This window comes from Microcoleus sp. Pol11C2, from assembly GCF_036701505.1.
Classification (GTDB): Bacteria; Cyanobacteriota; Cyanobacteriia; order Cyanobacteriales; family Microcoleaceae; genus Microcoleus.
Genome location: NZ_JAUBQX010000001.1, coordinates 288,358 through 346,028, shown reverse-complemented (window position 1 = coordinate 346,028; position 57,671 = coordinate 288,358). Strand labels below are relative to the sequence as shown.

Annotated in this window: 44 protein-coding genes, 1 tRNA gene and 1 pseudogene; 26 read left to right on the top strand and 20 right to left on the bottom strand. The window is 44.5% G+C overall.

Features of this window, described 5'->3' with window-relative positions; translation table 11 throughout:
• The first annotated feature begins 2 nt into the window (after positions 1–2).
• The 5 genes from QUA42_RS01490 to QUA42_RS01470 all read left to right on the top strand — a co-directional run bounded on the left by QUA42_RS01490 (position 3) and on the right by QUA42_RS01470 (position 3,357).
• The gene (locus QUA42_RS01490; protein ID WP_333134457.1) at positions 3–179 is read left to right on the top strand and encodes a hypothetical protein; all 177 of its coding nucleotides are present in this window, start codon (positions 3–5) and stop codon (positions 177–179) included.
• Between the two features lie 93 nt (positions 180–272).
• A complete protein-coding gene (locus QUA42_RS01485) occupies positions 273–440 on the top strand; it encodes a hypothetical protein (protein WP_333134455.1) in 168 nt (55 codons plus the stop codon).
• A 78-nt stretch (positions 441–518) separates the two neighbouring features.
• Positions 519–737, top strand: a complete 219-nt coding sequence (locus QUA42_RS01480; RefSeq protein WP_333134488.1) for an EAL domain-containing protein — start codon at positions 519–521, stop codon at positions 735–737.
• Between the two features lie 218 nt (positions 738–955).
• Entirely contained in the window at positions 956–1,735 is a 780-nt protein-coding gene (locus QUA42_RS01475; RefSeq protein WP_333134453.1) for an alpha/beta hydrolase, read from the top strand.
• 5 nt (positions 1,736–1,740) lie between these two features.
• On the top strand, positions 1,741–3,357 hold the full coding sequence (locus QUA42_RS01470) for a diguanylate cyclase domain-containing protein (RefSeq protein ID WP_333134451.1): 1,617 nt from the start codon (positions 1,741–1,743) through the stop codon (positions 3,355–3,357).
• Positions 3,358–3,429: 72 nt separating this feature from the next.
• Here QUA42_RS01470 and QUA42_RS01465 read toward each other — a convergent pair.
• Positions 3,430–3,502 (bottom strand) — tRNA-Arg (locus tag QUA42_RS01465).
• Between the two features lie 367 nt (positions 3,503–3,869).
• On the opposite strand from QUA42_RS01465, the gene QUA42_RS01460 reads away from it, so the two are divergent.
• The 4 genes from QUA42_RS01460 to QUA42_RS01445 all read left to right on the top strand — a co-directional run bounded on the left by QUA42_RS01460 (position 3,870) and on the right by QUA42_RS01445 (position 11,290).
• A complete protein-coding gene (locus QUA42_RS01460) occupies positions 3,870–6,737 on the top strand; it encodes an ATP-binding protein (RefSeq protein ID WP_333134448.1) in 2,868 nt (955 codons plus the stop codon).
• Positions 6,730–8,166 carry a response regulator gene (locus tag QUA42_RS01455; RefSeq protein WP_333134446.1) on the top strand — a complete coding sequence of 479 codons (1,437 nt, stop codon included), beginning with the start codon at positions 6,730–6,732 and terminating at the stop codon, positions 8,164–8,166. Before QUA42_RS01460 ends, QUA42_RS01455 begins: the two co-directional genes overlap by 8 nt.
• 125 nt (positions 8,167–8,291) lie before the next feature.
• A complete protein-coding gene (locus QUA42_RS01450; RefSeq protein ID WP_333134444.1) occupies positions 8,292–8,687 on the top strand; it encodes a response regulator in 396 nt (131 codons plus the stop codon).
• Positions 8,684–11,290 carry a PAS domain S-box protein gene (locus QUA42_RS01445; RefSeq protein WP_333134443.1) on the top strand — a complete coding sequence of 869 codons (2,607 nt, stop codon included), beginning with the start codon at positions 8,684–8,686 and terminating at the stop codon, positions 11,288–11,290. The genes QUA42_RS01450 and QUA42_RS01445 overlap by 4 nt, the downstream gene beginning before the upstream one ends.
• A gap of 104 nt (positions 11,291–11,394) precedes the next feature.
• Here the strand turns inward: QUA42_RS01445 and QUA42_RS01440 are convergent, their stop codons facing one another.
• The 5 genes from QUA42_RS01440 to tkt form a co-directional block, all read right to left on the bottom strand.
• On the bottom strand, positions 11,395–12,483 hold the full coding sequence (locus QUA42_RS01440; protein WP_333134441.1) for a response regulator: 1,089 nt from the start codon (positions 12,481–12,483) through the stop codon (positions 11,395–11,397).
• Between the two features lie 124 nt (positions 12,484–12,607).
• Positions 12,608–14,110: an ATP-binding protein gene (locus tag QUA42_RS01435; protein WP_333134439.1), complete on the bottom strand. Its 1,503-nt coding sequence runs from the start codon at positions 14,108–14,110 to the stop codon at positions 12,608–12,610.
• 552 nt (positions 14,111–14,662) lie between these two features.
• Positions 14,663–15,109, bottom strand: a complete 447-nt coding sequence (locus tag QUA42_RS01430) for a response regulator (RefSeq protein ID WP_333034689.1) — start codon at positions 15,107–15,109, stop codon at positions 14,663–14,665.
• A 48-nt stretch (positions 15,110–15,157) separates the two neighbouring features.
• Positions 15,158–17,956 (bottom strand): PAS domain S-box protein, encoded by a 2,799-nt coding sequence (locus QUA42_RS01425; RefSeq protein ID WP_333134437.1) that lies wholly within the window; start codon positions 17,954–17,956, stop codon positions 15,158–15,160.
• Positions 17,957–18,456: 500 nt separating this feature from the next.
• Positions 18,457–20,472: a transketolase gene (gene tkt, locus QUA42_RS01420; RefSeq protein WP_333134435.1), complete on the bottom strand. Its 2,016-nt coding sequence runs from the start codon at positions 20,470–20,472 to the stop codon at positions 18,457–18,459.
• 34 nt (positions 20,473–20,506) lie between these two features.
• On the opposite strand from tkt, the gene QUA42_RS01415 reads away from it, so the two are divergent.
• Complete coding sequence (locus tag QUA42_RS01415) at positions 20,507–20,644, top strand: hypothetical protein (RefSeq protein WP_333068296.1); 138 nt, start codon at positions 20,507–20,509, stop codon at positions 20,642–20,644.
• Here QUA42_RS01415 and QUA42_RS01410 read toward each other — a convergent pair.
• Entirely contained in the window at positions 20,633–20,896 is a 264-nt protein-coding gene (locus QUA42_RS01410; protein WP_333134433.1) for a hypothetical protein, read from the bottom strand. The genes QUA42_RS01415 and QUA42_RS01410 overlap by 12 nt on opposite strands.
• Positions 20,897–20,953: 57 nt before the next feature.
• Between QUA42_RS01410 and lysS the strand changes: the two genes are divergently transcribed.
• Entirely contained in the window at positions 20,954–22,507 is a 1,554-nt protein-coding gene (lysS, locus tag QUA42_RS01405) for a lysine--tRNA ligase (protein WP_333134431.1), read from the top strand.
• Positions 22,508–22,618: 111 nt separating this feature from the next.
• Here the strand turns inward: lysS and QUA42_RS01400 are convergent, their stop codons facing one another.
• From QUA42_RS01400 to QUA42_RS01380, 5 genes are all read right to left on the bottom strand, one after another.
• Complete coding sequence (locus QUA42_RS01400) at positions 22,619–23,218, bottom strand: TerD family protein (protein ID WP_333134430.1); 600 nt, start codon at positions 23,216–23,218, stop codon at positions 22,619–22,621.
• A gap of 81 nt (positions 23,219–23,299) precedes the next feature.
• Positions 23,300–24,754, bottom strand: coding sequence for a TerD family protein (locus QUA42_RS01395; RefSeq protein WP_333134428.1), 1,455 nt, complete (start codon positions 24,752–24,754; stop codon positions 23,300–23,302).
• A gap of 99 nt (positions 24,755–24,853) precedes the next feature.
• The gene (locus QUA42_RS01390; RefSeq protein ID WP_333134426.1) at positions 24,854–25,426 is read right to left on the bottom strand and encodes a TerD family protein; all 573 of its coding nucleotides are present in this window, start codon (positions 25,424–25,426) and stop codon (positions 24,854–24,856) included.
• Between the two features lie 54 nt (positions 25,427–25,480).
• Positions 25,481–26,014 (bottom strand): peptide deformylase, encoded by a 534-nt coding sequence (gene def, locus QUA42_RS01385; RefSeq protein ID WP_333134425.1) that lies wholly within the window; start codon positions 26,012–26,014, stop codon positions 25,481–25,483.
• Positions 26,015–26,096: 82 nt separating this feature from the next.
• The gene (locus QUA42_RS01380; RefSeq protein WP_333134423.1) at positions 26,097–27,344 is read right to left on the bottom strand and encodes an HhoA/HhoB/HtrA family serine endopeptidase; all 1,248 of its coding nucleotides are present in this window, start codon (positions 27,342–27,344) and stop codon (positions 26,097–26,099) included.
• A 206-nt stretch (positions 27,345–27,550) separates the two neighbouring features.
• Between QUA42_RS01380 and dnaA the strand changes: the two genes are divergently transcribed.
• Together dnaA and dnaN are read left to right on the top strand one after the other, a co-directional pair.
• Positions 27,551–28,921 carry a chromosomal replication initiator protein DnaA gene (gene dnaA, locus QUA42_RS01375; RefSeq protein WP_333134421.1) on the top strand — a complete coding sequence of 457 codons (1,371 nt, stop codon included), beginning with the start codon at positions 27,551–27,553 and terminating at the stop codon, positions 28,919–28,921.
• A 569-nt stretch (positions 28,922–29,490) separates the two neighbouring features.
• Positions 29,491–30,630, top strand: coding sequence for a DNA polymerase III subunit beta (dnaN, locus tag QUA42_RS01370; protein WP_333034715.1), 1,140 nt, complete (start codon positions 29,491–29,493; stop codon positions 30,628–30,630).
• Between the two features lie 217 nt (positions 30,631–30,847).
• Here dnaN and QUA42_RS01365 read toward each other — a convergent pair whose 3' ends face one another.
• Positions 30,848–32,287 carry an ATP-binding protein gene (locus tag QUA42_RS01365; RefSeq protein WP_333134419.1) on the bottom strand — a complete coding sequence of 480 codons (1,440 nt, stop codon included), beginning with the start codon at positions 32,285–32,287 and terminating at the stop codon, positions 30,848–30,850.
• Between the two features lie 984 nt (positions 32,288–33,271).
• On the opposite strand from QUA42_RS01365, the gene QUA42_RS01360 reads away from it, so the two are divergent.
• From QUA42_RS01360 to QUA42_RS01325, 8 genes and pseudogenes are all read left to right on the top strand, one after another.
• Positions 33,272–34,351 carry a permease gene (locus QUA42_RS01360; protein WP_333134417.1) on the top strand — a complete coding sequence of 360 codons (1,080 nt, stop codon included), beginning with the start codon at positions 33,272–33,274 and terminating at the stop codon, positions 34,349–34,351.
• Positions 34,352–34,504: 153 nt separating this feature from the next.
• Positions 34,505–35,293 (top strand): TIGR03943 family putative permease subunit, encoded by a 789-nt coding sequence (locus QUA42_RS01355; RefSeq protein WP_333134415.1) that lies wholly within the window; start codon positions 34,505–34,507, stop codon positions 35,291–35,293.
• A 182-nt stretch (positions 35,294–35,475) separates the two neighbouring features.
• Positions 35,476–36,852, top strand: coding sequence for an oligosaccharide flippase family protein (locus QUA42_RS01350; protein ID WP_333134413.1), 1,377 nt, complete (start codon positions 35,476–35,478; stop codon positions 36,850–36,852).
• 650 nt (positions 36,853–37,502) lie between these two features.
• A pseudogene (locus QUA42_RS01345) lies at positions 37,503–37,691 on the top strand (transposase family protein); the annotation flags it as partial.
• Between the two features lie 433 nt (positions 37,692–38,124).
• Positions 38,125–39,690 (top strand): hypothetical protein, encoded by a 1,566-nt coding sequence (locus tag QUA42_RS01340; RefSeq protein ID WP_333134411.1) that lies wholly within the window; start codon positions 38,125–38,127, stop codon positions 39,688–39,690.
• A 396-nt stretch (positions 39,691–40,086) separates the two neighbouring features.
• The gene (locus tag QUA42_RS01335) at positions 40,087–40,653 is read left to right on the top strand and encodes a hypothetical protein (RefSeq protein ID WP_333134409.1); all 567 of its coding nucleotides are present in this window, start codon (positions 40,087–40,089) and stop codon (positions 40,651–40,653) included.
• 675 nt (positions 40,654–41,328) lie between these two features.
• Positions 41,329–42,684: an ATP-binding protein gene (locus QUA42_RS01330; RefSeq protein ID WP_333134407.1), complete on the top strand. Its 1,356-nt coding sequence runs from the start codon at positions 41,329–41,331 to the stop codon at positions 42,682–42,684.
• A 108-nt stretch (positions 42,685–42,792) separates the two neighbouring features.
• Positions 42,793–44,169, top strand: a complete 1,377-nt coding sequence (locus QUA42_RS01325; RefSeq protein WP_333134405.1) for an ATP-binding protein — start codon at positions 42,793–42,795, stop codon at positions 44,167–44,169.
• 169 nt (positions 44,170–44,338) lie between these two features.
• On the opposite strand, the gene QUA42_RS01320 is transcribed toward QUA42_RS01325, so the two are convergent.
• Complete coding sequence (locus QUA42_RS01320) at positions 44,339–45,139, bottom strand: ion transporter (RefSeq protein ID WP_333034732.1); 801 nt, start codon at positions 45,137–45,139, stop codon at positions 44,339–44,341.
• 25 nt (positions 45,140–45,164) lie between these two features.
• Between QUA42_RS01320 and QUA42_RS01315 the strand changes: the two genes are divergently transcribed.
• From QUA42_RS01315 to QUA42_RS01305, 3 genes are all read left to right on the top strand, one after another.
• A complete protein-coding gene (locus QUA42_RS01315; protein ID WP_333134403.1) occupies positions 45,165–47,129 on the top strand; it encodes a pentapeptide repeat-containing protein in 1,965 nt (654 codons plus the stop codon).
• Between the two features lie 190 nt (positions 47,130–47,319).
• Positions 47,320–47,841 (top strand): hypothetical protein, encoded by a 522-nt coding sequence (locus tag QUA42_RS01310; protein WP_333134401.1) that lies wholly within the window; start codon positions 47,320–47,322, stop codon positions 47,839–47,841.
• Positions 47,842–47,916: 75 nt separating this feature from the next.
• Positions 47,917–48,261 carry an NAD(P)H-quinone oxidoreductase subunit M gene (locus QUA42_RS01305; protein ID WP_333034736.1) on the top strand — a complete coding sequence of 115 codons (345 nt, stop codon included), beginning with the start codon at positions 47,917–47,919 and terminating at the stop codon, positions 48,259–48,261.
• A 215-nt stretch (positions 48,262–48,476) separates the two neighbouring features.
• On the opposite strand, the gene QUA42_RS01300 is transcribed toward QUA42_RS01305, so the two are convergent.
• Positions 48,477–48,836: a hypothetical protein gene (locus QUA42_RS01300; protein ID WP_333134399.1), complete on the bottom strand. Its 360-nt coding sequence runs from the start codon at positions 48,834–48,836 to the stop codon at positions 48,477–48,479.
• 916 nt (positions 48,837–49,752) lie between these two features.
• Between QUA42_RS01300 and QUA42_RS01295 the strand changes: the two genes are divergently transcribed.
• Together QUA42_RS01295 and QUA42_RS01290 are read left to right on the top strand one after the other, a co-directional pair.
• Positions 49,753–52,062 (top strand): protein phosphatase 2C domain-containing protein, encoded by a 2,310-nt coding sequence (locus QUA42_RS01295; RefSeq protein WP_333134397.1) that lies wholly within the window; start codon positions 49,753–49,755, stop codon positions 52,060–52,062.
• Positions 52,063–52,223: 161 nt separating this feature from the next.
• On the top strand, positions 52,224–52,958 hold the full coding sequence (locus QUA42_RS01290) for a glycosyltransferase family 25 protein (RefSeq protein WP_333134395.1): 735 nt from the start codon (positions 52,224–52,226) through the stop codon (positions 52,956–52,958).
• A gap of 240 nt (positions 52,959–53,198) precedes the next feature.
• On the opposite strand, the gene QUA42_RS01285 is transcribed toward QUA42_RS01290, so the two are convergent.
• From QUA42_RS01285 to QUA42_RS01265, 5 genes are all read right to left on the bottom strand, one after another.
• On the bottom strand, positions 53,199–53,894 hold the full coding sequence (locus tag QUA42_RS01285) for a CsgG/HfaB family protein (protein ID WP_333134393.1): 696 nt from the start codon (positions 53,892–53,894) through the stop codon (positions 53,199–53,201).
• A gap of 293 nt (positions 53,895–54,187) precedes the next feature.
• Positions 54,188–54,553: a DUF1823 family protein gene (locus QUA42_RS01280; RefSeq protein WP_333134391.1), complete on the bottom strand. Its 366-nt coding sequence runs from the start codon at positions 54,551–54,553 to the stop codon at positions 54,188–54,190.
• A 148-nt stretch (positions 54,554–54,701) separates the two neighbouring features.
• Complete coding sequence (gap, locus tag QUA42_RS01275; protein ID WP_333134389.1) at positions 54,702–55,733, bottom strand: type I glyceraldehyde-3-phosphate dehydrogenase; 1,032 nt, start codon at positions 55,731–55,733, stop codon at positions 54,702–54,704.
• A gap of 451 nt (positions 55,734–56,184) precedes the next feature.
• A complete protein-coding gene (locus QUA42_RS01270; protein ID WP_223300725.1) occupies positions 56,185–56,496 on the bottom strand; it encodes a P-II family nitrogen regulator in 312 nt (103 codons plus the stop codon).
• 1 nt (position 56,497) lies between these two features.
• The gene (locus tag QUA42_RS01265; protein ID WP_333034751.1) at positions 56,498–57,469 is read right to left on the bottom strand and encodes a sodium-dependent bicarbonate transport family permease; all 972 of its coding nucleotides are present in this window, start codon (positions 57,467–57,469) and stop codon (positions 56,498–56,500) included.
• Positions 57,470–57,671: the final 202 nt, after the last annotated feature.

Below are 57,671 nucleotides of genomic sequence, written 5' to 3'. Positions count from 1 at the left end.
TATTGCCTATCGAACCCAATACCTATAGTTTTTACACAGCAACAACAATACCTTGGGCAAAATCCAATACCCTGGCGATCGCAAATCTCTTGAATTGCCCTTGGAAGGCGAATGCTGGCTGTATGATCAACCTCAGCTCGATTGGCAAATATGTAGCCTTGCTGGTGTTAAAGTTATAGTAGGAGGGCATTCTCCTGAACTAGCTTGGGTTCATGACCATCGATATATTCCCATCGCCGAAAAAACTGGATTGATTTTGCGCGAAGAGCAAATTGATTTTAGAACAAGCTTGCGGGCAATATCAGCAGTGCCTAGTGGCAGGACTAATTATTCCTAATATCGCGGTGAATTTGTCGGCACGTCAACTCAGCCAACCGACTTTAGTCGCTAAGAGCGATCGCATTGTTGAGCGCACCGATATGAAGCCAAAATATCTATAGCTAGAGATTACGGGAACGGCAATGATGCTTAATGTTGACATTAGCTACAATTTTTTGAGCCAATGATCGGAGCATGGTATTGGGATTTATGTCGATGATTTTGGGACGGGGTATGCTGCTTTTAACAACCTGAAAAATTTTCCGGTGAAGTCGCTTAAAATTGCTCGCTCATTTGTCCGCGATTTAGCCAGCGATCTGAGCGATCGCGGAATTGCCAAAGCCATAGTTGCAATCCCAGATGGCTTAAATCTGAGCATAATTGTCGCAGGAATGGAAACCCCAGCGAAATGGGAATAGTTATAAGCGAGCGCCTAGAAAATCAGGCAGCGTTATATGTTGAGGAAGCCTGCCATTGCTGAGTCTGCTATTCATTTAATCCAACATCCTTAATTGTTGTCTACCACTATGTGGGATCATCAATCCTCCCTCATGAAAGCGCGCAAAAGTCTTATAATTAATTTAATGCTCGTGTAGCTCAAATGACTAAAAATATTTTTTTACGGAATAATATAAAAGTGTTTGGACAAGGCACCCAGACGATGATGTTTGCTCATGGATTTGGGTGCGATCAAAATATGTGGCGTTTCGTAACAGGGGCCTTCGAGAAGGATTACAAAATTATCCTATTTGATTATGTAGGTTCGGGACAGTCTGATATTAGTGCCTACAGTTATGAACGGTACAGCGACCTCAATGGCTATGTTCAGGATGTCCTCGATATCTGTGAAGAATTGGCCTTGACTGATGTGATTTTTGTCGGTCATTCTGTCAGCAGTATGATCGGCGTTCTGTCCTCCATTCAAACTCCTAATTACTTTAATCGCCTGATTTTCGTAGGGCCTTCACCTTGCTACATCAATGAGTTACCAAATTATTACGGAGGGTTTGAGCGCAAAGATATTGAGGAACTCCTCGATATCATGGAGAAAAATTACATTGGTTGGGCAAGCTTTCTGGCGCCAATGGTGATGCAGAATCAGGAGCGTCCTGAGTTAAGTGAAGAACTTGAGACAAGTTTTTGCTCTACCGATCCGGTGATTGCAAGTCGCTTTGCCGAGGTAACTTTTTACTCTGACAATCGCAGTGATTTACCCAAGGTATCAGTACCTTCACTGATATTGCAATGCACTGATGACGTGATTGCTCCCAGCAAGGTAGGGGATTACCTCCACCGCCACCTACCTAAAAGTACGCTACGGCTGATGAAAGCTACGGGACATTGCCCGCACCTGAGTCATCCACAAGAGACGATCGAGATGATTAAGGAGTATTTGAGTGTACCTCATACTACCTGATTTGTATGGCAAACATGACCTACCAGATAGACGAGCTACTCAACACGTCACCCTGTGGATTCCTCTCGTTTGCTGACGATGGTACGATCGTAATGGTCAACGCCACATTACTGCAATTACTCGGATACGAAACCGATGAACTGCGGCAACGGAAAATGGATTCCATTCTGCCAATGGCCAGCCGGATTTTTTTTCAAACCCATTTTTTCCCCCTGTTGAAGCTCGACGGTAAAGTAGAGGAAATTTACTTCTCATTAAGGTCAAAGCAGGGCAGTGATATACCCATGCTGATCAACGCTGTGCGTCGGAATCAGGGAGGAAACTTTGTCAACGATTGCATCTTGATCTGTATCCGCCAGCGTATCCTATACGAAGGTGAAATTATTAAAGCCAAAAAAGCAGCAGAGGCAGCTATTCTGGCCCAAAAGCAAGCAGAAGTCGCTCTGCGGAAACAGTACGACAAGGCGATATTACTTCAAGAAATTACTCAACACATCCGTCAATCTCTTGATTTGTCTACAATTTTTGAGATTGCTTCGCAGGACATTCGCCTGTTCCTTGATGCCGAGCGCGTCGGCATATTTAAGTTCGATCCTGACAGTAATTTTGGATATGGTGAGTTTGTCTCAGAATCCGTAGGCGAAGGATGTAAATTGGTAAGCAAAAATCAATTTAACGACCTGTGTGGTGGTGAACAAGATCCTGATTCATATCAAGAATGGAGAATGCAGGTAGTTGAAAATATCAATAATATTGACCTTCAACACTGTTACCGCGCTCTTTGGAAACAATTTCCGGTTCGGGCTAATTTAGTTGCGCCGTTGCTCAATGGACAAGATTTGTGGGGGTTGTTATGTATTCATCAATGTTCTGCTCCTCGGCAATGGGAAGAATTGGAAGTTGACCTTGTTAAACAGATTGCTAATCAGTTAGCGATCGCCATTAAACAAGCGGATATTTTTCATAAGTTGCAGAAGGAATTGGCAGAAAGGCAGCAGGCCCAAGCGCGGATGAGAGAAATTAATCAACAACTGGCACTCTCTAACGAAGAACTAGCCCGCGCTACTCACCTCTTAGAACAAGTCGTAAATATTGATGGGTTGACTCAAATTGCTAATCGCCGCTGTTTTAATGACCGCTTAGAGCATGAATGGCAGCGGCTATACCGGGAACAAAAACCGATTTCTCTTTTGTTGTTTGATGTGGATTATTTCAAACGTTATAATGATTGCTACGGTCATCAAATGGGGGATAGTTGTCTGTTCAAACTTGCTCAGACGGTGCAAGAGGTGGTGTACCGTCCGGCGGATTTAGTGGCGCGTTACGGCGGAGAAGAATTTGGCATCATTTTGCCTAATACAGATATTGAAGGAGCGAGTTCGGTGGCCCAACGGATTCACGCTGCTATTCAAGCTTTACATATTCCTCACAAAACCTCTGATGTGAGCGATGTAGTTACTATTAGTATGGGTATCGCCAACTTGATTCCGATTTCGGAACTATCATCGGCTGACTTGATTGCGCTCGCCGATCGTTCACTCTACCGTGCCAAGCAGCAGGGGCGCAATCAGTCCGCGACCTGCGACTACAGTGGCGATTCGATTTTTGACACTGACGCTTAAATCACAATAATTGAGACCGAGGACAAAAATTTATCCCCGGTCTCTCAAAATCAGTCATTTTATAAATTTAAATGAGCACGGAGGGATTTGAACCCCCGACCCTCAGGACCGGAACCTGATGCTCTATCCACTGAGCTACGTGCCCTCGACTGTTTACAGTATAACACGTCTTGCGGAAAATGGCGAGTGCCGATCGCAAATTTCCTGGCCGGCCTCCAAACCGCTTGACCCATGCGGGTTAAACTCGCCCGCGCGATGATCAAATATCAGGCTGTTCTCAAAGCCAGAGACTGCAACTTTTACCTAAATGGTAACAATAATACGACAAGGGGTAAAATAATAGACTTTAATCGAGCAAACATGAGGTTCATATTCGATCGGGGTAGAGCATCTACCACAGCTAAAATAACCCGCATCAATTCCCCCTAGCTAATCGGCAGTAAATGGTGCTGCTGTTAAGACAGGTTGTGCTAATACGGTTCTAGACTAAGTTCACCAAACCTCTCAATCTTATGGTTTCTAAAATTTTAGACAAATTACCGCTGCGAACTGTTCTCATAGTTCCATTTGTACTGCAAATCGTGGGAGGCGTGGGACTCGTAGGATATCTGTCTTTTAGAAACGGACAAAAAGCAGTTAATAACCTTGCCAGTCAGTTAATGAGCGAGGTCACTTTGCGTGTCGAGCAAAACCTGCAAGTTTACCTGACAACTCCCCATCAAATCAATCAAAGCAAGCTGGATGCTGTCAAGCTCGGGTTGTTAAAGATGGAAAACTTATCAGCTTGGGAGAAATATCTTTTGAGGCAAGTAAAATTATCTCCCTATATCAATTTTACCTCAGTTGGCAACGAGAAGGGAGATTATAGATCTGGTGAACAACTTTCTAACGGCTCCCGCACGATGAATGTGATAGAAACATCTACTGGGTTAAATTTTAATTCTTACAATACGAACGCTCTCGGCGATCGCACTACAGTTACCACCCTTGTCAAAAACTATGATAATCGGCAACATCCTGCGTATCAAAAAGCCGTAAAAGTCGGCAAAGCTACTTGGAGTTCGGTTTTTGTTTCGTTACTAGAACCGACATTACTGATCAGCGCTATCCAACCCGTATACAGCGACAAAAATCAGCTAGAAGGAGTATTATTTACTGCGTTGCGTCTCGACCATCTTGGAAGATTTCTCAACAATCTCAAAGTTGGCAAATCAGGTCAAACATTTATTATAGATCGCCAGGGTACTTTGTTAGCAACTTCCACAACAGAAAAACCGTTTCGCACTAAAGGTAATGAAAGACAATTGTTTAAAGTAGAAGAAAGCAGCAACCCTTTCACTCAAGCGACAGCTAAATATTTAGCTGGAAAATTTAAAAAATTAGACCAAATTAAAAAATCAGAGTTATTGATCTTTGAAATAGATGACAAGCGACAATTTTTAAAAGTCTTGCCGTTCCAAGACGGCAAAGGTTTAGACTGGGTAATTGTGGTAGTTGTTCCCGAAGCAGATTTCACCAAAGAAATCGATGCCAATACCCGCACAGCGGTTTTGCTTTGTTTCGCAGCGTTAGGAGTAGCTGTGGTGATTGGCATTCTGACTTCTCAGTGGGTGACAAATCCTATTTTGAGCTTAAATACAGCAGCAAAAAATATTGCTAAAGGTGAATGGGATAAAACAGTAGAAAGCGAACGCTCAGACGAATTGGGGGAATTAGCCAAGTCATTTAATAGCATGGCTCAACAACTGCAACAATCTTTTGAAACTTTAGAACAACGAGTGCAAGAGCGGACGGCAGAATTGGCTGTAGCTAAAGACAAAGCGGAAGTAGCGAACCAAGCTAAAAGTACCTTTCTTGCTAATATGAGCCACGAATTGCGATCGCCTCTCAATGCAATTCTCGGCTTTTCCCAACTGATGACTCGCAGCCAAACTCTATCCCCAGAGCATCAAGAAAATATTAGCATAATTAGCAGCAGCGGAGAACACCTCCTTACCCTGATTAATAACGTGCTGGATTTATCTAAAATTGAATCTGGGCGCACTACCCTCAATCTCCAAAAATTCGACCTCTATCGCCTGCTAAACGACTTGGAAGATATGTTTCAACTAAAAGCAGATAACAAGCACTTGCAGTTAGTTTTTGAGCGCAGCCCAGAGGTGCCACAATACGTAAAAACTGACAATTCAAAGTTGCGGCAAATATTAATAAATCTGCTCAATAACGCTCTTAAATTTACCGAAAATGGCGGTGTATTCGTAAGAGTTAGCAAGCAGTTATTAGGCATAAATCAGCAGGAAGACGGGGGAAAAATTGAGCATCCTAAAACATCAAAAAATACAGAAATCACCCCAATTAAGGGTCTTAAGATATCTCAAGTTAGTCAGTCGGAAAATCAGAGTTTTGTTCCGCAAAATGACGAGGCAGCTTCTACCTCTTCCTTCTTCCTTCATTTTGAAGTCGAGGATACGGGTCCAGGTATTGCTACCAATGAATTAGACGATCTTTTTGAACCTTTCGTGCAAACCAAGACAGGCAAAGATTCGCAAGAAGGTACTGGCTTGGGATTGCCCATCAGTCGCAAATTTGTGGAATTAATGGGCGGCGAAATGAGCGTCTGTTCTGCTGTTGGTAAGGGAACTAATTTTAAGTTTGACATTGAAGTTATTGCGGTCAATGCGGCTGATATTGAAAGCGCCAAACCGACGCGCAATGTTATTGCCTTGGCACCCAACCAACACACCTATCGAATTTTGATAGTAGACGACAAACCGCTAAATCGCCAATTGTTAATTAAAATCCTCCATCCTCTGGGTTTTGAACTAAAAGAAGCCAATAACGGCCAAGAAGCTATTGAGATTTGGGATAGTTGGGAACCGCATCTAATGTGGATGGACATGAGAATGCCTGTGATGGATGGCTACGAAGCTACGAAATACATTAAAAGCACTATTAAAGGTCAAGCTACTGCGATTATTGCGCTGACAGCGAGCGTTTTGGAGGAAGAACGGGCAGTTATTTTATCGGCGGGTTGCGATGCTTTTATGCGAAAACCTTTCCGGGAAGCCGATATTTTTGATTCTATGCACAAACATATCGGAGTGCGCTATATTTATGAAGATCCGGGTCAAACTAATTTATCGGCAATCAAAGAGAGCGATCGCGTTATGAGTGCGGCTGATTTCGTAAAATTGCCTGATTCACTGGTAGCTGATTTAAAGCTAGCAATACTAAATGCAGATATAGATTTAATTGATACTTTGATAGAGCAAATTCGATTAAAGGACGCAGTAACGGCAAGTGCGATCGCAACTTGTATAGAAAATTTTGAGTACGACAAAGTTTTAAAGTTAATATCTCAAACAATATCACATGAATAACGACCTTCCTAGAACCGAGCGCGGTAATATTTTAGTAGTTGACGACACCCCAGCTAATTTGCGACTGCTAGCCGGAATTTTGAATGGCAAGGGCTATAAAGTCCGCCCCGTACCTAGCGGCGAGTTAGCGCTTTCGGCGGCCAAAGGTATGCCTCCCGATTTAATTTTGCTGGATATTATGATGCCCGAAATGAATGGGTATGAAGTTTGCGAAAAGATCAAAGCTGATGAACGAACTTGCGACATCCCGGTAATTTTTATTAGCGCAATTAATGACGTACTTGATAAAGTCAAAGCCTTTGCTGTGGGCGGCGTAGATTATATTACCAAGCCCTTTCAGGTTGAAGAGGTTCTAGTGAGGGTAGAAACCCATTTAGCAATGTGCCAGTTGCGAAAAAAACTCCAACAGAAAAACAATGAACTTACAGTTACTTTAGACCAACTGCAAGCTACTCAGAATCAATTAGTGCAATCGGAAAAAATGGCTGCATTAGGGCAACTGATTGCGGGTATTGCTCACGAAATTAATACGCCGTTGGGGGCGATTCGATCGTCTATTGGAAATATTACCAGCTTTTTGGATAACAATCTCGAAAGTTTGCCAGTTTTTTTTAAACAACTGTCAGCAGAACGCCAGCAAGATTTCTTGCGTTTGATGTACATTTCTAGTCAACAAAATTACTCTTTATCTACTAGAGAAAAACGGGTATTGAAAAAAGGCGTGAAGCAGCAACTAGAGTCGGAAGGCATTGACAATGCTGACAGCCTTGCTAGCATTTTAGTCAATATCGGATTGCAGGGAAATTTGCAAGAATTCTTGCCGTTGCTCAAATATCCTGACAGCGAAAATATTATAAAAACAGCCTACGACTTTGCTAGCATTCACAGAAGCGCCCGAACCATTGCTACCGCTACTGATCGCGCTGCAAAAGTGGTCTTTGCTCTGAAAAATTATGCGCGTTACGATGTAAATGGGGAAAAAATACAGGTGAATATTACGGATGGAATTGAAACGGTATTAACTCTTTATCAAAACCAAATCAAGCCGGGTGTGGAACTTGTCAGAAACTATCAAGATAAATTGCCTGTGGTACTGTGTTATCCAGACGAACTTAATCAAGTTTGGACAAATTTAATTCACAATGCCTTACAAGCGATGGACAATCAAGGAACTTTAACAATTGACGCGGTACAACAAGATACCAGCGTCTTGGTAAAAATTATTGACAGCGGTAAGGGGATTCAACCAGAGATTATTCAGAAAATTTTTGAGCCTTTTTTTACTACCAAACCTGCGGGGGAAGGCAGCGGGTTGGGGCTGGATATTGTCAAAAAAATAATTGAAAAACATCAGGGTCAAATTGATGTGGAGTCGATGCCCGGTAAAACAGCATTTACCGTTTCTTTGCCGATTAATTTAACTGAGTAGGTAAAGCGCCGGAGACTGAAGTCGGGGGCGAAAATTTGCAGTCTACCCGCGCAGAATGTAGAATTTGAAAAACAGTGGACAGCCCTTGGGGGTTCACCCTGCCACACTAAAGAAGGAAACTAGCGATGTCTAAATCAGCAATTTTGTGTGTGGACGATGAAGTAGGAGTTTTGGAAAGTCTGGAAATTGAACTGCAACAGGCATTTAACGGTAAATATCTTTGCGAATTTGCTGAAAGTGCTGCCGAAGCCCTAGAGATTATTGAAGAGCTATCTGAAGCTGAGGTTAAGATTCTAGTGATTGTCTCTGATTGGTTGATGCCCGGAATGAAAGGAGATGAGTTGCTAATTAAAATTCATCAAAAATATCCGCAAATTGTGACAGTGATGCTGACGGGACAAGCAGACAAAGAAGCCATCGAACGAACAAAAATTCAAGCAAATCTTCATGCTTTCATAGAAAAACCATGGCAAAATCAAGAACTAATTGAAGCGATTAAGTCTGGTCTAGCAAATTTATGAAAAAACCAGTCATTATTTGTGTCGATGATGAGCAGACTATCCTCGATAGTCTGGAAATAGACCTGCTCAAAGCCTTTGAAGATAAATATTTAATTGAGACCGCCCAAAGTGGCGAAGAAGCTTTAGAGTTGCTGTCCGAACTTTTAGCAGAACAGTATGAAGTTCCTGTGGTTATTTCGGATCATATCATGCCTAGTATGAAAGGAGACAAACTATTAAGGAGCGTTCATGCTGTCTCGCCGAACACTCTCAAGATTATGCTGACGGGGCAGGCAGATTTGGAAGCGGTAGCCAATGCTATTAACTATGCTAAATTATACCGATATATACCTAAACCTTGGCAATCTGATGACTTAAAATTAACTGTTACTGAGGCAATATATAAATATTTTCAAAATAAAGAGTTAGCTCAAAAACAAATAGAACTTCAGGAAATGAATCAGGAGTTAGTAAAATTAAACCGCAAGCAGGCAATGCTGATTGCCAAACTCCATGAAAACGAAAGTCGCTTGACCCAATATCTAGAAGCTATGCCATTGGGCGTATGTGTACTTGATGCAAACGGGCAATCTTTCTACGCTAACCAGAAGGCGCGAGATGTATTTGGCAAAGGCACTGTGCCGCATATTAATTCAGAGCAAAAAGCAGCAATTTATCAATTTTATAAAGCCGGGACTAATCAGAGATGCCCCGTGGAAGAATTGCCAATTATGCGGGCGCTTCGGGGCGAAAATGTGCGAACTGAAAGTGTAGAAATTCGTACAGCTAATAAGATTATTCCAGTAGAGAGTTGGGCAACTCCAATTTATGATTCTACAGGCGAAATTTCCTATGCCATTATTGCTTTTAGTGACATAACTGAACGCAAGGAAGCTGAAGCGGCGCTAATTCAAGCGGAAGAGAAGTATCGCGGGATATTTGAAAATGCTCTAGAAGGTATTTTTCAGACGACGCCGGACGGACATTTTATTAGTGCGAATCCTGCTCTGGCGGAAATTTACGGCTACGATTCCGCGTCAGAATTGATAGAAAGTATTAATGATATTCAGCAGCAATTGTACTTGGAACCGAACCGCCGTCAAGAGTTTCTGGCGCTGATGAAACAGCACGGTACTCTGTGTGAGTTTGAGTCTCAGGTTTACTGTCGAGATGGCAGCATTATCTGGATTTCTGAGTATGCGCGCACAGTTTATGATGCTAACGGTGAAGTGCTTTACTATCAGGGTTTTGCTAAGGATATTAGTTTGCAAAGACACGTGGAAGTGGAAAGAATCAGGTTTACTAATGATTTAGAAAAAGCTTTGGCAGCCGAAGAAAAGTTAAATGAGGCACTGTCAGAAAACGAAAGCCGATTGACTCAATTCCTGGAAGCGATGCCAGTTGGAATATTTGTTGTCGATGGTAAGGGTAAACCTTTTTACATGAATTCTTGGGGCGAAAGGATACTAGCCCAAGGTTTAATTTTTGATGGGGGTACTGACCAATTTCCTGAAGCTTATCATTTTTACGACGCTGGAACTAATCAATTGTATCCGAGAGATAGCCAACCGATTGTTCGGGCGTTGCGGGGAGAATTTGTGCGTATGGACGATTTAGAAGTTCATGGGTCCGATCGCATTGTGCCGATCGAGGTTTGGGCGACTCCAATCTACGACGAACGGAAAAACATAGTTTACGCCATAGCTGCTTTTCAAGACATCACGGAACGTCTAGAGGTAGAAACAGAGCGCCGCCAATTCACAGAGGAGTTACAAAAAGCTTTAGCAGCGGAAGAAAAATTAACAGATGCTTACGGGCGGTTTGTACCGCACGAATTTCTCCACTTTCTGGGATATGAAAGTATTCTGGAAGTCAAATTAGGCGATCAGGTGCAGAAAGAAATGTCGGTGCTGTTTTCAGATATCCGCGATTTCACTTCTCTTTCGGAAAGGATGAATCCCCAAGAAAATTTTCAATTTATTAATGGTTATTTGTCGCGGATGGAACCGGCAATTACTGACAATTTTGGTTTTATTGACAAATACATTGGCGATGCGATTATGGCGCTGTTTAATGGCAGTGCAGACGATGCTGTGAAAGCTGGAATTGCAATGCTAGAAGAGCTTAAGGAGTATAATATTAGTCGTAATCAGGTCGATTGCCCGCCCCTGCAAATTGGCATTGGCATCAATACGGGTTCTTTGATGTTAGGCACGGTGGGGGGCCAAAGTCGGATGGACAGCACGGTGATTAGCGATGCGGTAAACTTAGCCTCCCGCGTGGAAACTTTGACGAAAGAATATGAAGTTTCGATGTTAATTACTCACAATACTTTTATAGAGTTAAATGATATTTATGATTTGAGGTTGATCGATCGCGTAGCAGTTAAAGGCAAATCGCGAATGGTAACAGTTTATGAAGTATTTGCGGCTGATCCGCCAGAGTTACGACAAAAAAAGTTAGAGACAAAGACAATCTTTGAGCAAGCTTTGGTACTCTACAATAGTGACAAGTGTGGCGAAGCTATAAGATTGTTTTCGGCCTGCTTGGAAATCAACCCTAATGATAAGGTAGCTCAAATTTATATGCAGCGGTGTCTGAAAGGAGCGATCGCTCCTGCGTAATACCATTTGAGAGTGGAGATTTGAGAATTGCGAATGACTTATGCCATAAGGGTTGGGATTTTGCCTACAGTTGTAGTCTTTTTGGAAACTGGAATAATCATGGTTTAGACAGGCAGGGAAACGCAAACTATTGTTTCTTGCTGCGGTACACTTTCTATTTTAAATTCTCCTCCGTGCAATTCGACAAGGCGTTGAACAATAGCCAGGCCCAATCCCAGACCTGCTTGTTGGTAAAGTTTGCGATCGAACTGCCTGTAAGCTTCTAGCTGTGCAATCTGATCGTCAGTCATGCCGCGACCTTGGTCTTTCACAGACAGAATAAAAGTCTGATTTTCCACCAAAGTGCTTAATAAAACAGGCGTTCCTTCTAATGAAAATTTGAAGGCATTGTCCAATAGCTCTTCAACAATTTTTGCGAGTCTGACAGAATCCATAGCTACCGACGAATCTTGCAAGTTTAATTGTAAATCTTCTGTTCTATTCGCGTGCTTTGCTTGCTGTCGCGCTTTTTGGCTCAGCAAAGATTTTACACAGCTAAATTCGCTATTTCGCATCTCCTTCAGCAGTTCGGGATTTGTGGCTGCTATCTCCAGTTCTGCATACAGCAAAAAGTTCTGAATCAGTCGATACAAGCGATGACCGGAAGTTTGAATTTGACCGATCATTTCTAAGATATCTGATTCCTCTAAAACTTGATATTCTGACAGAATCAGCTCAGAAAAACCCATAATTGCATTCAAAGGAGTCCGCAATTCGTGGGGAAGCGACATACTAATATTAGTGCGTAATTCGTCTAGCGTCTTTTGAGATTGTCGGCTAATTGTTTTTTGTTTTTCAAGTCTAATAGCAATGGCTTTTAGAAGTTCTTGTGGGGTACACGGCTTAGTAATGTAATCGTCAGCTCCCAGTTCCATACCCGTGCGAACGTCAACTTTATCGGCTTTGGCTGTGAGGAAAATAAACGGAATTGTGGCAGTCAAGGGTTCGGAGCGCAAAGCTTTGATAACGCCGTGACCGTCTACTTCCGGCATCATCATGTCGCACAAAATTAAATCCGGGATTTGTTCGATCGCCAATTTGATGCCGATTTTGCCGTTAATTGCTCCTATTCCTTCAAAATTCTCGGCTTCTAGCAACTCTAAAATATTCTCTCTAATCGCTTCTTCGTCTTCTATTACCAAAATCTTAGCCACGGTGATAGCTCCTTTTAGTTAGTAGTTTGTTTGAAAATTATGGGTTCCTAAACTTAATAAGATTGTTTGTTGGGCGCTTAATTAATCGTTAAATAGCGGATATGTATTATTGATAATTCAGTTGTTATTGACTGGGAGGGCAAATTAGAGGCAAGGTAATAGTGAAAGTTGTGCCTTTTCCTTCTTGACTGTCGATCGCAAGTTGGCCGCCGTGAAGTTCCACAGCCCTCTTCACAATTGCTAAACCGAGACCTGTTCCCGAAATAGTGCCGACATTTGGAGCTCGGTAAAAAGTTTCTAATATCCGCTCCCGATCGGCTTGGGGAATGCCGATGCCCTGGTCTTGAACTTGGAAAACAGCTTCTTTGTTTTGACAGTTGAGGTGCAAGGAAACTGTACTGCCGACGGGGGAATATTTGATGGCATTTGAGAGAACATTTCCCAAGATTTGCTGCAGCAGTTTTTCATCCATTTGAGCCTCGCAGTTGTCGCCTTCATATTGAAAGGCGATCGGGTGTTGGTTGCTGTCGTTGAGCTGCTGCTCTTCTACCAGTTGACGGCAAAATTTTTCAAGGTTTAAGGAAACCGGTTGAAACTGCAAGGTATTGGCTTCGATTTTGCCAATTACGAGGATATCTTCTAATAACTCTGTCATGCGTTTAATTGCTAATTGAATCCGCACAAAATGAGTAGATTTTTTATCTGGGGGCCACTGAGAACTGTAATCTTGCAGCAATCCAGCGGAAAATTGGATGGTTGTCAAAGGTGTGCGGAACTCGTGGGAAACCATTGTGACAAATTTAGCTCGCAGTTGTGAAAGTTCCTTTTCTCGTGCGAGGGCTTTGAGAATTTCCGCTTCTGCTCGTTTGCGATCGCTAATGTCACGGGCTTCCGCAATCAGCAGCAAAACTTGTCCTGTTTCATTTTTAACAGGTTTCAGTGAGAAATCAACAGTCATAATTTGGCCACTTTTGCCTAACAAGTCGATTTCGCTGCGGAAAAACTCGCCGCTACTTGCTTTGCCGATCGCGCATTGCAATTGTTCGGAAACCTGTGGCGACTGGGCCCAAATCGCCATTTCCCAAATCGGGCGCCCCACAATACCCTCCGATCGCAATCCGGCAAAATCGAGGGCTGTCTCGTTCACTTCCAGCACAATTCCTTCGGGAGTCAGCAGCTTGGTTAGCTGAAATGATGAGTCAAAAATCGCCCGAAAGCGGCGCTCGCTTTCCCGCAGCATTTGAAAGGTTTGAGAACGTTCGATCGCGTAGCGGATCGTCCGCACTAATAATTGAGTAGTAATTTGACCTTTAACAATATAGTCTTGAGCTCCCAAGCGAACTGATTCGAGGGCGATCGCCTCATCGTCCAAGCCTGTCATTACCACCATTGGCACATCAGGAGCAACTTCTCGCAGGCGAGTTAGCGTTTCCAAACCGCGACTGTCCGGCAAAGAAAGGTCGAGCAAAACTACATCAAAGGGTTGTTTGCACAGTTGTGCGATCGCCTCATGCAGGAACTCAACAGACACCAGTTCCCACTCGACGCCCACAGAGACTTCTAACAGTTCTGCAAGTAAATCAGCATCAGCAGGATTGTCTTCTACTAACAGAATCTTAATCCACATAGCTTAGACGTTTTTGACTGTAAACTTTTTACTCTACCAATCTTAGGTTAAACTTTTTTGCTTTCCCTTGCCATTTTCAACTTGAAAATTATTATTTGGGAACTGTCACCACCACCAGCCACCAATCCTCAATCCATCTCACCAGCTTAGCGACTTGACTAAAGTCGATAGGTTGAGTGATGTAGCACCGGGCTTACAGGTAATAAAACTTGAGCATCTCTTCATCTGCTGCTGAGGTTGTCATAATTACCACCGGAATCATTTTTAACTTGACTGCTGAATTAATTTATATCAATATTTATCAACCATTTTTTTGAGACACAATCAAGTCACACAGAATTAAATCGGGACAGGTCTACGAACTGAAAAGCCTTATTTATTCACTAAATTTATTGCTTATACCATATTTTCTCCTCTTACGCAAATTGTTAAAAAATTGCGGGTCGCCAGCTTTTCTCAACCCCATTCAGCCTCGCGGAGCAAATCATCCACCAGCCGAATTTCCATAGGTTAAAAAAATTGAGAGGGCTCATAAGCAAAGCATCTGTTCGTTTAATTTAGAGGAAGTTTGACGACTGCCAGCCAGAATTCCTCAATTAACCTGACTACTTTCGTAAATTCAACGAAGTCTACCGGTTTTGTTATGTAACAGTTGGCGTGGAGGGAGTATGACTTAAAAATATCTTCGGGCGCTGCTGAAGTGCTGAGAATTACTACAGGAATTAATTTTAACTTTGGATCAGTTTTAATTTCTTCTAGCACTTCAATACCGCTTTTTTTCGGCAGATGCAAATCGAGCAAAATCAAATCGGGACGAGGTACCCTGAGATAGGGTTCTTTTTGGCGCAAAAACTTGATTGCTTCGACTCCATCCTCCACAAAATGCAAGTTATTCAATATTTTACCCTGACTGAGGACTTCTATTGCCAAATCGGCATCGCTGGGAGAATCCTCAATCAGCAGAATCTCTATAGGTCTAACAGTGCTTCGATCGCTCATAACCGGCGTATCCTTTAAAGTATAAAAACAAAATTGAACTTTGAGGCTTCAGGTACTAATTATAGGAATAGTGAAGTAAAAATTCGCTCCTTTTCCCTCCTGAGATTCCACCCATATCCGACCGCCGTGGCGTTCAACAATGCGCTTGCACATCGCCAAACCTATACCAGTACCGGAATATTGGCGGCGGGAGTGCAGGCGCGCAAAAATGATAAAAATGCGCTCGGCATACTGCGGATCGATGCCAATGCCGTTATCGCGGACACTGAACACCCATTCGCTCTCTTGCCTGCAGGCAGCGATATGAATCAACGGGATATCTTGGCGACAAAATTTGATGCTGTTGGCGAGCAAATTTTGGAATAATTGCACCAGTTGAAATTCATCCGCCATCACGGTTGGCATCGCGTCGCAGGTGATTACAGCTTTTGTTTCGGCGATCGCAATTTGCAAATTGCACATAGTTTGCTTAACCACAGCGTTGCAGTCCGCCTGCTCAAACTCCTGACCCCTCGTTCCCAGGCGCGAATACGCCAACAAATCGTTAATTAACTGCTGCATTCTGGTGGCGCCATCGACAATATAATGAATATACTTATCTGCGCGATCGTCCAAATTTCCTTGATAGCGCTGGGCAAGCAATTGAGTGTAACTGGTAACGGCTCGGAGCGGTTCTTGCAAATCGTGGGAAGCCACATAAGCAAATTGTTCTAATTCCTCGTTGGAACGCTTCAAATCTTCTGTAAGTTGCAGCATTTGCTGCTCTGCTTCTTTGCGGCCTGTGATGTTGTAAACCAAGGCGCAACAAGACAGCAAATTCCCCTGGGAGTCCATGACGGGACTGGTAGACATATCAGTCCAAATATCTTTGCCGTCCTTGGTTTTGAATTTAAATTCGTGTTGTTCACCAATACCTTGCTTGCGCCGCTCGATATTTTCAATAGCTTGTGGTTTGTCCCGTTCGTCCATGAAATCAAAAAGCGACCGCCCGAACATTTCTAATTCACTATAACCTAGCATTCGCGCCATTGCGTGGTTTACGTAAGTCGTGAGGCTATTTCTGTCAATTACCCAAATACCTTCTTCTGCTAATTCAACTATTTGCCTGTACTTGAATTCGCTTTCTAGCAAAGCAGTTTCAGTTAGTTTCCGCTCAGTGATATCTTTCATAAAACAGTGGTGACCGTTAAATATCCCTTGTGCATCGCAAGCTTTTACCATCGTTAATTGCTTATAAAAAAACGAGCGATTTTTTCGGACTCCTCTAGCTTCAACTTCTACTTTGCCAGAAATTAGCATTTCCTGATAAGCTGAGAGCATTATCTCAACATCGCCCGGATGTACGGTGCTCTGCCATTCCATGCCAAGCATTTGTTCCGGTTCGTAACCGCATTTATGAGCGTAAGCTCGGTTAACCTTCACGTAGCGCCCCTCAATATCCAGTCGCGAAATGCCTTCCACCGCATTTTGCATGGCACTGGTTAGGTCACGCAGCTCTTTTTCAGCTTGTTTGCGATCGCTAATATCCTGACCGATACCCAAAAAACCGTTAATATTTCCGCTACTATCAAATAAGGCAGTCACCGACAGCAGTACCGGAAACCGCGAACCATCTTTGCGAATGTAAGTCCATTCATTTTCGTCAGCGATTTCCCGGCACGGCAAGGCAAATAATACTTGAATTCCCGGCTCTATTTTCACTCCCAATTCTTGAGAAAGAACTTCAGCTCTTTGAGCGACCTCCAGAGGATCGTGAATTATTGCTAGCGTTACTTTCCCGACTACTTCTTCTAGCGAATAACCTAAGAGTTGCTCTGCCGCCCGATTAAATGTTTTAATTGTACCGTCTGGATCTGTAGAAATAATTGTGTAGTTAGCGCTATTAAGAATTGCATTTTGCAGTTGCGTCAATTCCAACAAAGTGAGAGCAATTTTTTCGCGGTAAGCTATTTCTTTTTGCAATTGGTGGTTAGAAATTTCGATTTGAGCAGTGCGCTCAGCAACTCGATGCTCCAGAGTTTCATTGAGCCGTCGATTTTCCTCTTCTATCTGCTTGCGTTCTGTAATATCAGTAATAGTACACACATAACTTTTAACCTCCCCATTTTCTCCGATTTTACCGACAGATTGACCGAATACCCAATTGATTTGAGTGTGATGAATGCCTTGAAAGCGGTACTCAGATTTAAACGGCAATTTCTCCTGCGCGGCGCTATACCATTCAGAAAAAACCCGAGCGCGGTCGTCTGGGTGAATGCCTTGCAACCACCCTTTGCCCAAAGCTTCATCACAAGTTATTCCCGAAATTTGACACCAGCGCTCGTTGACATACAAGCAGTCTCCTCCAGCATCTGCATAAAATATTCCTACCGGCGAAGCTTCAGTTAAAGTTTGATAGCGAGCTTCCGTTTCTCGGCGTTCAATTATTTCTTTTTGCAGTATTAAATCTATCATCCCTAATTGAGTTGGACTCAGCAGAGTTAATGCTTGGGGAACGAAAGGAATTAATGCAAAAGCGGTGTAACCAGAAATCGCGGCGGTAATAATTTTTAGAATGCCAGAAGTCCAATAAACAGGATGCCAAAGCGTCCAAACTTCCATTATATGAGTAGTGCCACAGGAGATAATAAATGCTGCACACAGCCAAAAGATATTGCGAAAGGGTAAGTCTTTTCGCTGACCGATAAAATAAATTAGGGATAGCGGTATTGAATAGTAGGCCAGGGCAATTATAGAGTCTGACACTATGTGGAGCGCGACTAGCTCTCGCTGCCAAAGGTAACAGTAGCCTTGAGGAATATAATTCCCGGTGAATAACAACTGATTTAAAAAATTCCAAATCATCATAAATGGAATGGGTAATCGAGAATTAGTAATTGGTAATTCGTAATTGGTAAGCGGGAATTGGTAATTGGTGATTTAACCCAATGACTTATAACCTATCTCAAATTTTTGAAAGATACAGTCTTGAACGCACCGGGGGCTAAAAACCCGGTTTCTGGTTAGATGCCTCGTTGCCAAACCGAATATTGTCGTAGAAACTGGTTTTTCTTCCGTAACTCTTAATATAGCAATTCTTAATGATTCGCGAGTTCTAGCGAGCTCTAGGTTGGGTAGAACGAAGTGAAACCCAATATTCCGATTTTAGATTTTAGATTTTAGCTTTTCCTTCCTTCTTTCTTATCTTCTAGATAACTAAAGCCTTCTCTCCTAGATAACTAAAGCCTTCTTCCATCTATCTGTTACATCTGTTACATCCGTCGAGCGAATCCGTTGCCAAACTTCCTTCTGCTATAAAAAATGGGGCGAGCTCGAAGCCCGCCCCACCAAAATTTATGCTGCTGCTATTAACCCAACAGCGCCTGAGCCTTAGCTACCACATTATCAACGGTGTAGCCAAACTTTTCTAAAGCAACGGGGCCCGGTGCAGAAGCGCCGAATCTGTCAATACTGAGGCTATCGCCTTCAGAACCCAAATAACGTCCCCAGCCGAAGCTAGAACCTGCTTCAACGGCCAACCGCTTAGTAACAGCTTTCGGCAGTACAGATTCACGGTAAGCGGCATCTTGTAAGTCAAACAATTCCCAGCAAGGCATCGAAACTACGCGCACTTTATTACCTGCGGCGCGCAATTTTTCAGCCGCATCAACGCAGAGGTATGTTTCGCCACCAGTGCCGATTAAAATGATGTCGGGAGTGCCGCCGTCGTCGGACAAAATGTAAGCGCCTTTGGCTGTTCCTTCGATCGAGCTTCCAGCCAAGTTAGGCAAGTTTTGGCGCGACAAAGCCATTAAAGTTGGGCGGGTGCGGCTTTCAACTGCCACTTTGTAAGCGCCGGATGTTTCATTACCATCCGCAGGGCGCATTACCAACAAATCGGGAATTACTCGCAGAGAAGCGATGGTTTCCACGGGTTGGTGAGTGGGGCCGTCTTCGCCCAAGGCTACGGAGTCGTGAGTCATTACATAAATAACTCCAGCTTCCGAGAGTGCAGAGAGGCGAATTGCTCCCCGCATATAGTCAGCAAATACCAAGAAAGTAGCGCAGTAAGGAATTAAACCGCCGTGCAGAAGCATACCGTTGGCGATCGCACCCATGCCGTGTTCTCGCACACCAAAGCGCAGGTTACGTCCTTCGTACTGACCTTTTTGGAAGTCTTTTTCACCCTTGAGCAAAGTCATGTTAGAAGATGCCAAGTCAGCGGAACCGCCGATTAGTTCAGGTAACACACTTGCCAAAGCATTCAAACATTTTCCAGAATGATTCCGAGTCGAATCGGCCTTATCTTCTGCCTTGTATGTCGGCAAAACTTTATCCCAACCTTCAGGAAGTTTGCCGGCAACTGTGCGCTCATATTCTGCTGCTTCTGCAGGATATGCTGCTTTATAAGCATCAAAAGTTTTCTGCCATTCTTGCTCAGATTGAGCGCCACGTTCGACTGCTTTGCGGAAGTGTGACAAAGCATCATCAGGAATTTCAAACGGTGCGTGTTCCCACTTCAAGAAATCGCGAGTTGCTTGCACTTCATCGCTACCCAAAGCAGCGCCGTGAGCACTGTAGGAATTGCGCTTGTTTGGAGAACCATAACCAATGATGGTACGGACTTTAATCATGGACGGTTTGTCCGTGACTTTTTTGGCTTCTTCAATAGCTTTGTGAACTGCTTCTAGGTTAGTATCTTCGTCTAGAGCGGTATTGTCTACTGTAATAACGTGCCAGTTGTATGCTTCAAAACGCTTGCCCACATCTTCAGTAAAGGCCAAGCTTGTGTCGCCTTCAATAGAAATGTGATTGTCATCGTACAAGGCAATTAATTTGCCGAGTCCGAGGTGTCCGGCCAAAGAACAAGCTTCCCCAGAAACGCCTTCCATGTGGCAGCCGTCACCCATGATGACATAGGTGTAGTGGTCAACAATTTTGTGGTCGGGCTTGTTAAACTTAGCAGCGAGGTGAGCTTCTGCCATTGCCAAACCGACGGCATTAGCAATTCCTTGTCCCAGGGGGCCTGTGGTAACTTCTACGCCTTCGGTGACGAAGTTTTCGGGGTGTCCGGGGGTTTTGGATTCCCACTGACGAAATTGTTTGATGTCGTCGAGGGTGACGCTATCGTAGCCAGTCAAATACATGAGGGCGTACTGTAGCATACAGCCGTGGCCGGCGGAGAGGACGAAGCGATCGCGATTAAACCACTTGGGGTTTTTGGGGTTGAACCGCATGAACCGATCCCACAGCACAAAAGCCATAGGGGCAGCGCCCATCGGCAGTCCCGGGTGTCCTGATTTTGCTTTTTCTACCGCATCGATGGCCAAAAAGCGGATAGAGTTGATGCAGAGTTCTTCGAGTGATTGGGTTGCAACAGCCATAATTCTGGTTTTTATACGTTAAGAGAGAGTGTGTGTGGTCGATTCTGACAGAGGTGCGATGAGCCGAGTTCGATCGCTCGCGTTTCTGCTGTTCAGTTTCTATGGAACTGCCGTGAGGCTGCACTACATATCATCTCACCAGTTGCGATCGACAGACAACTTAATTTTTTAATGTTTCGGTCGCTTTGTGCAGTTGATCGCAAATTTTTATCGGAGATATTTCTGGGGCGAGTGCGACTCTGTGCGATCGGGCTACGAGAGGGTGTAACTTATTATTTGGCAAATTGGCTCTCAAAGCCGCCCAGTTATGATAGAGTTTGGTGTTTCTGACATCTTGCAGCTTTGTCACGAACAGGCAAGATGCCTGTTCCACAAAGAGTGAATTTTCTTGTGGGGCGTTGCTCAAAGCAACGCCCGATCGCATGATCGCCAGAATAGTGCAAGATGTCAGATATTTGTAATTTTAATCAGGCAATAACTAATGACTCTCAGTGAAGCCGAAGTCCGCAGTCAAAAAGTAGACGAACTGCGATCGCAAGGCATAGAACCGTATCCCAGTGAATCCTACGCGCGATCGCACACAGCCCAACAAGTTCGCGAAATATTTAGTCAGCCGGGAAAAGAACTCGCAAACGGAGAAAGTGACCCCGAAGAAATTACCCTGCGATTAGCCGGGCGCATCACTTCCAAGCGAGACAGCGGCAAAATTGGTTTCATCGATTTAAAAGACGCCACAGACAAAATTCAACTCAAAATCGAGAAAGCAATCGTCACCGGCGAAGTCGGTTTGAGTTTTGAACAAATTAAAAAATTGCTCGATGTCGGCGATTTTGTCGGCGTCGAAGGTATCGGCTGCCGCACCCCCAGGGGAGAACTTTCTATTTTAGTGAGGGAATTAAAGCTTTTATCAAAAGCTACCATTCAATTTCCCGATTCTTATTATGGAATTAACGACCCCGAAGTTTGCCGCCGTCACCGCGAAATGGATTTGGCAAGCAACCAAGATGCGCTCAACCGTTTTATGCTTCGCAGCCGCATCGTCCAAAGCATCCGTTCCTATCTCTGGAAAGCAGATTTTTACGAAATAGAAACGCCGACACTGCAAGCTATTTACGGCGGTGCTGCTGCTAAGCCATTTATCACTCACCACAATGCTTTAGAGGTAGATTTGTATTTGCGAGTAGCTCCCGAATTATTCTTAAAAAGAGCAATTTGCGGCGGTTTCGAGCGAGTATTTGAACTAGGTAAAGCATTTAGAAATGAGGGAATTGACAGCACCCACAATCCAGAGTTTACCTCTTTAGAAGTTTACCAAGCTTATGCTGATGTTTTCGACATTTTAGGAGTTGTCGAAGACGTGATGTGTTTCGCAGCGGCGGCGGTATTTGGGGATGTCAAGGAAATTGAAAATCAGGGGGAAACGATTAGTTTAGAACGCAAGTTCGACTACAGCGAAAAATATCCCGGTTTCAGCGGCAAACACTGGCAAGTGAAAACGATGGTAGAAGCTGTCAGAGACGAGTTTGGACTCGATTTTGACAGTTTGGACTTGGAAAGTGCCATCGCCTCTGCAACCAAGCTAGAATTGCACCTGTCTAAGTTAGAACAACAGAGTTTAGGCTACGTGCTGTATGCAGTTTTTGACAAATTAGTTGTTCCCAAACTAATTCAACCTACATTCATCATCGACTACCCTGTTGAAGTCAGTCCCTTAGCAAAAGGACATCGCAGCAAGCCGGGATTTGTAGAACGTTTCGAGCTATTTATCAACGGTACAGAATACTCGAACGGCTTCTCAGAATTGAACGATCCGAAAGAGCAAAGAAAGCGGTTTGAGGAACAGTTAGCACAGAAAAATGCCGGCGATGACGAAGCGCATCCAATGGATGAAGATTTTATTCAAGCGCTATCTTTGGGAATGCCTAATTGTGCGGGAATGGGTATCGGCGTAGACAGATTGGTGATGCTTTTAACTAATACTCAAAGCATCCGCGATGCGGTGATGTTCCCGACAATGCGGCCGATTAAAGATTGATTCCAGGGGCTTTTTAAACCGCCGATGTCGGCGGATTAACACAGATAAACGCAGATGAAATTACATCTGCGTTTATCCGCGTTTATCTGCGGTTTAAAAACATCCTTCATATCACCGCATAAACGAACCGACAACACCGTTCATATCTTCAGCCAAAGGATTTCCCAAAGCCTTAAACTTCCACTCGCTGCCTTCTCGATAGACTTCTCCCATCAACATATTTAATTTTCCTTCATAAGATGGGTCATTAGACAAGCGATAGCGAGCGATTTCTTTCCCGGCGGCATCTACAGCTCTCACAAAAGCATTTTCTACCAGGCCGAAATGCTGTTTTCTCTCTTTTCCATCATAAATATTTACTCCCAAAATAATTTTTTGATATTCTCCTGGCAAAGAGTTCAATTTCACCAATATTTGTTCGTCGTCTCCGTCTCCAGCCCCCGTGAGATTGTCGCCTGAGTGAACAACTGTTTTGTCCTTTGACTCCAAATGAGAGTAATAAATTACATCCTCTTTGTAGTTCTTTATTTTGCCATTTTCTCCCAGCAGCATAGCGTAGGAATCTAAGTCAAAATTTGCACCGCTGCTTCGGCCGAAAAGACCTTTTTTAGCTTGTGCAACATCCCAGCCCAAAGCCATTGTCAGTCGGGACAAGTCGTATTCGCTTTTGCTGAGAACGATCGATTGTCCTTTTGTCAAGTTGATAGCCATAGTTTTGTGATTGTGTAAGGTTTATTGTGAAGTTGAATGATTGCCCTAAGCTAGCATTTTGTTTGCCGGCAAAAGCTGTTTCTAGGGTAAGAGATTTTTGAGTCGTGCTGATTTTACCCAATGCGGATATTCGGCGGTCAACAAATCGTATAATTCCTCATCGGCAATATGTTCCGGGTCTTCTAAACTGAAGAAATCGGCGTTGTCTAGGTAGCGAGCGCCCATTTCGTCAAGCTGTTCTAAAAAGGTAAAATCGCTTGCTACGGCTCTTGCTAACCACCCTCGAACTCCTTTACTTTTGACATCCTTCTGCGACTTGCCGATCGCCATAAACTGCCAAAATATCGGCTCATAGGACGACCATTGTAACTGCTGCTTGCTTTCCGATTCGTCCGCAGTTTCTCCATCAGTTACAAACATCACGTACACAGGTCTATCGGCTTTCATAGTTGCGTAGCGCCTGCTACCGCGAGCATCGGGAAAATAGAAGTTTCTAATTTCCTTCATCACTTTACCGTAGTAAGTACCTCCTTCTAAAGGATACTGTTGCAGTATATGGTGGATGAAGTTTGAGAAATTGTCGATCGACATTTCACCGGGATTGTGGGGGTTGACTCCAAACAGAAATATGTTGATCGATCCGTTGTCATCCAACCGACATCCCAAAGCCAAAATCTTCTCTGCCAAACGCTGAATTTTTCCGGAACTGTACAGCGAAGACATGGAACCCGAAATATCGAGGCAAAGCGCTACTTGAGCATTGTGATTTGTCAGATTTGCCTTTTTTAGCGATATATCCGCTTTCTTCGCTAGATTGAAAATGTGCGGCGCTTTCTCCTCAAGCTTTTTGTCTAATGCTATAGCTTTCTGACTTTTGTGGCTATCTTCACTAACTGGTAATTTAGGCAGTTCTACTGTACGTTGTGCTGGCTTTTCTTGCTGTTTAATCTCTGAATGATATTTGTCAACAAAACTCTGCAACCCTGCTTTATATCCTTGTCCTACGGCCTGAAATCTCCAAGCTGCATCTTTTTTATACAACCGTCCAAACTCGACTGCTGTTTCTTCAGAAAAACCTTCTGTTAAATCATAACGCGCTAGTTCGCTGCCGGTTTGGCGATCGTACAATCGGATAAAAGCATTACTGATTTGGCTGAAATTTTGATGTTTAGCGTGTCCGTCGTGAATCGTCACAACAAAAACCATTTCCTCAACAGCAGCCGTTACCTTTTCTAAGTCTACATAAATTGTCTCGTCATCCCCTTGAGTTTGACCAGTTTTATTATCTCCCGAATGGGCGATCGCTCCGTCCGGCGACTGCGAGTTATTGTAAAATACAAAGTATCTTTCATCGGGAATTTTGCCCTCAGAACCTAATGCAAAAACTGAGGCATCGATATCGCAGCTTTGCGGGTTTGAGTCGGATAAATTTAGTTGAGTTGCTATTTCCCAACCCAGGGCGATCGCAACTTTTGTTAAACTAGGAGATGTTTTAGAAAGATTAAATCTTTCACCTTTCTTTAATTGAATGCCCATCTGGTTTATCACCTCATGAGTCTGATTGCTTAAAATCGAGGGAAACATTCCTGCTTCCGAATTTCCCCTCGATTTATTTAGCTAGGAGCGATCACCCTTTTATCCGGCATATTTGTCTACAAAGCTTTGCAAGCCGGAATTGTAGCCTTGTCCTACAGCTTGGAACCTCCACTCGCCGTCTTTCTTGTAAAGTCTGCCAAATTCTACCGCTGTCTCCCTAGAAAAATCCTCGTCCAAATCGTACTTCGTTACCTCTGTGTTAGTAGTAGTGTCGTAAATCCTGATAAAAGCATTCCGCACTTGACCGAAGTTTTGCCTTCTCGATTCTGCTTCGTGGATAGTTACCACAAACACAATTTCTTGCACCGCCGGATCGACTTTTGTTAAATCGACTGTAACGGTTTCATCATCGCCAAATCCTTCTCCAGTTCTGCTATCTCCCAGATGTATTACAGAAGTGTCCGGCGATTCCTTGTTGTTGTAGAAAACAAAGTATTGTTCGCCCGGAATTTTGCCAGTAGCTCCCAACATAAACACGGAAGCATCTAAGTCAAATGCTGCTCCGGTATCTGTAGCATTGATATCCCATCCCAAACCAATTCCGGCATTTTTTAGCCCTGGTGCTTCTTTAGAGAGATTGATTCTCCCGCCTTTTTCCAAATTGATAGACATTCGCCCTCCTATTCACAACATCACTGGCGTTACTACTAGCAATTATATCAAGTGTTATAGTAAGTTGACAATTTGCTTTTGGTACTCGTCCTCTGTGATTAGTTCGTGGGTATTTTCCACTCTGTCTAAAAACACGATTCCATCTAAATGGTCGTGTTCGTGTTGAAAAATTCGGGCCACAAAGTCTGTCAATTCTTGTCGGTGGAGTTTGCCGTCTCTACTGGTGTATTCTATCTCGATCGCCCTACTTCTGGGCACCAATCCCCGAATCCCCGGAATGCTCAAACAGCCTTCCCAGTCTTTGACTGTCTCTGTTGATGCAGCCACAATCCGGGGATTAATCATCGCTGTGGGCTCCATGTTGGGTGCTTGGGGATAGCGCAGGTTGGGGCGCGATGCGACGATGAACAGGCGATCGGACTGAGCCGCTTGAGGGGCGGCAATCCCCACTCCGTTTGCCTGCTGTACGGTAAATATTAAGCTGTCAATCAACTTTTGGATGCGATCGTCCTTAATATTCTCGACAACTTGCGACGTGCGACGCAGCACGGGATTTCCTAATTGCGATATTTGTAATATTTCTGCCATATTAATTACTGATTGGTCATTTGTAATTGCTAATTGGTATTTGGTAACAACTGTCAACTGTCAACTGTCAACTGTCAACTGATTATCCAACTTTTTGAACCGGCAAACTTCCAGGTTTAACAGTCAAATTAACTATTTGCCCGTTACGGTTAATTTCCATTTGCAATAGCCCGCCAACCTTAGCATTTTGCACGAACTCCTGAACAGCTTCCGACTGAATAATTGGCTGATTGTTAATTTTTTGAATCACATCTCCAGCCCGCAAACCTGCCGCTGCAGCAGGAGAATTAGGAACAACGCTAACAATAGCCACACCCCGATCGACTGCAACTCGCAGGCTGCTGTTAGCGTTGCTGTTAATTTGCTCCTTAACATCGGGAGTCAGGGTGGCCATTTCAATGCCTAAATAAGCGTGTTCGACTTTCCCCGTCGTAATCAGTTCCTTCGCCACCTGTTGGGCCGCCTGAATGGGAATCGCAAACCCCAATCCTTGAGCACCTTGAATAATCGCCGTATTCATGCCAATAACTTGGCCCGAAGCATTCAGCAGCGGACCGCCGGAATTCCCCGGATTAATTGCAGCGTCTGTTTGAATAAAACCGATCCGCTTGTCGGGGACGCCCACGTCAGAGCTCGATCGTCCCGTAGCGCTAATAATTCCCGCAGTTACGGAATTGTCCAAACCCAAAGGATTACCGATTGCGATCGCCCATTCCCCAGGCAACAGCTTATCCGAATTGCCGATCGCCACTACAGGCACATTATTCGCCTCAATCTTCACCACAGCCACATCCGTCACCTTATCAGCCCCCAACACCTGCCCCTGAAAGCTGCGGCCGTCCTTGAGAGTTACATTTACCGTATCGGCTCCCTCTACAACGTGAGCGTTAGTGAGAATCAGGCCGTCGGCACCGATGACAAAACCCGAACCAGTACCCCGTTCGATCCCGCCCCGGCCCCCCGAATTCGGTTCTCTGCCAAAAAAATCTTCCGGCGACAGCCCTCTATTTCCCGCTTTCACCCGGCGCGAAGCATCGATCCGAACCACTGCCGGGCCAACTTTTGCCACCGCAGCCACAATAAAATTCACATTAGCCGCGTCGCCTGACAAGGAAACCGGCGGCAAGACTTTGCTAACTCGATCCTTTTCCTTTGTATTAGGAGGCAGTTGCAATTTCGGTTCCAGCGCCCTTTGTCCCGAATCGCCAGAATTTCCACGAAATTGAGAAACCGTCAGACGATCGCCCAACATGGCGGCCCCGGCTCCCGTTACCAGCAGCAATATGTAAATTGCCGGTTGCTTCCAAAATTTGCCAGTAGAACTCTTCATGGCCATGTTTTAAGGCTTTCCTGCCAAATCTAAATATTTGCTGAACAGCTCCCCGATACCTGGTTTGGGCTGCAGAGCCGCCAAATTTTTGGGCGATGGCGTCCCGCCCCGCAAGCTACGGCAGACTCCCTTAAACTTTAGCATCTGAGGACTAAACTCTCTAGAGTAGAATTAATATCTTGAATGCCGATCGGCAGAGGTGAGCGATGGAAATTCCCCTCGAAAGTCTGTGGAATCAGATACTTGAACGTCTCCAGGTACAACTGAGCAGACCTAGCTTTGAGACGTGGATCAAAACTGCCAGGGCCGAACAACTCGAAAATAACTGTTTGATCGTCAGCGCCCCCAACCCCTTTGCTCGCAATTGGTTGCAAAAATATTACAGAGAAATCCTTGCCGATGCAGTCGCAGAAATTCTCGGCTATCCCGTAGAGATTTACTTGACAATTGCCGGGGGAAACGAAACAGGCGGCAGCAGCGACTCGGCCATAATTTGGCCCTCCCCCATCGCCGAGATCCCGGAAAGCCACTCGCTGCACCCCCCCAAACCCGCCAATTTAAACCCAAAATACCTATTTTCCCGCTTTGTCGTCGGTTCTAACAACCGCATGGCTCACGCGGCCTCCCTCGCGGTAGCCGAGTCGCCGGGCCGAGAATTCAATCCCCTATTTTTGTGCGGAGGCGTCGGTTTGGGCAAAACTCATTTGATGCAGGCGATCGGTCATTATCGCTTGGAAATTGACCCCAACGCCAAGATTTTTTACGTTTCTACTGAGAAATTTACTAACGATTTAATCGCCGCCATTAGGAAAGATAGTATGCAAACTTTCCGCGACCATTATCGGGCCGCAGATGTTTTATTAATAGATGACATCCAATTTATTGAAGGCAAAGAATACACTCAAGAAGAATTTTTTCACACTTTTAATACGTTGCACGAAGCGGGGAACCAAGTAGTTTTAGCTTCTGACCGTCCGCCACAGCAAATCCCCCGCCTACAAGAGCGTTTGTGTTCACGATTTTCGATGGGATTAATTGCCGACATTCAATTGCCAGACTTGGAAACTAGGATGGCAATTTTGCAGAAAAAAGCTGAGTATGAAAATATGCGGCTGCCGCGAGATGTGATTGAATACATTGCTTCTAGTTACACTTCCAACGTTCGGGAATTGGAAGGTGCTTTGATTCGGGCGGTAGCATATCTTTCAATTACTGGTTTGCCGATGACCGTGGAAAATATCGCCCCGGTTTTGAACCAGCAAACTGAAAGCTTAGAGGCGACGCCAGATGCAGTAATTGCAGTTGTGGCTGAAGAGTTTGATGTTTCTGTGGAAGATTTGAAAGGCATTTCTCGCAGGCGAGAAATTAGTCTGGCCCGTCAAGTAGGGATGTATTTAATTAGGCAGCATACTGGTTTGAGTTTGCCAAAGGTGGGCGAAGTGTTCGGCGGCAAAGATCACACGACTGTGCTTTACAGTTGCGACAAAATTGCTCAGTTGCGGAACACTGACCCGAATTTGGCTCAAACTTTGCGTCAGTTGAGCGATCGAATTAATGTTGTCAGCCGCAAAACTTGAGAAGAAGTCAGTTGTCAGTTGTCAGTTGTCAGTTGTCACACCCATGACTCTATGCAGCGATTTCCAGTCCGCATCATCGAAGGGGTAACTCTCCGATAACAGACAATCTCTATGCGTAGCAGCTTGCCTGTGGAAAAACCTGTGGAAAAGTTGCCTTCCGTTTGTGGAAAACTTTAGTCGATCGCCGGAAACAGCTTTTGCACAAAAAAGGGTGATCGACCGCACCAGCTTTTCCACAAGTTTTCCACAGGTATTTATTACCTATAAGTGTCGCCCAGCAAGCAGTTAGCTTTTTTTTCCACAGTTTCCACAGGGCGATCGATACAAAAATAATTCAATAAATTAAAAAAAACTGGTGATCCCTACACACCCTACACAGATAGTTCACTACGGGCGCTAACCTTAGAAACCGGGTTTCTTGGAATATTTCTCGTTTTTACAGACAAAATTTTGCGTAGAAACCGGGAATAAGCGCCCAGGCTTAAGCCCTGACAGAGAAAAACCGACCCGCCGGCTTTCTGTGATACGATTTGTTTCTGTTTCAAATCCGGTTAATTAACCTTCCTACCATGAAATTGGTTTGCACCCAAAGTGACCTCAACGCCAACCTCTCGTTGGTAAGTCGGGCCGTTCCCTCCCGCCCGACACATCCGGTACTCGCCAACGTGCTCTTAGTAGCGGATGAGGAAAATCAGCGGGTTAGCTTGACAGCTTTCGATCTCAGTTTGGGCATTCGTACCAGCTTCGCAGCAGAAGTAACAGGCGGCGGCAGTTTTACCATACCCGCTAAATTACTCAACGATATTGTTTCGAGACTCCCAGATGGAGAGATTACTTTAGAAGACGAAGCGGGGGACACCGTAGCATATCTCACTTGCAGTTCTGGCAGCTACCAAGTTAGAGGCATGGGCCCGGAAGAATTCCCAGAATTGCCCGCCATCGAAGGCGGAACAATCCTCAAATTGCCACCGGAAGCCTTGATAGAAGGACTCAAAGGAACTTTATTTGCTACTAGCCCCGACGAGGCAAAACAGGTACTTGCAGGCGTGCATTTAAAGGTATTGCAAGATTGCCTGGAATTTGCAGCTACAGACGGCCACAGATTGGCAGTAGTTCAAACTGCAAATGAAAAAGCTGAAGGCGAAGAAACCCAAGAAGAATTTGAGGTGACAGTCCCCGCTAAAGCATTGCGGGAAGTAGAAAGAATGCTGGTGATGCGGCAGTGGACTGAACCTGTCACCCTGCATTTTGAACACGGTCAAGTAGTGTTTGAATGGGCAGACCAGCGGCTGACAACCCGCACCTTGGAAGGGCAATATCCCGCATATCGGCAGTTGATTCCGCCCTCCTTTGAGCGGCAAATTACCTTAGAAAGGCGATCGTTCTTAGCAGCAGTAGAAAGAATTGCCGTTTTTGCAGACCAAAAAAACAATATTCTCAAATGCAGCATCGACGAGGAGAATCAGGAAATTACTTTGTCTGTAGATGCTAAAGATGTTGGCTGTGGCAAAGAGTCAATGCCCGCACAGATTTCGGGAGATAGCATAGATATTGCTTTCAACGTGAAATACTTAATTGACATTTTGAAAACTGCTCAATCCCCCGAAATTCAACTGCAATTAAACGGTGCTTTAGCCCCCGTAATTTTTCAGCCTTTAGGCGGAGTTAATGCTACATTCTTGGTGATGCCAGTTCAGCTAAGAGCTTAAAAAGAGTCAGTAGTCATTAGTCAACAGTCACCGATGCTGCAACCGGAATTGATCTAATTCATCTGCGTTAATCGGTGTTGATCTGCCCTCATCTGCGGTTAAAAAAATATAATTTATCTGGCCGCAGATGACAAGGGATTGACCCTGATTCACGCAGATAAAGAGAAGAGAGATAGGAATAATTCCGATGCTAATAGCTTTGATATGACTTATTGCTTCAAATCAATGGCAACAAAATTTGAAATTCAGTACCTGTACCGGGCGTAGAATGCAAATTCAACTTGCCTTTATGCTTTTCCGTAACAATTTGATGGGTAATTGCCAACCCCAAACCGGTACCTTTCCCGGCCGGTTTAGTGGTGAAAAATGTCTCAAAAATCCGCCGCTGAATTTCTGGCGGAATTCCCGGTCCGTTATCAGCAATTCGGATGGCTATCCAAGCGTTATGTTGATTTTTTTCCGCTGCTTCTGGGCAGAAGTCGCCCTTTTGGCTGGCGGATGATAGCTGTTTGGCATTTTGTCGATCGCCCCTAACATAATTTTGAATTAATTCCGAATTCACGCAGTCTCCGTCAGAACTGTCTATTACCTCGGTTTCAATAGTAATCGCAGGCACAAAATCTTTTTCTTCTTTTACCTCTTCCAAAGCGTCGATCGCATTGCTGATGATATTCATAAATACCTGGCTCAACTGACCAGAGTAACACTTGACCAAAGGCAAATCTCCATAGTTTTTAACTACTTTAAACCCGTACTTGAGACGATTTTTCATAATTAGCAGCGTACTGTCAATACATTCATGGATGTTAGCTTGTTTCAAGTGGGTTTCGTCCATGTGGGAAAAGGTGTGCAGGCTGGTGACGAGTTCGGTCAGCCTCTGTGATGAAACTTTCATACTTTTGAGAATTTCCACCCAATCTTCTTGCAAAAAATCAAATTCTATGTGTTTTTTGAGTTGGTCAATTTTTTCGTTTTCACCGACAATGTGTTCGTAAGTAGACAGCAAGTCCATGATGTCTGTCGAATAGTTGGACAAAAAGCCTAGATTTCCGCTGATGCAGGTGACGGGATTTCTAATTTCGTGGGCGACTCCAGCTACCATCTGCCCCAAACTGGCTAGTTTTTCGGTTTGAATTAGTTGAGATTGAGTTTGCTGCCTCAGCAATTTTGTTGCTAGTTCATGAATGTTGGATTGGGCTACTAACAGTTCGTGCACGTCTAGCAAACTATAAGTTTGAGGCGAAACTTGAACCACAATCGGTTCGTAAAGCAGTTCTTTTGATCGCAACAGCGACTTCCTGGCTGCATCCACGATTAAAGTATTGCTGGGAAAAATTAAACTCTCAGTTTCGGCAAAGCGGTACAAAGCCCTCACAGGTCGCTTTAAAAATAATTCTCGCCCAAAAGGACGGCTGATAAATTCTAAAAATCTCCGCCGGGAAATCATACCGGCAAATTCACCTTGATGAGTGACAATGACTCCTGGTAACAGTGGATTAGCTTCTAACATCTGAGAAATTCGCATTCCCCAATCCGTAGCTTCTACCTGAAAATCGTAAAGCGACAATTGTTGGAGAGTAGAGTCTAAACAAAGTTCTCCTAGGTCAGCCTCGGAGATGGGTTGCACGGGTCTTTCTACGCAGGAGGTATTCAACATAAATTTATCAGCACGCTTTTTTGGGTTCTATTTGCCAGCAGACATTCAGCTACCAAAGGTCAACAGGTGAGTTGTTGAGTGTTTTGACCGGCATCCCCCTGGCACACTGCATTTTAAATTACACAAAAAACTGACTGTAGCAAGGAAAATTTTACCACTTAAAGTATTAGGCAAGATTGAGTATCACCGAGATAAATGCGCCCTGGTAATTATACCTGAGTTTATTTTATACTGACTTGAGCGGTATTAGCGCTTGGTTCAACTATTTAACTATTCATTAACCTTAAGTTATTTTCTTAACCTTTTGTTAATAAAATATTAGCCTGAGAAATATAATTGATTGATAATAGAAGAAAATCGGAATTCCCCGCTCGCCAACACGATGCACCCGTCAGCAGACAAGTTAAAAGCCTAAATTGGAGCGATCGCGTCCCTGAGTTTTAGCTCGCTAAGGGCGATGGCGGGACGCCTTGCCAGCTAGGGCATTTGAGGCGATTTCATCCCATCTCCCCGATCCGGTACTCGCAACCCCCGTAACGCTCAGCCAGCGACACACCTGCCAGTGCGTCCCCTATATGTTTGTAGTGAAAACTAAAGTCATCGCTACAAACCAATTTTTTAGCGATCGTCATATAAAACAGTTAGCCTCGCCGGCAATCTGCAAAATCTGCCTTGGCAGTGGTTCTACAATCAACCATTGTTAACCCAAAGATCCATCAAATCGGCGACGGTTGGCCTAGTCAATTATTGATTGGCTGTACGAGGCGGATATCAATAAAAATTAAGTCAAATTAAAACAAGTTTTACCATTCCAAATCATTCAAAGCATCAGCATTAATTAAATTAGAAGCTCTACAAAATATAACAAAAAAAAAGGCAAAAAAAAATTAACTGGATCTTAACTTAGTGCTATGCTTTGGTATGATCTACAAGGAGTTCAACCAAAGACGTATAGCTAAATAGCAATCTACCAGTAGGTGATCGATGCAACCCGGTCTAACGAATCAGTTAAACAATGCTTTTACCCTTTTTCTCAGCTTGTTAGTAGAAGCAATACCTTTTCTGCTGCTCGGAGTTTTATTTTCAGGTTTGCTGCTGGGGTTTGTAGACGAACGCAAACTCGTATCGCGCATCCCGCGAAACCCGCTGCTGGCGGCTTTGATGGGCAGTTTGATCGGCTTTTTGTTTCCCGTGTGCGAGTGCGGTAACGTGCCCGTAGCGCGCAGGTTACTGATGCAGGGAGTGCCCGCACCAGCCGCGATCGGCTTTTTGCTTGCGGCCCCCACCATCAACCCCGTGGTAATTTGGGCTACTTGGACGGCATTTCGGGATCAGCCAGAAATTGTAGTTTTGCGGGTGGTATTTTCTCTGTCTATAGCCACAATTATCGGCTGGGTGTTCAGCGCCCAAAAAGACTTGCGGCCTCTGCTGCAACCCTCTGTAGCCCGCGCGATTCCCCTGCCAAAACCAGAGTTTTCCGAAAAAGAACTCGTCCAAGCTAACACTCCGCTGCTGTTGCAGTCGGGAACATTTATGCTCGGTCAGCCGGGGGGGGTGGTGCCGATCGAATCTTTGCTACAAGACGACTGGAAGCCATTAAAAACAGGCCAAACAGAAAAAACCTCGAAACGTTCCTCAATGTTTCACCGCGTTTCTAAAGAGCGTCTGCGCCTGCTTTTAGATACTATGGTACAGGAGTTGCGCGAATTGGGAGGAGTGTTGATAATCGGAAGTGCGATCGCAGCCATCATTCAAGTTGGCGCCCCCCGCGAATTAATTCTCAACCTCGGCCAAGGCCCCGTTTCCTCGATTATAGCCATGCTGCTATTAGCGGCAGTCGTATCGATTTGTTCTACAGTAGATGCCTTTTTTGCACTGTCTTTTGCCTCCACATTTACCAGCGGTTCGCTGTTAGCATTTCTCGTTTTCGGTCCGATGATTGACCTCAAAGGTATCGGTTTAATGCTGTCAATTTTTAAAGGTAGAGCCGTATTTTACTTAATTGTCTTGGCAGCTCAGTTAACCTTTTTAATGACCCTCGCTGTTAACTTGCATTTAGGTTAATAAGTTAGCTAAAACCGACTACTAATACCATTTTCGCTTTGCGATTTTCTTCAATTCCCTTGCTCCCCCACACGGAAGTCACGAATATACAGAGAGGTGTTTTTTCTTTGCCATCTTCCCTATTCCTTCTTCCTTCCCAATCACTCTTAAAAAATGAATTTAAAAAAAATTAGCCCATTGCTGGACGCCCTAGCTATCTTAGGCTGGGGAATATTGCTCCTCAAATATTCGAGCACCGGCCAATTAAGCATTCTCATTCACCCCAATTACTTTGGCTTGACTCTAGCAGGAGGAATCGCCTTATTGGTTATTGGCGGTTTAAAAACTTGGGAACTCTTAAAACTCGATCGCACCACAAAGCAATCGCGGACATCAACAGCAAATAACTCTCTCAGAATCACAGAAGTTGAACACGTTACTTTGTTTCCCCCCAGTATCGGCAGCACCTTAATGTTGGGCGTCGCATTAATAGGTTTACTAACAACGCCACGCACATTTACCAGCCAGACAGCATTAGAACGAGGCCTCACCGAATCCCTGCCCATCACCAGACTGCAACCCCAAGAATTTCGCAATACTACAAAACCCGAACAGCGATCACTCGTCGAATGGGTGCGGCTGTTAAATTTCAACCCCGAACCGGATACATACAGAGGTCAAAAAGTCAAAGTTCAAGGATTTGTAATTCACCCCCCCAACATAGCAGAACAATATATGTGGATCGGGCGTTTTATCATTACTTGCTGCGCGGCAGACGCCTATCCGATAGGGTTGCCAGTAAAATTACCTATAGGTCAAAGCCGCGCCACCTTTGCGCCAGACATTTGGCTAGAAATAGAAGGAGAAACGATCGTAGAAGAACTGCAAGGCAAGCGCAAATTAATCATTCAAGCATCCTCCCTCAAACCAATTCCCCAGCCAAAAAACCCGTATGATTATTAATGTGGAGTAAGTATGAGATTAAATTGTACTTTTATTGCCAGATGGACTCTCCAGGCCCTTCCTCCGTATACAAATTAAGATACTGTACAGTCAGCTATAAAAGTGGCAACACCATCCTCTAGGAGTTGCCAAAAACAAATTCAGCAACTACACTCGTCATTAAGTAAATAAATTCTGAGTATATGTCATCAGGAAAAAAATTAGCTATCAAAGGTGCAGCCTGGACGATCGTCAGCTATGGAAGCAGTCAAATTATCCGATTTGGCAGCAACTTAATTTTGACGCGCCTGCTTTTGCCAGAACTATTTGGTCTGGTAGGTCTAGCCTACGTTTTCATCATAGGGATCAACTTATTTTCAGACATAGGTCTAGGCCCAAGCATCATCCAGAATAAGCGCGGGGAAGATCCTCTATTTCTCAACACCGCGTGGACAATGCAAGTCATTCGCAGCTTTTTCGTTTGGATTTCTTTGATTATAATTACCCAGCCGGTTGCGAGTTTTTATGGAGAGCCCCGTCTCCTGTGGTTGATTCCACTAATAGGTATAAATTCTTTAATAGGAGGCTTTAAATCCACTGCCACAGCCAGCCTAGAACGCCAAATGGCAGTGAAGGAAGTAGTAATTTTTGAGTTGGGTCAACAGATTTTTTCTACAATAGTGATGATTGTCTGGGCCTGGTTCGATCCCAGCATCTGGGCGATCGTTGCAGGCGGCTTTACTGGAGCTTTAATAGAGGTAGTATGGAGCCATTTTTTGATTCCCGGCAAGTCAAACCGCTTTGCTTGGGATAAAGAAGCAGCTAAAGAAATATTTTCTTATGGCAAATGGATATTTTTGTCTACGGCTTTGTTTTTCTTGTGTTCTCAAGCCGATAGACTCATCCTTGGGAAAATCTTTACTTTAACAATGTTGGGGATTTATGGCATAGCTTTTACTCTCGGCGATATGCCGCGCCAAATAATTATCGCCATTAGCAGCAGGGTGATTTTTCCCTCGATTTCTATGCTGGCAGAGTTACCCCGGGAGGAGTTGCGTGCGAAGATACTTAAGAACCGCAAGCTAATTCTAATACCATTAGCCGTAGGTTTAGCAATTTTTGTGAGCTTTGGAGATCAGTTAATTTTAATACTTTATCCGAAAGAGTATGTGGCGGCATCTTGGATGATGCCAATCTTGGCTTTAGGTATCTGGCACACCACCCTGCACAATATGATGGGTTCTTGTCTGCTAGCCGTAGGAAAGTCTCAGTACCAAGCTATGGGCAATCTGCTGACTTTTGTGAATCTATGTATAAGTATACCGCTGGCATACCACTTAAAAGGTAATTTAGGTGCCGTGATTGCTATAGCTCTCGGCGACCTTCCTACCTATGCAGTAATTAGCTACGGTTTGTGGAAAGAAGGACTAACTTGTTTTTTGCAGGATATTCAATTAACAGGGCTGTTTGTAGGGGTGCTGCTCATTATAATTTGGGGTAGAGTGGCTTTTGGTTTGGAGTTGCCCATCGATAAAATATCACCGATGGATTTAATCCCAATTAATCAACTGTTTCAGTAAACAAAAAGGAGTATCCGCTCAATAATCCGGGGTAAATCGCTCAACGATTCACCTCAAATGACGCAAAATCGTTTTTGAGTGGGTAGTCCGCCCCGAATTAGTAAGCGGATACAAAAAGGACATTGTATGTTATGCTATCATAAAATATAATCCGCAGAGTAGGGCTATTTATTTTTTTACAAATAGGGCTATTGCGAGAAATATCTCGCGTTGCCACGAGGCCTACTAAAATGATATTTTACCATAAAAGAAGTGGCATCATAAATTTATTCAAAGAAAACGAACAGCCGGAAAAAAACGCCAAAAAGTTTGCTGGGCTGTAGCAGACATTACATCAGTTGAATAATCTAAAAATCCCGAAAAATCCACAGCAAAAATAGAGAGACTCAGGTACACAATCAAGGTAAACGCATCTTAACTGGAACCCAAAATATGCTACAGTTAAAGCGGAATAATTTTCTATATAGTTTGTGGTAGCTAATTGGTGCTATCAATGGCAAGAGGTTTTAGTAAAACTGTAACTTCGCAATAAAAACAAATAGATTCATTGCCTGAGCGTGAATATTTTAACTGCCAGTTTTTTTAAAATTTTTGTCACTTTGAACGACTTAAGAATAGAAAGAAGTAAAGACGATTTGCTCAAATAATATATTATCGCGATTACGATTATAGCTATCATCAGCGGTGCAGACGGATGGGTGACAATAGAAGCCTATGGTAACGCCAAATATGAATGGTTAAAAAGCTTTATAGAATTACCGAATGGTATACCATCTCATAACACGTTTAGTCGAGTATTTTCTCGAATTGAACCGCCAATACTCCGGACAGTTTTTATATTGCCCAAGGGCTTATGCTCGCTAGACTTTGAGCCACTGTGGATAATTAAATCAATGTCAGCTCCACCCCTGATGCGGCATTTAATTCGACTTTTTTAGGCTCCTGGCCCCGCGTAAGCTTCTAGTCTCGTTCCAAAAACTGTCCGGAGTATGGAAAAATCTAAAATCTAAAACAGTCCTGGACGCAACTGGCACAATGGTAGTGCGATCGACGGTCGTCAATACCTCTCTCGATCGAGCAATTTTAAGCCATTACGCACCGTACAAGCTAAAATTTAAAATCTAAAATCTAAAATCAGTATACTTCGTTGCAGCCCTTTCGCCTGGTAAAAAAAAAACGGGTTTCTGGGGGCCGGGAGTGCATCTAGGACTGTAAAATTTAAGAGGGAAAATTTGGTAGTTAATTTTCAGCAGAAATAGGAGAGAAAGATTTGTGAGTATTTTTAACAAAAAAATTAATCCTTCACCCTTCGCTATTCTGCCATTCAAACAGCCGATCGACCGCACGGCCATCTTCCTCATGCTAGTGCTGAGCGTCTTAATCGGACTGCTGCTGCTGAGCGGCGATCGCACAGCACCCAGAGTGCGAGAATTTACCTGGGAAAATAAACAAATCGGCGCCGAAGATACCGGCTTTATCCTCACCTTCTTTCGGCCGATGAACCAGTCCACCGTCGAGGAAAACTTAAAGCTAGAACCCCCCCTCCCCGGTAAATTTAGTTGGGCTGGAAGACGCATGGCTTACACCCTAAAAGATCCAGCACCCTACGGCGTTACCTACACAGTCAAACTCGCCGGAGCAACCGACAAGTATTTCGGAGAAAACAACCAAAAAAAAGCAACGCCAATGCAACCGTTTAGCAGTTCCTTTCGCAGCCGCGATCGAGCTTTTGCTTACATCGGTGTCCAAGGCGAAACAGAAAGCAGATTAATGCTAGTCAATCTCACCAGCAGCGACTCGAAACCGATACCGCTGACTCCCAAAGATTTAGTCGTTACCGATTTTAAACCGTATCCTGACAGCGATCGCATTTTATTCTCCGCCACAGATCGATCAATCGCCCGTACTCGCGGCACTCTAAATCAAGAACTATTCACAGTCACCACCGGCCTCAACCCCCAATCGGACTCAGGAACTCAACAAAAATACCCAGCCGGTAGAATCGACAAAATCTTAGACTCCAAAGATTACCAAAACCTCAAATTCGACCTCTCAGCCGACGGAAAAATCATAGTTGTCCAGCGCGTCAACCGCAGCAATCCCGGCGATTTCAGTCCTTGGATTGTGGAAGAAAAAGTGCCACCCCGACCGTTGGAAAATGAACAAGGCGGAGATTTTATGATTCGCCCCGATAGCAAATCGATGGTAATATCTCAAAAACAAGGATTAGCGATCGTCCCCCTCAAACAGGAAGCAGACCCAGTAGAATTTTTGCCAAAATACGAACAAGTATTGGGTATGGCCCGCGACAACTCCGCTGCCGCCTATGTTAAATACAACAGCGACTTTACTCGATCGCTTTTCATCTTAGATAACCAAGGTGTAGAACAAGAAATATTGCGTATTCCCGGCAGCATTATGGCCGTTTATTTCGACCCCCGCAAAAACCAAGACAACCAAGTTCAGCGCCTCTACTGTTTGTTAGCCCAACGCCTCAAAACAGAAAGCTACAAAGAACAGCCTTTCATCGCCACCATCGACCTCAAAAAAGAGGGTACTCGTTTGGTAGGAACCATCAAACCGCTGCTGATTTTGCCCAACCAATTAGATACCCAAATCAGTTTATCTCCTGACGGGCTGGCATTAATTTTCGACCAATCAGTCACAGCAGCAACTCCCTCAGTAGCAGACAGTCCCCGCAACGATAGTGGACAGTCGATCGCCACCAGCCGCCTCTGGCTGCTACCCTTAGTAGAAATATCGGCAGACGGTTCTCCCGCAAAACTACAGCCAGAAGAACTTCCCTTTGCCGGCTATCACCCCCGGTGGCTCCCCTAAATCGATTTTAGATTTTAGATTTTAGATTGACCGATATAGTTCAGTTGACAGTTGACAGTTGACAGTTGACCTGTGATCGCGGCCTCTACCTGGAAAGAAGAGGATTGGAGTAATGAATAGTCTTCTTTTAATTTCTCCCGATCAGGGAGAGGCTTTAAACCAATTTAATCTGGTAAACATCAATAGGGTAAGGTGCGCCCATAAACACCAAGCGTTGAAATATGCGCGGTGCACACCCTACTTTTACTAAATTGATTGGAAATTTGAAATTTGAGATTTTTGATTGGAAATTGAGTTGATACTAAGCCATACTGGTAAATATTACAAACTTTTGAAACGAACTCACCAGCCTGCAATTTCACATCTCAAACCTCAAACCTAAAATCTAAAATTCTCATGACTCCCGAAGAAATTAGCAATACCCTTAAAGACTTATTTGGTGACAGTGTTGAGATGCCTGCTGCCACTTCTTGGCAAGTAGAAACGCCCAATTTTCGCCTGTTAGTCCTCCTTTCTGAAGACGGGAGTTGGCTGCGGATTTTGCTGCCGATCGCCGATGCCCAGGAAGCTCAACCATTTCTTGATAAACTGCTAGAAGCTAACTTTGACACCACCCTCGAAACTCGCTACGCCTTACATCAAAACGTTTTGTGGGGAGTATTTCAGCACAGTTGTGCCACACTCGCGGCCGCAGATTTCTCGGCCGCCGTCGCCCGAGTGCTGGCTTTGCAAGAGCGAGGTTTGTCCGACTTTTTCGGCGATTTAATAGAAAGCCGCATCCGTCAAATCATCAAAGCTGCCAAGATGCAGGGACAGTCTGTGGAAACTACCCTTCAGACTTTAGACCGTTTCTACGCAGAGGGATTGATGGGTGAAATGGAACTAGGGCGAGAGTCTCGCGAAAACACTCTCGCGGCTTGGCGGTATCAGCTAGAACGCCTTTGGCCGGAGGTGGAACCCTAAGACGATTGGAGATTGCAGATTGCAAAAAACTTATGACTATCGAGGTTCGGAAGTTGCCTAAAGTTGCATTTCTTTTGACTGGTATAGGGACTGCGGCTGACGGTTAGGATGTTCTTAATTCCACAAACGCTTGCGGAACATTGCTTCTTCCTTCTCTCCTAGATAACTAAAGCCTTCCATCCGTTACATTCGGTTACATCCGAAGAAAGCGAATCGGTTGCCTAACTTTCTTTGGCCTGGGCCCTAGTCTTGACAATTGGAGGCTGCAAGCCCCTTGGACGATGGCTAATCCGAACCCTCGAACCCTCGAAGGATGCCCGTATATTCACAGATCACCTACTCGCGGTTCTCCAATTCCCTTCTATCACTAGAAAAATGGTATAATTTATCACAATAATTCGTTATAAATATTAAACATTTTCCGAAAACACGCGATCGCAGGTATATCATGGTAAAAAGTTTACAGCAGAGCTCAGTAAGTTCCACAACAGCTTCGATCGTTTAATATTGACTTAGAAACAAAATCTTTAGCAGACAATGCTACTGCGATCGGGTTTTCCCATCGGGTGCTGTTGTAATTTCACAAATTAGCAACTACCCGCTACAAATTACCCGTTACGAATTAATAGCAACTTAAGTTGTTCATGAATACAATTTTTAACAGGGGTTTCATCTATGTTTGCTGTGCGTGAGATTAGCTCGGAGTTATCAGTGTTGCATATAGCTGAAATTTGTAATTGGAACCTCTCCTTAGAATCAACTCTCCTAGACCTGCCACTCTACAACTGCCAAATTGAATTAACTCAACAGGCAAAAGAAGTAGCCCAGGCCTTTGAACAAAATTCCATGCTTCCCGGCGTCATTTTGACAGAGGGGGGTAATTTTGTTGGCATAATATCCAGGCGTCTATTTTTTGAAAAAGTTAACCGTCGCTACGGATTAGAAATGTTTTTCAAGCGACCCATAGAGGTATTGTACAAGTTTTCCAAGCCAGAACCGCTGGTACTTCCCGGCAGTAAATTAATAGTAGAAGCCGCCCAGGAATCTCTTTACAGGTCAGGAGAATTAATTTACGAACCCGTAGTAGTGGAAATAGCCCCTCAGACCTACAAGCTGTTAGATGTACACCAATTAATGGTCGCTCAATCAAGAATCCACCAATTAACAAATAAGTTACTCCACAAACAAACCCAAGCCAAACTCATCCAAACAGAAAAAATGGCGAGTTTGGGGAGGATTGTAGCAGAAGTAGCCCACGAAATCAGAAATCCGCTGAACTGTATTTGGGGAAATTTAACTTTTCTGCTGTCCTATTTTGAACACTTGCTTCAGCTAATGTCGCTTTATGAAGAGGAATATTCGGCACCGTGTGCCCGAATTGATGCCCTTAAAAAAGAAATTGAATTTGATTTTTTACAAGAAGATTTGCCGATCACCTTAGAAGGGATGGAGTTGGGAGCCTCGCAATTGCTAAAAATAGTTAACGGGCTGCACCACTTCTCTCACATGGACGAGACAAAACCAGCCGAGACAGACATTCACGAATGCGTGGAGATGACGCTGTTAATTTTAAAAAACCGCTTTAAAAACAGCATAGAAGTGGTTAAAAATTACGGCGAACTGCCGCTAGTTAGTGGCTACTCCGGTCAGTTGAGTCAGGTATTTTTGAATTTGTTGGTTAATGCTCTAGACGCCCTGACAGAGTACGCAGCCGATCGAGAAATACACACCCCGTGCGGGGACAACTGGCAGCCCCAAATCGAAATTACCACTAAAGTTATAGAAACCGAACACGGCAAGAGGGCCGCAATTTGCATTGCCGATAACGGGCCCGGCATTGCCCCAGAAAATCACAAGCAGATATTTGACACCTTTTTTACCACTAAACCAGCAGGCAAAGGCACCGGTATGGGGCTGGCTATCTGCAATCAAATCGTCACAGAAAAGCACGGCGGCCAACTGAGAATGCGATCGCAACCAGGTAAGAATACTGAATTTGAAATTCTCCTGCCTATAGTTGGCACAACATGATTAACTCAAGAATATTCTCGGTTGTTCGCTCCTGCGGTGAAATGATAGGGTAGCTTAGTAGTAGGTTCTCATTTCACTTTCCCAGCGTTTCGGCAACAAAAAGTTCCAGTGGCAAATAAATTCAGTTCCAAACTCCTTGGCCCTTCACTCTCCGAAGGCAGCCATCAAGACCTTTCCCTAGAGTCTACCCTCTGGGATTTGCCCCTGTATGACTTTCAGGTTAAATCGAGCTGCTTGGCCGTGGCAGTTGCCGAAATGTTTGAACAGCATCCCCTAGTGCCGGGGGTCGTCTTGATGGAAGCAGGAGAGTTTGCTGGCATGATATCCCGCAGGCAACTGCTGGAATATTTGCTTAAACCCCAAGGCCCAGAGCTCTTTTTGCACCTGCCGCTGAAAGTTCTCTACAGTTACGCTCGCGTCGAAATATTATTAGTCGCAGAGAGTACAACGATTTTGGCAGCAGCCCCACAAGCTCTGCGTCGATCGCCCGAATTGCAGGCAGAACCGATCGTCGTCCAAATAGACTCCCAATCTTACCGACTCTTAGACCCTAACGCACTAAACATCGCGTACTGGCAAATTCGTGGCATCGAAACTCAAGTCCGCTACGAAAGAGCCCAAACTCAAATGATTCAAAGCGAAAAAATGGCTAGTTTAGGGCGTTTAGTCAACGGAGTAGCCCACGAAATTTTAGATCCGGTAGGCTTTATTTGGGGGAATTTAACCTACGTCAGCGACTACAGCAAAAACTTGATGGAATTGCTCTCAGTTTACGACGCATACTGTACTGACCCCCCACCGGAAATAGCACGGCTCAAGGAAGAGATCGACTATGACTTTTTGCAAAACGATTTCCTCCGAACTGTTGCCAGCATCAAATCAGGAGCCGAACGGTTGAGCAAGTTGGCAACCAGTTTGCAAAACTTCTGCCACATCGACGATATTTATCCCAAACCGACAGACTTGCACGCCAACATAGACAGCATACTTTTGCTGCTCAAAAGTCGTTTGACTAGGGAAATCCAAGTAGTGAAAAACTACGGCTACCTGCCACCAGTGCCATGCTATGCAGGACAGCTAAACCAAGTATTTATGAATATCTTGACGAATTCTATTCATACGTTAATTAACGAAGCAGTCGGTCAAGAATTGGCGAAAGAGTTCAAAGGTGGAGGACTCAAAGACTTCAATCGCCAGCCTAAAATTGAAATCACAACTCAAGTCTGCTGTCCCGAACCGGCGCCGGATTTAGACAAACTTCATGTTCGCTGGGTGTCGATTTGCATATCAGATAACGGGCCAGGAATGTCACCTAGCAAGTACAAAAAAATCATAGAATCATTCTCTACGGAAAAACGCGCTCTCAAAGAAACCAGTTTAGCAGTTAGCTATCAAATTGTGACGGGCAAACACGGCGGTGCATTCAGAATGCGATCGGAGTTAGGCAGGGGCACTGAATTTGAAATTTTGTTACCCTTAGCTTAAAGAAGGAAGAGGCAAGAAGGAAGAAGGAAGAGGGAAGAGGGAAGAGGGAAGAGGGAAGAAGGAAGAGGGAAGAGGGAAGAAGTTACAGTGTATTTTTGATTTATGAAGTACAGGACACGGCAATGCCGTCTCCCTACCGGTTATCTGTACTGCACTCAACAGTCAACAGTCAACCATTCTCTAATTGACTGCCGCACATTTTACAAAATCTAGCATTAGCATCGTGTACAGACCAACCGCAACCTTTACAAACAGCTTCTCCGTGATTAGCACTTTTAACTAAGTGTTTAATCAAATCTCCCAATTGCCAAGGAATTAGAGCAATTCCCGTCAAAATCATCAAAATAGTCAGAAAACGACCGGATTCCGAAATCGGAGTAACATCGCCAAATCCCACGGTGGTCATGGTGACAACCGAGAAATAAACAGCATCCAAAAAAGTTCCAAAACTTTCGGGATTTGCCGGATGTTCGACTTGATAAATTAAACCAGAATAAACAAAAATTATTGCCAGCAAAGTAAACAAAATCCGAGCAAAAATCACCCCATCTTCGCTGCTAATGCGGAAAATAGAAATTTTTAATTCCAGAAAGCGGATGAGTCGGAGAATTCTAAACCAGCGGAAAATTCGGATAAAACTAACGTTGACAAATCCCAGTAAAAATGGTAATATTGCCAGCAAATCAATAATTGAAAAAAAACTAAAAATAAATTTAACTCGATTTTCGGCACACCATAGTCGCAATAAATACTCAAACACAAAAACAACTAAAAGCGCTGTATCGAGAGTTTGCAAATTAATTCTAACAGTTTCCGAAATCGGGTAAGTTTCGGCGATGAAGCTGGTCGAAGATAGGAGAATTAGTCCGGTAAGAGTTAAATTGACGGTTCTGCCAATTGGGGTTTCGATGTCTTCGAGATAAAATCCAATTTGCGATCGGGTTAACATAGATGAGATAATTAATACCATTTATGAGGTAAGGAAATTATCGCATATGAGTATCGAATTAACTAAGGGTGAAAGGTTCAATCTTTCTAAAGAAACTCCTAATTTCAGTAAAATTGCGATCGCCCTGGGGTGGCAAGTCAGCCAGACAGCCCAAAACAGCGACATTGACGCATCAGTTTTTATGTTAGCGGCGGACGGTCGGATTCCCGATGAAAAGTATTTTGTATTTTACAACAATCTGACATCGCCGGACGGTGCGGTGCGACATTCTGGAGACAGCAGGAATGGACAAATTGAGGGAGATGATGAGACGGTTTATCTGGATTTGAGTAAAATCAATTCGGCGATTCAGGAAATTGTGTTTGTGGTGACTATTCACGAGGGACAGGAAAAAAATCAAAGTTTTAGTCAAGTTGAAAATGCTTTTATCCGGCTTTACAATTCACAGACTCTTAGCGAATTGGTTCGGTACAATTTAAATCTGATATTTTCCCAAGAAACGGCTTTAGAATTTGGACGCTTGTATAAGAAGAATGGCGAATGGAGATTTCAGCCGGTAGGACAGGGATATAATGCCGGGTTGCAAAGTTTTGTAGATAAGTATTATGTTGAAAATGCGGTTGAGAAAAGCTCGAATGCTGGTGAGAAGGTTGATGATGCTGAGGTTTTGAGGCAGTTTAGCGATCGGGTCGATCGGTTATTGCGCGAAGAGGCGATCGAGGAGACACCCATTCCAGTATCTAGCGAAACGGTAGAACAGCTGGCTGCTACTCCTGTGAGTGCCGATACTGTGGAATCGGAGGAAGAGGAAAAAATAGATGATTCTGCACTAGAAAATCTGGAACCAGCGCTCACTGCTGAGGATTTTTGCCAGCGGTATAATAACAAAGAACGAAATTTTACTGGAGTTAATCTAGCAGGAGTAAATCTGAGCAGAAGAGTCCTGAGTCAGGTCAACTTTAGTAGGGCTAATCTAAGCGGTGCAGAACTTTCTGAAACAAACTTATACGCTTCTAACCTGAGTGAGGCAAATTTATGTCATGCCAACCTTCACCAAGCCAATCTCAGCTCAGTCAACTTAGGTAAAACACAATTACTCCATGCAAATTTAAGTGAAGTAAATCTGTCTAATTCAAACCTAAGTGAAGCTAATCTGAGTGGGGTAAACCTCAGTAAAGTTCATTTGTTATTGGGAACAAACTTCAGCAGAGCAAACCTCAGTAAAGCAAACTTAACAGGGTTGAATTTGAAGGAATTAAAATTGATGAATGCTGATTTGAGTAATGCCAACCTAAGTAATACTAACCTATTAAAGGCAAACCTTGAAGGGGCAAACCTTGAAGGAGCAAAACTTCAACAAGCGCTCTACAACGCAGAGACTGTCTTCCCCAGAGACTTTGACCCTGTTAAAGCAGGTGCTTGCTTAATCGCTCCTAATGTTTCACTGCAAGAAGCAAACTTAGCTGGTATTTACTTGAGTTATGTAAATCTGAGTGAAGCTAACTTGAGCGGTGCAAACTTAACCAAAGCAAATTTGGAGGGTACACAACTCCTGCAAGCTAATTTGAATAAAACCAACTTAAGCGGAGCCAATCTGAGTCGTGCCAACTTAACAGCGGCCAACCTCATAGGAGCAAACTTGATGCAGGCAAATTTAGGCTCTGCCAACCTAACTGCCGCAGACTTGAGTGGAGCAAACCTGAAAAATGCACAAACAGATGGGGCAAATTTTAGTGGTACTAATCTGAGCAAAGTTAATCTGGTTGGTGTAACTCTTCAATGTAATCTTAGCGGAGCAATGTTAAGTGAAGGAAATCTCTGTGGAGCTAATCTTAGTTACGGCAATTTTAGTGGAGCCGACTTAACTTCGGCCGACTTGCGCGGGGCAAATTTGCAGAATACAAACCTAGAAAAAGCCAACCTAAAGGGAGCGAATCTAAGTGGGGTGGTAAATCTGGAAAAGGCAAAACTCGCAGGTGCAATTATGCCTGATGGCACAATCCACGAATGAATTCGATCGCCAATATTAAAGAGCAAGGTGGGCAATGTATTGGTGCCAATTTTCCACGATATTTCCCGAAGTCCGGCAGGGGTTTAAACCCCTGGCAGGATTTCGGTTTAAGTTGACAACCAATGGCTGGCATGGCCCACCCAAAAAATAGAGTATGATTAGTGGGAAATATCAAGTATATAGATTTTCGATGAATGAATCGGACACGGAAATTATAGAATCTACCCTCAGATGGATGACGGAGTTTGTCGAGTTACCGCATCGAGTTTTCAGCGATTTACCGATTTGTCCCTTCACTAAAAAAGCACGCTTGGCAAATCAAATTTTATTCAAAATCGAGCGATTTTCTGCGCTGACTGAGTTCGATCGCGATTCTGCCATAATGAAATCGATTTATGAATTTTACAATTCGGAATTTGAAATAATGGTAGTAATTAATCCTCAAAAAACAGCCATTACTGCGCCAGAAACTAAAGAATTGATAGACAAACTAAATAATCAGATTTCAGAGTTGGGCTTGCTGGCTTTTCACGTCCATCCCGAAGAAGATTTTAATATTGACGGGCTTCATACTAGGAGGATGCCGTATCCGGGCTTCACCGTTCAAGTAAATTCTAAGCTGAAGCCAGCTTCCGATGCTTTAGAGAAAACTGAATATTACAAAAATTGGACGGCCCAACAACTAAAATATTTCGGGATTCCGAGAAATTGACGATCGCCAGCCCTCCCCGCGCATCTCTCAGCCATTACAATTAATTCAGCAAAAAATCTTTACACATAAGAACTCATGCAGCTCAAGTCAACAACCCGCCATATTCGCATATACACCGCCATCCTCGAAGATAACGAACTCGTACCCAGCAACGACCTTTTGACCCTCGACATTGACCCAGATAACGAACTTAACTGGAACGACGAGTCAGTCAAGCAGGTATATGCCAAATTCGACCAACTCGTAGACGCTTACGAGGGCGAAGATTTGACGGAGTACAACCTCCGCCGTATCGGTTCGGAGTTGGAACACTTGGTACGATCGCTCTTACAAAAAGGCCAAATCAGCTACAACCTCAACAGCCGCGCTGTCAACTACAGCATGGGATTGCCTCAAGTTGATGCCAAAATTCACCTGTAAGGGCGATCGGGCGATCGGCATTTATGTCAACTTAAGATTGAAACCCATAATAAATGTCGCTTGTAGCTGAGTTTCGATCCCTCCTACTTCTCTTAATCAGGGGAGTACGGGGGGAAAAGAGGGTTCTGTTTCGTCTCTCGCTTTGGGGATTGAGGGGGATTTAGACTTGGATACCGAGGAAAGGTGGAGATGGGTAGAATTGGGAAAATCTGCTTTTATTCTTCTTCCTGCTTCTTCCTGCTTCTTTCTGACTCCTGACTCCTGGCTTCTTCCTTCTGCCGACGGTCATCGGACTTGTCCCGCGCATCCCCAGCATCAACCGGAGAATTTGGAACGCGATCGCGTTCCAAAAACTGTTTAACTGCAAGTTGGCGGTTGGTCATAAACTGACCCCAAGCGCCGGGAAACAGCCCATCCAAGGTTTCCACCAGCGCCCAAACCTCAAGATTCATCACTTTGTAATAAAAACTGTGAGAATGTTGAATGCTAGTGAGTATTTCGTCTATTTCAACAGCAGGCGGCAGCTTCGGATCGGGCAAATTCTTGGGAAAGGCGCTGGGCTCATGTGGGGGCATGGTTAAATACTCAACAGCTTGCAGAGGCCGGTCAGTCGATTTTAGATTTTAGATTTTAGATGGACTCCACAGATGAATCTGGGGGCTTGAACTAATATCTAATTTTTTTTGCTGTCCACGACTCCTGTCGGGGGCTTGCGTCCATCAGTAGATGTGAGATTGTCGATTTTATACTTTAGAGGGACTCCACAGATGAATCTGGGGGCTGGAACTAATATCTAATTTTTTTTGCTGTCCACGATTCCTGTCGGGGGGTGGCATCCGTCAGTCGATTTGAGATTTGAGATTTTAGATTGACTCGACAGATGAATCTGCGGGCTTGTATCCGTCTTTGGGTAGGGTTAAATTTAACTTCTGTTGCGAAACTAGGGTGCGAGGCACAGATGACCCTTCGCGAGAAAACCGACAATTGATATTTATTTATACCTGTCGGCTCAGGTGATTTCTACCTAGCTGCATCATACCATTATAGTTAGTCTAAAATTTCAATTCCCTTGAGTGCTGCGATTTCTTCGGAAATGGCCACTATCAGGAATATGCTGAAAACAGCGTGATTTCAAACCGAGGACTTGGGCCTCGCGCGATCGTCTAACTCTGAAAGCTCCTAGCAAAATTCATCGGCGGGTTAACAAAATGGTAGACTATTTGTGTCAGTACAAGACATTAAAACCTACCCCTGGACTGGGGGAAAGTCACGCCTAAAACATTGTCAGGAGATATCACTACGCACACAACAGTGGAAACGTGGTGAGCCCGGGAACCTGAAAAATCAGGATATTAGGACTGCGAAGTCTTAAGAATCTCTGTCTGTTGAGAAAGCGGGGGTGTCAAATAATCGCCACGTATCAACCCGTCGAGGTTCAATCGCTAAAATAGTTCAGATCAGCACGCTTGCCCAAAGGCGTCAGGAACCCTTATGCAAAACTCTGTGGCAAAACACTACTTATGGGCTTTAGGTGAAGGGATCAAAGGGTGTAAGCCAGGCGATCTGATCGCTGGTCGCTACTTGGTCAAGCGCGATCGACTTCTTGTCGATACTCAACCCGAACACTTGCCGGAACTGCCCGATGAGATTCCGAGTGTTGTCACTCCTTATCTGAGACTGTTTGCCTATCAGTTGCACGTACCTCAAGTATACGGCCTGGTATCGTCCAAGATGAGCAAGCTATCGGGAGATATCTGGCTGCTGGAAAACGGGCCTATTTTGAAGGTGACGGAATCTTTAATGCCGGAATTGGCCGACTCCTGGAAAAAAGCTGCAGCGATGCGCCAGCTCAATTGGCTGTGGCAAATGGCCCAGTTGTGGCAGCCGTGTATCGCTCAGGGCGTGGCTTCGACGCTGCTGACTCCCGAACTGCTACGGGTGGAAGGGCAATTGGTGCGGTTTCTGGAATTGCAGCCCGATCGCAAACCGCCTCATTTGTCGCAGTTGGGCAAATTGTGGCAGCAGTGGCTTGAAGATGCTCACCCAACTATTGCCAATTTTTTGAGGCAACTTTGCCAGCAAATGGTTGCCGGCCAAGTGCGCCACGGCGAACAACTGATGGGCCAGTTGGATAAAGCTTTGGCAAAGTGCGGCCGATTTTACGATCGTCACGTTGAAATTGCCACGGGCACGGATGTAGGCAGATCCCGCGCTCACAACGAAGATGCTTGCTATCCGCCTAGCGGTACGCTGTTCGCAGGAAAGCCGGGTGCGGAAGCTTGCGCGATCGTCTGCGACGGTATCGGTGGACAAGACGGCGGCGAAGTCGCTTCGGAAGAAGCAATTGGTGTGCTGCGCGACAAGTTGCAGCAAATGCCCCTGCATCAGGCTAATTGGGACCCCTTGAGCCTGACTTCCAAGCTGGAACGGGCGGCTTGTGCTGCTAACGACAAGATAGCCAGTCGCAACGACAGCGAACACCGCCAAGGCCGCCAGCGGATGGGAACTACCCTAGTTATGGGTTTAGCCCACATTCACGAACTCTACGTCGCCCACGTCGGAGACAGTCGGGCTTACTGGATTACCCGCACCGGCTGCTATCAAGTTACTCTCGATGATAACGTGGCTTGCCGCGAGGTGCGTTTGGGCTACTCTCTCTACCGGGATGCTTTGGAACAAGTGGCCGCCGGAGCTCTGATTCAAGCTTTGGGGATTACTTCGTCCAACACTTTGCACCCGACTGTGCAACGTTTTCCAGTTGATGAAGACTGCGTTTTGCTGCTGTGTTCCGACGGTTTGAGTGATAAAGACCGGGTTGAGGAATGTTGGGAAGCGGAGATTTTGCCAATTCTCGACGGTACCATTAATTTGGGTAAGGCGCGCGATCGACTCATTGAGATTGCTAATACTAGAAACGGTCACGATAACGTCACTGTTGCTTTAATTCACTGTCAAGCACATTTGAGGGAAGACGGCAATACTTTTACAGAACTGTCTGTCGCACCTTTAGATACGCCGATCGAACTAATTTCCGACAGCGAGGATTTGCCAACGGATTTGAATGGGCCGACAAGCCCTGGCGATGGGAATTCTGAAGGAAAAACGCAGTTGTTACAGACGGAAAAAAGCAAAAGTTTATTTTCGCTGCTGCTGAAAATTTTATTTTTATTAGGATTAGGGGGTGTATTTGCTTATTTTTTCATCCCTCCGGTGGGTCGCGCGATCGATACTGCCGGGGAGTCGATTTTCGGGAAACGGGGTTTAATTAATGCTGGAAGGACGCCGGAGAAAACAGTTGAATCTGTAGCTTCTCCTGTCCAATCTTTAGAAACCGGATCGTTTATAGAGATTAAAAGTTCTGCGGCTGGGGAAGTGGGAAAAGAGGGGGATCGCTTGGATTTGCGAGGCGCAATCGGTGAGTTGACTGTCAAAGGAACAGTCCCAGCCGGCAGCGTTTTGCAGGTGACAAACAAACAGCTTACGCCTCAAGGCAATTGGCTGGAATTGAAAGTTTGTTCGCTTCCTGAAATAGTGCGATCGAACTCTCCGAAACCCGAGTCAAATAAAGATTTTTCTACAGTTTCAAAACCGACACTGAATCCATCTCCCGCTGTGGCAACTCCCTCGCCTTCCCCGGCAGTTAAGCCAACAGTTGAAGTAGAAAGCGCCAAGCTGCAACCGGGGGAAATCGGATGGATTCAAGAACAAGCTGCTGTTTCTAAAGTAGTCTCTAACCTAGCTTTAAACCCTACTAAAAAGGGGAAATGCGTTGATGCTGACTCAAATCCCAATGCTAATTAAACTGTTAATGCTAGATTTTGCCGAGGGGATTTGAGTAAGTTTGAGAAAAAGGAAGATACATCTTGCTAAAGATAGAGGAATTTAAGGCAGACAGAGACTTCAATTGAAATCGGAGTCCAGCGAGCCGAAGATTTATCAACTTCTTGATGCGAGATCGAACTATGACGAAAATCACAGACTATTTCCAAGGAGTTTATGCGGTAAATCTGCCTGAGAGGAAAGATCGACGCCAGCTCATAGTCCAGGAATTAGAAGAAGCAGGAATGCCCCTCATGCCCCATAAGGTTGAGATATTTCCCGCAATCCGCCCCGACGAAGCTGGAGGTTTCCCCAGCATTGGGGCGAGGGGATGCTTTTTCAGTCATGTAGCTATCCTCAAGCAGGCAAAACAGCAGGGGTTGAGCAATATCCTGATTGTAGAAGACGACCTAGAAATTTCACCAAAGTTAAGAGCACACCAAGCTGTTATCGTCGAACAACTGTGTCAGCAAGATTGGGATTTCGTCTACTTCGGACACGTCGAAGAGGTTGAAAAAAAGTCTCCTGTCGCCCTCGTGCCCTTTTCTGAGGGCGTAATGACCACTCATTTTTACGCTGTAAATGGCAGGATTTTCGATCGCCTCCTGCGGTTTCTGGAAGAACTGCAACAGCGACCTCCGGGACATCCCGACGGCGGCCCGATGCACCTCGACGGAGCTTATTCTACTTTCCGAGCTCAAAATCCTGATGTTGTCACCTTGATTGCTTCTCCAAACCTGGGGTGGCAAAGGAGTTCTCGTAGCGACATCTCTCCTAATGCCTGGTTTGACCGTGTACCTGGGGTCTGGCAATTGGCAGGTGCAGCAAGAACAACCAAAACATGGCTGAAGCGTAGCCTTTCTACTGAATTGAGCTAGAGTTTAAAATAGTTTACTCAGCTCGAATGTGTGAGAACAATTGCCCGGAAAATAATTAATACCAAATCCGGGTTTATTACTCCCTTGATGAAGGAGGGGGTTGAAACCTTTTAACCTCATACTATACAAATAAAGTATGCCGCAGTTTACGCGACACGACCTAGGCTCGGACAGAGTAAGAGATCCAGGAAATATTTATGCCGGATTTGGTATCAGCATATTTGATATGATGCTTGATTGCTAACCTAATTTCTTAGATACCTCTGCAAGTTTAGTCACCATTTGTGAGACGGCTTTGTCAACTGCGGCGCTCAAAAGTGAGTCTTCATTGCTGCTGCCAGAATTGCCGCTGACACCTCTGACAGAAATATTAGAATCGCTTTGATCGGCTTCTCCTACTGCTTTGGCAGTGGCAAGAATATCTCCCGAAGCTGTACCGATTAACCGCACATCTATTTGAACGGTAGCTTTGGTTTTTTGTGAACCAGCGCCGATTCCCATGAAACTGCCGCCGCCGGATTGTTTGTCGATATTAAACTTGGTAATGGTGCCGATGAGCACGGCGTCAACTCCTAATTGTTTGCCAATTTCGGCTGCTGTGCCGGCATCCATCGCACCGCTGCGGTTTTGCTGTTTGAGAACTTGTTCGAGTTTGCTGCGATCGACTACGGTATAAGTGCCGTTGTTGACGAGTTCGTTGATTAAAAGTTCGCTGATGCCTTTGGCGGCGCCGACTCCCCGGTAGGAAGTGTAATAGCTGTTGGTGGTGCCGTAGTCGAAGTCCATGACGACTAGGCGCTTTTTGGCGGTAGCTTGGGCGAGTTGGGTTGCGGGTTGGGTGGTGGCTGGCGTGGCGGTCGCATTGACTGAAACGCCCGCTAGCATTAGGGTAGCGAGGGAAATGCTGGTTAAGCGAGATATAGTGGTTGTTTTCATAAAGCTTTCCTCACAGTTGTTTTGTGCCGACTCTAGGATACTTTACGGAACAGCCCGATGTCAGGCTTGGGGGTGAGGATGTTGGAATTGGCGGTTTTTAGTGTTTTTTGACTTTGCAACAGACTTAATTCTTGTTAATGAACTGCAGAGGACGCAGAGGACACAGAGAAAGAAAGGAAGAGTTTAATCAAGCTTCCAATCCTTTATAGGGCTTTAGGGGTTGTCCGGCCAAAAAATCTAATATCTCTGTACTGTAACGGTGGCCACAACCGCACAGCCATCCAAAATTCCAGTTACGCCCCAGATTCGATAAAACCCATCAACCAATTAGCCATCGTCGCCCTGCGAGTCTGTCGGGGCCCAAATTCCCCAATTTTATAGCCTTTAAACCCCAATTTTTCCTTCAGCAACTGCTTGTTTTCTGGAGGAGTCGATCGAGTCAATTTCACTGTCGCCGGTCTAGAATCGATAAAATCGGGCGGTTCCGGGTACTCTTGCCGCCACTCGGCTGCAACACCTGCACTGTTCCACTTGCCAGTCTCGGCATCCCAGCGGTAGCCCAGATACTGCCAAACTAATCGGTTGACGGCAGCATCGTCGATTTCTTCGTTGAGAATAGCCCAAATAGTTTCGTTATTCAGCGGTGGTAATTCAGACATGAGCGCGATCGAATCGGAAATAAAAAAGTTTAACTCACATTAAATAATATTATCAGAAACGGGCAAGATGCCCGTTCCACAAAAAATCATAGGAATTGGTTTGTGGGGTGGGCACGCGAGCCCGCCCAAAATGCCACACCCCAAAAAATTAATTATTCAAAATTCCGTCTTTCTCGGCCATAGACAGCATTAAGTCAATCACGCGACTAGAATAACCCCACTCGTTGTCGTACCAGGAAACCACTTTGAAAAACTTAGAATTCAGTTCAATTCCCGCACCTGCATCGAAAATGCTCGATCGCGCGTCGCCCTGAAAATCTGTCGAAACCACTGCATCCTCAGTATATCCAAGAATGTTTTTGAGTTCGCCCTCTGAAGCTTTTTTCATGGCCTCGCAAATTTCTTTATAGCTAGTTTCCTTCGCCGTTTTGAAAGTAAGGTCAACTACAGACACGTCGGGAGTTGGCACGCGCAAAGCCATTCCCGTCAATTTCCCTTTCAATTCTGGCAAAACCAAAGTAACAGCTTTTGCTGCACCGGTCGAAGATGGAATAATATTTTGAGCCGCACCGCGTCCTCCTCGCCAATCTTTTTGGCTGGGCCCGTCTACAGTTGGTTGAGTAGCTGTCATTGCATGAACTGTAGTCATTAAACCTTCTTCCAAACCGAAGTGATCGTTGATAACTTTGGCAATTGGTGCTAAACAATTTGTCGTACAGCTAGCATTAGAAACAACCGTATCTTTTGTCGGGTCAAATTTGTGGTGGTTGACGCCGACTAGAAAAGTTGGAACTTTTTCCGGGTCTTTTGTCGGTGCTGAAAGTATTACTCGTTTTGCTCCCGCCGTCAAGTGTTTTGATGCGCCTTCAAAATCTGTAAACAATCCGGTAGATTCTACAACATAATCTGCGCCGGATTTACCCCAGGGCAATTCGGCAGGATTTCTAATCGCTGTACAGGGGATAAAATTTCCGTCAACGACAATCCCGTCTGGTTTGCTTTCAACTTCGCCGTCGTAAATGCCGTGGGTGGAGTCGTATTTGAAAAGATAAGCCAGGTTTTCTGGCGAAACTAAGTCGTTAATGCCGACAAATTGGATGTTGGGGTTTTTGATGCCGGCACGCATGACTAGCCGTCCGATGCGACCAAATCCGTTGATGCCAACTTTTAATGCAGCCATGTTTAAACTCCTCTTGAAAATCTCGCTAGTCGATCGGGCGATCGCCTGTTGTGGCTTAGAATTTACCACGCTAACGGATTTTGGCAACTGATTCTTTTCTATCTCTTAAGAATTCTGAATTCGGCTCCGGCTGGGAAAGGCAATTAATCCTGAAATGACCGCTGACTAATGGCTAATGGCTGCTTTTTGTCAAATTGTAAAAGTGCTATAATAGACAGAAATTATTGTCAAAATTGCCTTTTTTAAATCAGGCTAAAGTAATAATAAAAAACTTATCCAAAAGCCGAAACGGATTAGCCTTATCACCAGTGGCGATTGTTGGAACCAAAGCCTGGGATTAAAGTCGCAGATACGCGCAAGGACACGGCATTGCCGTGTCCCTAAACATATTGCGTAGAATCTATGTGTAGCTCAATTTTTCCGCATTGGTATAATCACCAATAACTAATGACTACCCGACGCATCTAGTAATTAGCAATTCCACCGCATCTGAAATAAAACACGACCCACCAAATTTATTGAGCACGGGTCTAATATTTTCTGCAACTGCTGAAACTTGAGCTGGGGAACAAAAAGCAAGCACATAAATGTTATCCAGCGCCGTCATTGATGAATCACGGGAAACGTGATCCCTAGTGCTTTTTCCAGCGACATCACGAATCACCGAATAACCGGGTACGCCAGCTTTGTCTAAACCGTCTAAAATCTTGCCGAGTTCTACTGAATGGGCTATGATTTCTACTCTTTTGACTGACTCCATCATCTCACCTCCAAAACATATTGATTCCGTATAGATACAGGGGAATGCCTACAATGATATTAAATGGAAATGTCACTGCTAAGGCAGTTGAAATGTAAAGACTTGGATTCGCTTCGGGAACAGTTAGGCGCATGGCTGCTGGTACTGCTATATAAGAAGCACTCGCGCACAATACCGCAAACAGCAAAGTGTCTCCCTGCGGCATTCCGATTAATTTGGCTATTACCAAAGCAATTACTGCGTTAACTATCGGAATTAGGATTGCAAAGCCGATCAGAAAAATTCCTGCTTCTTGCAAATCTTTAATTCTGCTGGCTGCAACCAGCCCCATGTCTAGCAAGAAAAAAGTCAGAACTCCGTAAAACAAGTCTTGAGTAAACGGACTCATAACTTCCCAACCATGTTCTCCTGTCAGTACGCCCATTATTAGGCTGCCAATCAGCAGAAAAACTGAACTGTTTAGGAATGCTTCTTGCAACACTTCCGGCCAAACTATTTCGCGTTTTCCTTCTTCCCCGCCAAATATACTGACTAGAATCAGACCAACTATAATTGCTGGGGATTCCATTAATGCTAGCGCGGCTACCATGTAACCGTCAAAGTCGATCCCCTGTGCTGTGAGGAAGGAGGTTGCGGTGATAAATGTGACGGCGCTGATGGAACCGTAGGTGGCTGCGATCGCCGCGGCATTGTAAGAGTCGAGTTTTATCCTCAGTATGAAAAAAGTATAAATTGGTACTAGCATTGACATCAGCATCGCTGCCAAAATTGTCAGGGCGATTTGCTGGTCAATTCCGCTTTTGGACAGTTCGACGCCACCTTTAAATCCGATCGCAAACAGCAGGTACAGCGAAAACAGTTTGGGGATGGGCGCTGGAATTTCTAAATCAGATTTGAGAAAAATTGCCAGCATTCCCATGAAAAAAGCTAATATTGGGGGATTTAAGATATTTGACGATACTAAACTCAAATCCACGATCGGTCACTCCCATTTCTTGCGTTTTTAATATTACTTCCCCAGTAATTGTTGCACGAGAATGGATCAATAGACCGATCGAACTTTTGACACCGAAGCTTGATTACGCTAAATACCCCCCAATACGGCAAAGGTGCACAGTACGCACCGTACAACGAGTAAGGTGTGCACTGTGCACCTGCAGGCTAATTATTGTTGTTTA

What these genes read in the sequence shown, in the direction of transcription:
- QUA42_RS01470 (WP_333134451.1), top strand. Translation starts at nt 1,741, where the DNA reads ATGGCAAACATGACCTACCAGATAGACGAGCTACTCAACACGTCACCC.
- QUA42_RS01460 (WP_333134448.1), top strand. Translation starts at nt 3,870, where the DNA reads ATGGTTTCTAAAATTTTAGACAAATTACCGCTGCGAACTGTTCTCATA.
- QUA42_RS01455 (WP_333134446.1), top strand. Translation starts at nt 6,730, where the DNA reads ATGAATAACGACCTTCCTAGAACCGAGCGCGGTAATATTTTAGTAGTT.
- QUA42_RS01450 (WP_333134444.1), top strand. Translation starts at nt 8,292, where the DNA reads ATGTCTAAATCAGCAATTTTGTGTGTGGACGATGAAGTAGGAGTTTTG.
- QUA42_RS01445 (WP_333134443.1), top strand. Translation starts at nt 8,684, where the DNA reads ATGAAAAAACCAGTCATTATTTGTGTCGATGATGAGCAGACTATCCTC.
- QUA42_RS01435 (WP_333134439.1), bottom strand. Translation starts at nt 14,110, where the DNA reads ATGTGGATTAAGATTCTGTTAGTAGAAGACAATCCTGCTGATGCTGAT.
- QUA42_RS01430 (WP_333034689.1), bottom strand. Translation starts at nt 15,109, where the DNA reads ATGAGCGATCGAAGCACTGTTAGACCTATAGAGATTCTGCTGATTGAG.
- QUA42_RS01425 (WP_333134437.1), bottom strand. Translation starts at nt 17,956, where the DNA reads ATGATGATTTGGAATTTTTTAAATCAGTTGTTATTCACCGGGAATTAT.
- tkt (WP_333134435.1), bottom strand. Translation starts at nt 20,472, where the DNA reads ATGGCTGTTGCAACCCAATCACTCGAAGAACTCTGCATCAACTCTATC.
- QUA42_RS01410 (WP_333134433.1), bottom strand. Translation starts at nt 20,896, where the DNA reads ATGCGATCGGGCGTTGCTTTGAGCAACGCCCCACAAGAAAATTCACTC.
- lysS (WP_333134431.1), top strand. Translation starts at nt 20,954, where the DNA reads ATGACTCTCAGTGAAGCCGAAGTCCGCAGTCAAAAAGTAGACGAACTG.
- QUA42_RS01400 (WP_333134430.1), bottom strand. Translation starts at nt 23,218, where the DNA reads ATGGCTATCAACTTGACAAAAGGACAATCGATCGTTCTCAGCAAAAGC.
- QUA42_RS01395 (WP_333134428.1), bottom strand. Translation starts at nt 24,754, where the DNA reads ATGGGCATTCAATTAAAGAAAGGTGAAAGATTTAATCTTTCTAAAACA.
- QUA42_RS01390 (WP_333134426.1), bottom strand. Translation starts at nt 25,426, where the DNA reads ATGTCTATCAATTTGGAAAAAGGCGGGAGAATCAATCTCTCTAAAGAA.
- def (WP_333134425.1), bottom strand. Translation starts at nt 26,014, where the DNA reads ATGGCAGAAATATTACAAATATCGCAATTAGGAAATCCCGTGCTGCGT.
- QUA42_RS01380 (WP_333134423.1), bottom strand. Translation starts at nt 27,344, where the DNA reads ATGAAGAGTTCTACTGGCAAATTTTGGAAGCAACCGGCAATTTACATA.
- dnaA (WP_333134421.1), top strand. Translation starts at nt 27,551, where the DNA reads ATGGAAATTCCCCTCGAAAGTCTGTGGAATCAGATACTTGAACGTCTC.
- dnaN (WP_333034715.1), top strand. Translation starts at nt 29,491, where the DNA reads ATGAAATTGGTTTGCACCCAAAGTGACCTCAACGCCAACCTCTCGTTG.
- QUA42_RS01365 (WP_333134419.1), bottom strand. Translation starts at nt 32,287, where the DNA reads ATGTTGAATACCTCCTGCGTAGAAAGACCCGTGCAACCCATCTCCGAG.
- QUA42_RS01360 (WP_333134417.1), top strand. Translation starts at nt 33,272, where the DNA reads ATGCAACCCGGTCTAACGAATCAGTTAAACAATGCTTTTACCCTTTTT.
- QUA42_RS01355 (WP_333134415.1), top strand. Translation starts at nt 34,505, where the DNA reads ATGAATTTAAAAAAAATTAGCCCATTGCTGGACGCCCTAGCTATCTTA.
- QUA42_RS01350 (WP_333134413.1), top strand. Translation starts at nt 35,476, where the DNA reads ATGTCATCAGGAAAAAAATTAGCTATCAAAGGTGCAGCCTGGACGATC.
- QUA42_RS01335 (WP_333134409.1), top strand. Translation starts at nt 40,087, where the DNA reads ATGACTCCCGAAGAAATTAGCAATACCCTTAAAGACTTATTTGGTGAC.
- QUA42_RS01330 (WP_333134407.1), top strand. Translation starts at nt 41,329, where the DNA reads ATGTTTGCTGTGCGTGAGATTAGCTCGGAGTTATCAGTGTTGCATATA.
- QUA42_RS01320 (WP_333034732.1), bottom strand. Translation starts at nt 45,139, where the DNA reads ATGGTATTAATTATCTCATCTATGTTAACCCGATCGCAAATTGGATTT.
- QUA42_RS01315 (WP_333134403.1), top strand. Translation starts at nt 45,165, where the DNA reads ATGAGTATCGAATTAACTAAGGGTGAAAGGTTCAATCTTTCTAAAGAA.
- QUA42_RS01310 (WP_333134401.1), top strand. Translation starts at nt 47,320, where the DNA reads ATGAATGAATCGGACACGGAAATTATAGAATCTACCCTCAGATGGATG.
- QUA42_RS01305 (WP_333034736.1), top strand. Translation starts at nt 47,917, where the DNA reads ATGCAGCTCAAGTCAACAACCCGCCATATTCGCATATACACCGCCATC.
- QUA42_RS01300 (WP_333134399.1), bottom strand. Translation starts at nt 48,836, where the DNA reads ATGCCCCCACATGAGCCCAGCGCCTTTCCCAAGAATTTGCCCGATCCG.
- QUA42_RS01295 (WP_333134397.1), top strand. Translation starts at nt 49,753, where the DNA reads ATGCAAAACTCTGTGGCAAAACACTACTTATGGGCTTTAGGTGAAGGG.
- QUA42_RS01290 (WP_333134395.1), top strand. Translation starts at nt 52,224, where the DNA reads ATGACGAAAATCACAGACTATTTCCAAGGAGTTTATGCGGTAAATCTG.
- QUA42_RS01285 (WP_333134393.1), bottom strand. Translation starts at nt 53,894, where the DNA reads ATGAAAACAACCACTATATCTCGCTTAACCAGCATTTCCCTCGCTACC.
- QUA42_RS01280 (WP_333134391.1), bottom strand. Translation starts at nt 54,553, where the DNA reads ATGTCTGAATTACCACCGCTGAATAACGAAACTATTTGGGCTATTCTC.
- gap (WP_333134389.1), bottom strand. Translation starts at nt 55,733, where the DNA reads ATGGCTGCATTAAAAGTTGGCATCAACGGATTTGGTCGCATCGGACGG.
- QUA42_RS01270 (WP_223300725.1), bottom strand. Translation starts at nt 56,496, where the DNA reads ATGATGGAGTCAGTCAAAAGAGTAGAAATCATAGCCCATTCAGTAGAA.